Genomic DNA, 47118 nt, shown 5'->3' with positions numbered 1-47118 from the left:
CATATGGACTCTCCTTGATTGAATGTTTGCACTTTCAATATGGCACATAGTGGCCATTTGGTAAGGGGAGTCCATATCATTCGTTATATTCTACGCAGAGTTTGGTGCAATCGATGAAGCAATTTTTACTTCTCTTGATAGTTATTTTATTTAGCTCGGCTAGCCTAGCTAATTCTTGCTACATCACAGATGAAAATAAGAAAGACTGGAGTGAGCAGCATAGGAATAAGGTGAAAATTACCGTTGATGAATATGAATCAGAGCTATTTGTAAGTGCTATTTTCCCTAGCCAAATTGATAACGCAAAATTGCAAAGTTCGTTCTTCCTCAAAGGTAAGGATTGGAGTAAGCCAGAATTACTTATCCCGATTGAAACTAGGCTTGATAACAATAAAGTATTTGTTTGGTATTCTATTCATCCGTCACTTGCAATTGATGGTTTTGTTTCAGCAAGTTACGGTGAAGAGTGCGGTATTGAGATTATCTACCAGGTAGAATATAACAAGGCAATAAAGTCGGATTCGTAACAGTTTGCTCGGTTCCGCTTCGCTTCACATTTTAGCAAACTATTACTCACCGCTTATTGCGGCGTTAGGGTTACAGATGAATATCGAGCTACTTGGCATATCAAGTGATCAATTAGAGCCTTCCGATTCTGGCTACCCGGAAGATTTTGAAAACTTCGATGTATTGATCGAATTAGATTTATGCTTTGAAAATCATCAAGCAGATAGTGTGTTTTTTGAGTTTTATGTTGCATCACCTAATGCAGTAAGTTGTCGACCAATAAATTGCTTTTCACCGCCAACTTTAGTTATTGAAGAATTTGATTGGAATGTAATAAAAAATCGAGTAGCAAAGTTACTTGTACATGCTAATGGTTCAAACTCATGGACTGACGTTGCTACAAAATTAAGTGGTCAAATTAGGCCGGTAAATCTGAGTTGCTTTCCGTGGTAAAGTAACCCTAACAAGAGACTATGGCGTCAATAGCTAGTTTTGAGTTTTTGAGGCTTCCCACATTACATCATCTCTTAGCATGCAATTCAGTGTTACAATCATCTTGCTAATACAGGCAATTATTGCCTCTTTCTTTGGTCTTTGACGCGACTAATATGTGGGTAATTAATATGTGGGTAATTAATATGTGGGTCAGTGTACATTTTAATTTATTACCATACCTTTCCTATTCCCACGAGCGATTCTATACCCTTTGCGCTCACAAGCTTCTGTCCAGAACCATACTCGCTCTAAATCATTTATCTCCTCCACATGAATATATGCGAACAAATAAGTATGTTCGATACAGGTCGAACGCTACTTCTAAGCTAGAACAAATTACCAGCAATCTATTGCTGAGTTTGTGATACTTTACAGTAATAAAAGACTGTTCAATTAAGTCATAAAAAATAAACCTCAACTCTATGAATTATTGGGTATAAATGTATGTGGATAGCACTGACGATACTTGCGGCTTTTATGCAATCTTGGCGTAATGCATTTCAAAGCCAGCTGAGTCATCAAGTGAAAGTCAGTGGTGTCACCTTGGCGCGCTTTATTTGGGCAGGTCCAATTGCTGCTTTATACCTTTTCAGCCTTTATCAATTTCAACCCAGTGAGCTTCCCAGCTTTAGTTATCAATTTTATGCTTTTGTCATTGGGGCATCTTTGATGCAAATTTTGGCTACGGGATTGATGGTTAAACTATTTCAGTTAAAGAACTTTGCTGTTGGTGCAGGGCTTGCGAAAAGTGAGGCCTTGGTCGCGGCGATATTAGGTGTGCTTTTTTTTGGTACGAGTCTGAGTTTGTTAGGCTGGATTGGTGTGATCATTGGTGCGGTTGCTGTAATGCTGTTAAGCACTCAACGGGGTGTTAAGCGTTTATCGCTCAATACCATAGTGCTTGGTATTGGCAGTGGGGTTGCGTTTGCGTTCACATCACTTTGGGTACGAGAGGCAAGCTTGCTGCTCATGACTGACTCAGCGATGTATGACTCTATTCCATTTACCCATAGAGCTGCTTGGGTGTTGTTATCTGTTATTGGTCTACAGACATTGATACTGGTCAGTTACCTTGGGATTAAAGACCGAGCGACATTACTGGCGCTTTGGCATAGACCAAGGTTAACGCTTTCAATCAGTGTGTGTAGCTGTATCGCTTCTATTGGTTGGTTTAGTGCAATGTCGTTGCAAGCTGTGCCTTATGTGAAAACCTTAGGTCAAATTGAAGTGTTTTTTACTATGCTCATTAGCGTATTTTGGTTAAAACAAAAAGTGAAGGTTAACGAAATATTGGGTTTAGTCTTAATAGCACTAGCTGCAATTTTGGTGATGTGGACTTAACATTTAGCTGCAGCTGACGGGGTAACCCTATTTGGGGTTTAATGCCTTATATTGATTTTAATTTGTTGTTTTTTCGTACTATACTAGCCTGAGTAAAACCAAGAAGTCTTATTCAGGGAGTGTTTTATGAATCACCTTGCTCGACAACTGAGTGTTGCCATAGGCTGCACTAGCCTCTTATTTACATTAAGTTCTAATGTTCACAGTGCCACTCTTTCGACAGAAAGTTTAGCGCCTGAAGGTAGTCAATTATCAGGTGCCGCAACTTTTACTCCCGAACAAGTTACCCCGCCTCAAGACAGTGAGTTTGATTGGCTACAGTTAACTTCGATGGAGCTGTTAAAAGGGGAAATAAAAAACCTGTATGATGATCAGCTTGAGTTTGAAAGCGATGAACTCGACACTCTTTTTATTGATTGGGATGACGTTAAAGTACTGCAAAGTGCTGGCACGGTCAGTATTGGCTTTTTAGATTTAAGCACCCAAAGCGGACAGTTATTGGTGCGTGACGGTAAAATGTTTATTGATGGTAAAGAGTTTCAGCGAGAGCAAATTCTGACCATTATCGCAGGCGAGCAAACTGAATCTAATTACTGGTCGAGTAAAATTAGTTTAGGTGCCAACTTTAGATCGGGAAACACTGAGCAAATTGATTACAGTGCTATTGCGAAAACTAAACGCAGAACCACTGAGTCTCGATTTAATATCGACTATATCGGTAACTATTCTAAATCAGACAGTGAAGAGAAAATTAATAACAACCGTATTAATACCAACTTCGATTGGTTTTTATCTAAGCAGTTTTATTTGCGCCCTGTGTTTGCTGAGATTTATACCGATAAGTTTTTAAACATTGAATACAAGCTAACTTTAGGTTCGGGTTTAGGTTATAACATCATTGATACTTCGAAAACCGAGTGGAGTATTTCAGGTGGTCCAGCATATACCTATACTAAGTTTAATAATGTCGAAGCGGGAGAAAGCACAGACAGTAGCTCCGCAACTGTGGTAGTTGAGACGGTTTATGATACCGAAATAACCAGCGATATCGATTTTATCACTTCTTATCGGGTGCAATACGGTGATGATGATTCTGGTGGTTATACTCATCATGCTTTAGCGACACTTGAGATTGAGTTAACGGATATCTTCGATTTAGATTTATCGTTTGTCTGGGATCACACAGCGAGCCCTCAACCTGATTCTGACGGCAATACGCCAAAAGAAAATGATTACCAGTTTATAGTGGGTTTTGGCATCGATATCTAACCGTTTAATCGCTCTCGGTTAAAGTCAACGAATCATCAAATTAGGACCTATTGAAAGGTCCTTTTTTATGTCTGAAATTCTTGTTGTGACAATAATTATTAATACTCAGTTGGCTTACGAGTAAACCAAGCGTTGCGCCCGCGAGAATATCGCCCAAATAATGATAATTTTGCAGTAATTGCCCTAGAACTACCGCCAACATCGCAAATATCCATATCAACTTAAAACGAGGGAAACACTGCCAAAACAACGATGCGAATGTAAACGTCAATAGGGTGTGTCCTGACGGGAAAGAATGAAACCCTGCCGATAAAGAAAACGGATAAAATGCCTCTACGCCATGGGATATCCAAGAGAGGTTATTGTTAGTCCAAGTTTCTGGCCAAGTGCGGCCAAACACTATCTTGGCGCTGACTCTGATAATAGTGGCGTTGATTGCAACCAATAAGATGATATTTCTTAGATGATAAAGGCGCAGTTGATAGGGCTTAATTAGGCTAAGCACAACGATGATGAAGGCCAAGATTTCTAGCACCAAAGGACTTTTGGATAATGACTCTAGCACAGCATGTGTTTGGCTTGAGTAGGCAAAGCTGGCTATTTTTACATGCATTACATGATGTATATATTCAGCTAGTGGGCGGTCAAAGTAGGTTATACAAAATAAAACCCCAAGCAGCATACTGATATACCCTGCAACAATGGCGGGCTTGAAAGGTTGGTAAGTGGGCGTAAAAGTCGGTTTGGTCATAAGACTAAGGCAGCTTTTTCATTAGTGAGTACAAGGCTGTTTGTATAAGCTCAAGGTTGTTATTTTAAGGCTCAGGGCTGTTATCTTAAGGTTCAGGACTGTTATCTTAAAGCTCAAGGCTGCTATCTTAAAGCTCAGGGCTGCTATCTTAAAGCTCAGGGCTGTTTGTATAAGCTCAAGGCTGTTTATATAAGCTCAGGGCTGTTATCAATAAGTCTAGCGTCAATCCTATAATGAGTTGACATCATCCACGAGTTGGTCATTCACAGGGGTAGCAATATGATGATATTTCGCCCGTGACGTGACATAGCCATTAATTTGATGTATTTCAGTTTGACGTTGGTGCGCAATATCTTGATGCATTGAGGAGTAGTTATTCGCCGTCAGTGCGATAACCTGATAGACGTTTTCAACCATTGTTGGTTTGGATAGCATTACGCCGTCTGCATTAGCCACCATGACACATTCGTCGATAATATTATCTATGCGTGCTTGGTATTGCGGTTTGGCGAGTTGGCCGTTGCGGCACTGTTCTATGGCCGTAAGTGGATTAATCGCACAGTTGATGACCAGTTTTTGCCAAAGGGCTAAACGAATGTCCTCGCTTACGTGACAATCAGGTATTGCTTGGGTTAACAGTGCCAATTGCTTCTCTGTTAATTTTTTGCCTTTTAAATGGCCCAACATTGTCTTACCTGTACCGGTTTGACGCACATGAAGCTTGTTGCATTTTAATGCCGCTTGCGATGTTGTGCCAAGATAAAGGTTAATGTCGTCTCTTTGATGTTGCGCCAATAAAGCGAGGGTATCTAAATGCGGTCCCATGCCATTATGCAACAACAGCAATGTGCAGTGCTGCGGCAAGTTATCGATGAGTGGCCTGATGGCATGCGTAACTTGATAAGACTTTACACAAACGATGATTAACGAAACTGAGGCAAGTTGAGTGTGAGTTATCGTGTTTACATCGCACATCATCCCTTCAATGATCTGTGTCTCGCTGGTGGCTTCCTTTGAAAAAGGTTCAAATGTCAGTGCATGTTCTTTGATTAAATCCCTACCGAGTAATATCGGCTGAGTGAACTCAGATAACTGCTTGTAAACCAACATGCCGATGGCGCCAGCACCAAGAATGGCAACCGTAGGTTTAGTGGCGGCAACCGCTTTGGTTGTGTGAGGCTGAAGCATAATGGACTCGCTTATTATACTTTTGAAGCACGTTTAGGGAGTAATTTAGCCGCTTGGTACTTTCTAAATACAAACAAAAATAGATAGAACAATGCAATTCCCAGTACGTCAGCGACCACATCGGCAACCGAGGCACTTCGGTAAGGTATTTGGGATTGGATAACTTCAATTAAAATCGCATAAGCAGTGAGGACAGTGCACATCCAATACCATTTAGGCTTAAACGCAAAGTAGGCGAGAAACGCCAACCCTAAAAAGCTGACCGTATGGCCGACTTTATCCATATTTGAGAAGGTAACTGGGTAATTAGGTTTGGAAAAGACTAAGTAACTCACCACAAGTACTGCGACTACAAATGCGCCTGTAAAAAAAAGTTTTAATTTCATGCTGTGGTTAACTTAGCCTGATGCAATATCGTTTCGATGCAGCAATGATAGAAAATACCACGATTAATGTCATTAACTTCCAGATAATTATTGTTTTCTATTTTATGGAGGGTTTGCCCAGTGGCGGAAAATGCTAGAATAGTGGCATCGTAAATAGGGGAGAATTCCAATGCCATCTATGGATATTGTGTCAGAAGTTGATGAAGTCGAACTACGTAATGCTGTCGAAAACTCACGTCGTGAGCTTGCTGGGCGTTTTGACTTTCGTGGTAAAGAAGCTGAAATCGAACATAAAGATAATGTGGTTACACTGAAAGCTGAAGATGATTTTCAGTGTCGTCAATTGGTGGATATTTTACGTATACAATTAAGTAAACGTAACGTTGAACCATCAGCGATGGAAGTGGATGAAAAGTCAGTTCATAGCGGTAAAACCTTCAGTTTAAAAGTAAAGTTTAAGCAAGGGATTGATAGTTTAATTGCCAAAAAGTTGGTTAAACAAATCAAAGACAGCAAATTGAAAGTGCAATCGGCGATTCAAGGCGACTCTGTTCGTGTGACGGGTAAAAAGCGTGATGATTTGCAAGCGGTCATGCGCTTAGCAAAAGAGTCCGAACTAGGGCAGCCTTTTCAGTTTAATAATTTTCGTGACTGATTAGTTTCAATTCGCTTATTTGAATGATGCAAGCGCCGTAGCCGTTAAAGGTTACGGCGTTTTTTATTATCTAAATCATTAATCGATAAAAATTCATTTTTTATTTAAGTTGTGAGCGTTTGTGGTCGCCTTGTTGCTGCACACCTTTCATTAAGACACTTTAAGATTCGCGTTATGAGCACTGCAAAAATGAAATTTGCCATCGATGATGGTTCTACCAATGTCAAAATCAGTTGGATTGAAAATGACAAAGTACATTGTGTGACTTCTCCTAATTCGTTTAGGAAAGATTGGAAAAGTGCTGCATTACTCAATGGAAAGAAGATATTTAATTATCAAATAGGTTCGACCAAATACACCTTTGATGCCACATCGGACAGAGCGTTATCAACCACTCATGTGGCATATCAGTACGATGATTTAAACCTATTGTCAGTGCATCATGCCTTACTTCAAACGGGTGTAGCGCCATGCCCTGTGAGCATTTTGGTCACCTTACCAATTACTGAATATTACAATGCGGATGATTGCCAAAAGAATGAAGCCAACATCGCCCGTAAAAAAGAAAACTTATTGCGTGAAATTTCGCTCAATAAAGGTGAGTTATTCGAGATAGTGGATGTTGAAGTGCTGCCTGAAAGCTTGCCTGCGGTGTTAACAACGTTAGTGGATTCTGGTATCAATGCCTTTACTAAATCGTTAGTCATTGATGTTGGTGGCACAACCTTGGATATGGGCGTGATCGTTGGTGAATTTGATGACGTGTCGAGTGTATACGGCAATGCCACTATCGGCGTGTCTATGGTGACAGACGCCGCGAGAAAAGCCTTGGCAGCAGCTGATAGTGACGCAAGTTACTTGGTGGCAAATGAACTAATTAAGCACCGTCATGACCGTGAGTTTGCTTGTGAAGTTATTAATGATTTAAGCAAAGTTGATTGGGTGCTTGAATGTATTGAGAACAAAATTCAAGAACTCGGTAATGCAATTGCTTATGAAGCCAAAACCTTTATGCGTAACCCTAACCGCGTTTATCTTGTGGGCGGCGGCGCTATGCTGATTGAAGAAGCTGTGCATGCCGTTTACCCAAGCTTAGGTGAAAAAATCGTGTTACTTGAACAGCCTCAAGAAGCCTTATCTCGTGAGATCTGTTGTTATCACGCAGCTTAATAGGTAACTTTTATGCGAATTCAGTGCACGTTTAATTTAGCGCCAGAACTACATAAGCAACATAGCTTTGCTATTGATAATTTAAGAGCTTGGCAAGAAACGGAAAAAAGCCGTGGTGATGATAAAGATATTGCCCTTCAGCGGCGCAGTCACTTTCATCGAGACATCTACCTCAGCGGCCTTTATTTGCACAAAGTCTCGGCTGATTTACCTAGGCTTATTAGTGAGCAATATCATGTGGATGGCGTCAGTGCTGCTCGATTAATGAAGCAAATAAGCTTATTTGATGACACTGAAAGTGATCTAGCAATAGAGCCTGGCCTTGCCACATCGCATCAAGGTCTAGAGGAAGCTCAATGGCAAGAGTTAGAAGCTATATTGGCAAGTCACCGAGAGGAAGTCTTAAAGCAGCAGGAGGCGAGTGCACAGCAAGAGTTTCAAGCGCAGCAAAGCTTGTATCAAAGCCATTTTGAAAAAATGCAGCTCAATACAACAGAGGCCGTCGGCGGATTAGAAGCGTCGCTGTGTGGCAAGCTTACCACCGAACTGCAAGAGGCAATTAACAGTGCTGATATTAATCGTGCGCTAACGACATTAAGTGAGCAAATAGCAACGGTTGAACACAGTAACCAAAAAATGCTATCTGCACTAACACAACAAATTGAATCAATGTCGGCAAGCTTGCCAGATAATGTGCTTTCAGCTCAAGATGACCGTGTGCCATTCACTGATATTCAAACCTCCATTGAGACTAATCAAAAAGCGATTCAGCAGTCTATTTTGCTATTACAACAACAGTTAACCAGCCAATTTCAAGCGGTAGCAGATAAGCTTAATCAAGGATTATCGGTCAGTGGCTCTCAAATGGGCGCTACAGAGCTGGCCGAGTCTCAGCTAACTTCTCAATTGGCTCGAGCCAGCAAAGTTAAGTCAAAAGGCTTGTGGTAACTGCAATGCTGTATATGTAATGCGTATAAAATAGCCCAACGTTAAGTTGGGCTTTTTGTTGTGACTAACTGTATTCGATGACGTATGAATGCTGCTGCGCAGTATACGTGTTAAGTCTGTTAACTCTGCTAAGTGAGTTTATTGGCATCACTGTTTACGTCAGCGCTTTTTTCGTTAGCGCTATTTGCATCAGGGTTTGTTGATGCTGTTTGCTTATCAGCCTGTTGGCAGGGGGGAGGGTAGCGCTGTAATAAGCTAATCATCAATAAAACAGGGAAGCCAATTAAACTGGCAGCAATAAAGAAGTTAACGTAGCCAAATGCGTTTACATATACCCCTGAAAACCCTGCAATAAACTTAGGGAATAGCAGCATAATTGACGACAGTAATGCATATTGGCTGGCACTGTATCCGCTGCTAGTTAAGCTGGATAGGTAAGCAATAAAGGCGGCAGTTGCAATCCCTGCACTAAAGTTGTCTACCGAAATGGCAAAGGTTAAAAATGGCACGTTGTAACCAATGTATGCCTGCCAAGCAAACAGTAGGTTGGTGACTGCAACAAGTAAAGCACCGACAAATAAAATCTTCATCGTGCCATAACGCATAATTAAAATGCCGCCCGCACCAGCACCGAGTAAAGTCATGATTAATCCATAAGCTTTACTTAAAAACGCAATTTCTTCTTTGCTAAAGCCCATATCGACGTAAAACACATTTGCCATAATTCCCATCACAATATCTGAGATCCGATAACAAGAAATCAGTAATAAAATCAGGATGGCACTTTTACCGTAGCGTTTGAAAAAGTCGACAAATGGCAACACGCTTGCACTGTATAACCAGGCCATAGCACTTGCCATTTTAGTCGGGTATTTTTGAGCAAACTTTTGCTTTAATTGGCGTTCGTTCTCATCAGCATCTTTAGTATCAACTTGGGGCTCCTTACAGAATAAGGTGGTAATGAGCCCCACTGACATGAGCATTGCCATGACAAAGTAAGCGGTTTGCCATGCCTCTAAATTATAGTCAGTGTTACCTGGGTCAACCCAGGCGGCTATAGTTAATGCGCCTGCTGTTGCCACTATCATAGCGCCGCGATAACCCACTTGGTACGCAGCAGCTAATGCCGCTTGCATGTCTTGAGGTGCAGATTCTATTCGAAAGGCATCAATCACAATATCTTGAGTGGCAGAGGCAAAAGCCAGAATGAGAGCAAAAATGGCTAGCTGTTCTAAATCAACGAGGGGATCGCTTTGCGCCATACCTAATATCGCAGCTACAAGACCAAGTTGGGCAAAGATCATCCAACCTCGTCGCCGCCCAAATAACCGTGTAAATACCGGCAGTGCCATTCGGTCAACCAATGGTGACCAAGCCCACTTAAAGGCATAGGTGAGGGCTATCCAGCTAAAATAACCGATAGCCGCACGGTCAACACCGGCTTCTCTAAGCCAAAAGCTAAGAGTGGAAAACACCAGCATGAGAGGCAAGCCTGCAGAAAACCCAAGCAATAACATTGCAAGGACACGTTTGTGATAATAAACAGATAAGGCTTCACGGGTACGAGATAACAGTTCTGACATTAAGGCAACTGATTGAAGGAGAATGGCTCTAGCTTATGCTGCGCTGCTCATTGGTTCAAGCCATTCTGATTGGAAATTTAACCTATTATAAAAACAGGGATAACAAAGGGAAACTTTTGGTTAATTTGTCGGCCGTAAACCGATACAACCTGATGGCATTGTGCCACCTATATTAATGTAATCGCAGCAATCATCGACTTGTTGACGTAAGAATTGATTACCTCTAATTACAATCGCGGGCCATTGGTCAAAACAATGGAGAAGATGCCAAAATACTTTTTCTGTGTCGGTAGGAGTTTGGGGTTCGAAAGTCGGGCTATCGGCAATAGATTGCCACTCTTCGAGTACGTCCCACATGTAGAGCTTAATTTCGCTGTGCTCTAATTGGTTATTTAAAAATGCTTTCCCATAATAGGCAAGCTGCGGCGCCTTTGTTTCTATGAAGTCATTTGGGGTCATTGATGACATCCTTTTTTAAATACAATCCATGAACAAAATCTGATAAATGAATACAAGAGTGTGAGCTTGTGTTGTCACACGGAAATCAAAACACGGGAGTAAAACAGTGAATAGGTTAGGTAAGTATAGTCAGGATTGTTGAATATTTACTCGAATTTACATTGTCATCGAAAATTCAGCGTTTTGTTCTGGAATAATTTGTAAACCAAAGATAACAGGCTAAAAAAACTGGAGCAAAATCAATGTTTCACTCCAGCTGTTGTTGAAAAAATGATTTAATAAAAAGTGGTAATTATGGCCCTTTTTTATTTTTTCAGTAGTGTCGCTTTATTCAGTTTGATTTCTTTGATAGGAAAATCAGGCCAGTTTAATTCATCGTTATGGCCAGTCGGCACATAAGACATAGCTTCTAAAACTGCCATTCCTTCAATGACTTCGCCAAATACCGCATATCCCCATCGGCGTTTTGAAGGGTTAAGGTTTTTATTGTCACCTACATTAAAGTAAAACTGACGGGTCGCAGAATGCGGATCATTATCACGAGCCATGGCAATCGTGCCCATACTGTTTGATAACCCGTTTCCTGATTCGTTAAATAGCGGGTCCATAGATTCACGTTCTTCAAGCTCAGGGCTCAGGCCGCCACCTTGAACAACAAAATCAGCGATAATACGGTGAAAAATCGTATTGTCGTATTCACCTTTAACGACATAAGTAAGGAAGTTGTCGACAGTGAGCGGGGCACGGGTGCGATCCAATTCAACGACGATTTTACCCATAGTGGTATCAAACTCGACTTGTGGGTAAAGCGTGTTAGGTTGAATATCAATGGCGGCTTGGCTCACCATGGATGTCAGTAACAAAATGCTGGCAGCAATCCACTTTAGCATGAGATTTTCCTTATTCGGGGTGAGTGTTATTGTTGTAAAAACTGATGCAGTTCTGCATCGTTTATGATTTTAGTGGTTAACTCATCAATGAGTTTGTTCATGTCTAATTCAAGAGTGGCAAAGTCAGGGCTAAATGGGCCTTTTAACATGCCTCTTGCATTGTAAATCTTAGTGAATTCTTGGTTCTCGTTTTTTGCGACAACATTGATAGTTAGTGCTGTTTTTGCTTCAAAACCGAATGTTGACTCAGTGACATCTGTAAGTAGATAGTCTAATTGGAATTGTGCGGTGTGGCTGGCCGCTGGGTCGACTTGATAACCAGCGTTTCTCATTGCCTTTTTAAATACGTCATCAAGCTGTTGCCTAATAGGTTCACTTGGGCTGACTAATTTTGCAGCTTCGCCTTCTTTGTTAAATCTCACAATAAAGTTAGCTTTACGAACGTCAATGGTGCTGACTGCAACAGAATCAAAGCGATCAATTTTATACTCTGATACAGGCACATTGGGGTTTAGTGCAATATGAGTGGGGGTATGACTGGCGCAAGCGGTTAAAAATAGGGCGGAGCAAAGCACTAATGACAATGATTTCATAACTAAAAATAATAAAAAATGGTGGGCTCAGAATAACAGATTTTAAGCACCAATCCAGCCTAATTAGTACAGTTAATTAGCGTAACCTGATATCCATATTGAGGATTTGAGCTGTAAGAATCTTATTCGCAAATTCACGCTATTTGACTTCAACTGTTAATTTGTTCACGTTAGAGTAATTAGTGCGCAAGCGTAATAAACCACATACAGAGATAACACACGGAATAAGTATGTCAATGAATCACTTACAACTTGCACCTGACAAGCTAATGAATGCTGAAGGACAACCTATATTTGGTCATTTTGATGGTGCGGTATCAGATCTAAGCATTAAACAGTTTCACTATTTCAATGAAATGGATAAGCCTTGCTCTTGGTGGGCAAAGTACTTTGATTATAAGCAGTTTCAATTTATCAATATCACCACGCCTAGGTATATCATTGGTGTTGCTATAGCTGATATCCGCTATGTTGGTAGTAGTTTTTGTTATTTGTATGATATTGAAAAAAACCGCTTAACTGAAACTCAAGCCTTAAAGCCACTGTCATGGGGAATGTCGGTTTCGCGCTCTCCTTTGCAAGGAAAAGCCCGTATTAAGCACAAGCAAGGTCCTATTGTTTTTTCCATCAAAGAAGGCGTATGGCAACTCAGTATTCAAACTGACGATATTCAGGCCGAGTTAACGTTAGAGCCGCCTGTGCTGAGTTTACCTATGAGCTTATGTACCCCAACGGGGTATAACGGCTGGACGTACACCCAAAAACACAATGGCTTAAAAGTTAAAGGCAGCTTAACCATTAAGCATGAGCCACAGCCTTTACAATACGCACTTGGCGGCTATGATTTCTCTGCGGGGTATATGCGCCGTGAAACGAGCTGGCGCTGGGCGTCAATCAATGCGCAGGTTGAGCACGGTGTGCTTGGACTTAATCTTGCTGCTGGCGTAAATGAAACAGGTGCAACGGAAAATGTGCTTTGGATAAATGGCGAGCGACATTTATTACCTGCGGTTAAGTTTGATTTTAATCGACATGTAAGTGACGATTATTGGCAACTTAGCACTGCTGATAACCAAGTGGATTTGACCTTTAGGGCGTTAAATTGTCGTAGTGAAAAACGCAACTTTGGCTTTTTGAAAAGTAACTTCAGGCAGTACATTGGTTATTTTAGTGGCCATATTATTGATAATAATAACCGTAAACATGTTTTACGAAATCAGCTTGGGCTGACAGAAGATCATTTTGCTAAATGGTAGGCCTTGTTTAATAACGACATGCACGGTTCTGAAACTAATATCAAGAAACTAACATCAAGAAACTAACATCAAGAAATTAACATCAAGAAACTAACATCAAGAAACTAACATTAAAAAATAAGTTCAAAATAATAATAACTAGGATGGACATTCAATGGATTTGAATTCAATTATCGATCACCCCGAAGCACTACTTTTAGTGCTTGCGCCTGTGTTCTTTATTTGCATTTTATTGGAGTGGTTTTTAGGGGATTTACGCCACAAATTACCGCTTTCTGCTCGTTATCAAAAAGCGGAGGTCTGGTGTAATGTTTGTTTAGCTGGCATGCATCAATTGACTGACATTCTTGCTGGCCTGTTAATCGCGAAAGTGTATTTATACTTTTTTGGTTGGAAGTTATTTGATATTGAAATGGGGGTACTCAGTTTCCTCTTATTGATGGTGTTACAAGACTTCTTTTATTACTGGTTTCATCGTGCAAGTCATCGGATCCGTTGGATGTGGGCCGCACATGTGGTGCATCACAGCTCTGAAAATATGAATTTTAGTACAGCCTTCAGGCAGAGCTTAATGTATCCATTGGCTGGAATGTGGTTATTCTGGCTACCCTTGATAGTGATTGGTTTTGAACCTAATTGGGTGGTGTTTGTGGTGTTACTGAACTTAGGGTTACAGTTTTTTGTGCACACCCAAGCGGTGAAGACGCTTGGACCAATTGAGTGGATTTTTAACACGCCTTCCCATCACAGAGTTCACCATGGTCAAAACCCAGAGTATATCGATAAGAACTATGCTGGGGTGTTGATCATATGGGATAAGTTATTTGGTACCTTTGAGCCTGAAAAAGCGACGGTTATTTATGGGATTACAAAACCGGTAAATAGCATGAATCCGATAGTGGTTAGCTTTGCTGAATGGCGAGATATGTTCAAAGATGTCAGTCAGCCTGACTTATCGATTAAGCAGCGCTTGTCGGTGTTATTCTCGCCGCCACAACAAGAAACGTCTACAAAGAAGTAAGCACATTAGCTGCTAATTCTTGTCGCTAGATACTCTTTCAATGATATGCGCTTATGCACTTCTTAGATTGGGGATTTGGGTGATTGTGGCAACTGAAGCTTTATTGATGAGGTTAGGGGCGAGATAGGAAATGGCCTAACCTACATTATTGATACCTGAAAGGGAGTGGATACCAATAAAGTAGGTTGAGCCAAATAAAAAAGGGCTCTTTGGGTACAGCCCCAGCTTAAATTATCTTTAGCTAATTCATTAGCCTGCATTAATTGAACCGCTGAGCAATGAGTAGTTAATCGGCGACTCATCAACACGAGGACAAATGTTTTTTACGATAGAGATAATGTCTTGCTAAACTGATTAAACTCGACCTTGTCTACGATTGCGCCTTTATGCTGAATAACAAATGCTGCCGATTTAGAGGCGAGGTTAATGGCATCTAATACTGCAATACCATTCATTCTTGCCCCTAAATACACACCGTTAAACGAGTCACCAGCAGAGGTGGTATCCACCACATTCGTGACAGGTTTTACCTTAAATTCAACTGGCTCAGATTGGTTAAATAATGCAACGACAGATTCAGGGCCATTTTTAATGATGAGCTCGTCAATGCCGAATGGGGCTAAAAAACCTATCATGTCAGCAGCGTTATTTATGGCGTAAAGTTGTTCAAAATCGTCAATACCCGGTAGCAGAGTATCGGCGGCATGAAATGCCAGCTCAAATTGCGCTTTGGCTTCGTTCGGGCTTTGCCATAATCGAGGTCGATAATTTGGATCAAACACGATTTGCACACCGGATGCTTTTAATTGTTTCACCATAGACCAGAAATCATTTCTGGCCTGAGGCTCTACAACAGCTAATGAAATGCCTGAAAAGAAAAACATATCACCAGCAGACAATTGCGCTATTTGCTCAGACTGAATGTGCTGCATAACTTGACGGGCTGCAGCATTTTCACGCCAATAGGTAAAGCTGCGCTCACCATGTTCATCCAACTGTATCGAATATAAACCTGGGATCTTTGTGTCTGATGTAAACACTAAATCCGTACCAATGTTCTCATCTTTAAAATACTGAATCATATTAAGGCTGAATGGGTCTTTACCTACCGCTGTGACCAATTGCACGTTCACATCTGCAAACGTGCGCTTTAGGTAAACAGCCGTGTTAAAAACATCACCAGCGAATGATTGCTTCATGGTGTTTGATGAGGTTGTCATCAACTCAATCATACATTCGCCAAGTAAAAACATGTTTTTCATTTACGGAGCCTTATTCACAAGGATTAAAAAATATTGCTAAGTTATTGAGGCTTTTTGACAGGCTCAATTTTAGGAATCAACACCCAAACAGCAACAATGGCAATAACAGCTAATGACGCGCCAATAACAAACGCTGGTGTGTAGTTACCGTCTGCAGTGAGGTATGGCACTAATGCTGTTAAACCTAATGCACCTAATTTAGCAGCCATGCCAGAGAAACCTGCTAGTGAACCAACGGCTTTTTTACCGAATAAGTCACTAGGTAGCGTTTGCACATTACCAATAGCTGTTTGGAAACCAAATAAGATCACCGCCATAATGATTACCGCAGTTGTTGGGCCACCAGGACTCGCCATGCTAATGAGTGCTGGGAGCATGATTAAACAACCTAAAGTGATCGTCAGTTTACGGGTCTTGTTAATATTCCAACCCGCTTTTATGCGATTTTGCGCTAGCAAACCACCGAACCAAGCTCCCAGCATGGCACCTACATATGGAACCCAACCGTAAATACCGATAGATTTAACATCCATACCGTAAACTTCGTTGAGGTAAATCGGGATCCAGAATACAAATAACCACCAAATAGGATCGATTGCAGCAGAGGCAATGATCACGCCCCAGCTTTGTTTGTGCTTTAACAGTTGACCTGTTGTTGGGTTATATTCTTCTTGGTCGCATTCACCTGAATCGTCAGTTACTTTTTGACCTGTAAGAATATATTCACGTTCTGCTTCGGTGATCCAAGGGTGAGACTTAGGTGGTGCTTTAACCAAGATAATCCATGGAATAAGCCACAATAGACCGACTAGACCGATAACCACAAAAATCATTTGCCAGCTAAAATAAACTGTCATGTAAGCAATGAGTGGAATAGAAATAATACCGCCAATCGCTGCACCAGAATTGAAGATACCTTGTGCTAAGGCACGTTCTTTAGCTGGGAACCAATCAGCGTTACTTTTAGCCGCTCCAGGCCAGTTACCTGCTTCTGCTACACCGAGTATGGCGCGGAAAAAACTGAAACTTAATGCGCCTTGAGCGAATGCATGTAACGCAGTCGCAATCGACCAAACACCAATTGATAGAACAAACCCGAGGCGTGTACCGACCCAGTCAAAAATTTTGCCAAATATGGCTTGACCAAAGGCATAAGATAAAATGAACACAATAGAGATATTGGCGTAAATCTGTTTACGTTCTAGGGCAGACTCATCAGGGAAGATGTCTTCCACAATATCAGGCCACAGTACGCTAAGTGCAGAACGGTCAATGTAGTTAATAATTGTCGCAATGGCGATCAATAAAATTACCCACCAACGAAGGTTGTTGATTTTCATGCTAATCCCTCTACAAAATCTTCTCGAGCAGGACTGAACGTATCAATTAAAATACCGCCAGTTGGGCAGGTTGCCCCATGGTCTGCATGGGGCGGAATGAAACAACTGTCTCCAGCTCTTAGGATTTTAGTGACACCATCGATATTGAAGTGAAATTCCCCTTCAACAACATAAGTCACTTGAGAATGACGATGGGCGTGGTTATAACCAATAGCACCTTTCTCGAACCAAATTTTGACGGCCATTAACTCATGGTTAAAGCCAAGCATTTGGCGTTTAAGACCGCCACCGATATCTTCGATTTCCGTTTCATTGCCAAATGAAAAGTGTTCACTCTGTTTCATTGTTAACTCCTACTGCGAAATTTGTATTAACTGGTATCTAGTGTCAAAACTGTATGTTTTGCCTAGATAAGAAAAGCGCTGGGTTGTGTTGTTATCTTTGTTGTTGTCCAAGCTATTCTTGGTTTGGTGGTTTATGGCAAGTACAAAAGCTGTACTACCTTGATTACTGAGAACGCTAAACCCGACAATGCTGAGATCACCTTGACGTTCATAAGTTAGGGTTTCTAAATTGCTGGTGGCATTAAGGGTGTATTCAGCCGATGGGTTATATTCGCCATGGGGCTCCAATACGCTTACAAAACGATGTTGCTTGCTATTGGTACGTTGAATAAAGCTATGCTCATTACGTAGGTTAAAGTCAGGGTCATTGGCCCCTAGCTGAGTAAATAACACGTCAGTATTGCCATCAACGATACTGCTATGGGTATAAAACAGACCGTTGTCGTTTAACCAAGTGACTTTTGCTACCCCTTTTTTAGGCGTCGCATTCGCTTTAAGCCACAGGTGTTGATAACCCGCTTGCTTACCCAGTGGGGTTAACTTTTCCGTTGCAGCTTGACGAGCAAAGTTACTGTCGATTAGTTGCCCTTGGTAGTGTAATGGCAGGTCATATTGATGTGAGTTGTCGCTATTAACCTCGACGATATCAAACACAAGTGGCGTGTCTTTGTCATCAACTTTGACAGAAACCAATGCCATGGTTCGGCTTATATTGACGTCATCATAAGCGGTATCGATATGAGCAGATGCTAGCGTTAATTTGTCATCATGATGATAGAAGTCGACGATAGGGTGATTTTTATTACCCACTTTTACATCACCTTTAAAATGACTGGTCTCGTCGACAACTAAGGTGTTGTGCGCAACGGTTTGTTTTGCCCATGTCTTATTTTCAGGTAGGTAACGTCCACCGGCTTTGGCTTCAATATTTAAGAATCTAGCAGCGCCATAATCTGAGACAATTTCTTCGCCTGCATCATAAAATTGCCATGTAAGCTTATCAAAATGACCGTGACCTAAGCCTTGAGCTGTTGCTTTGAATACGATTGCCTGATCAGTCGGGGTGTGCTGACGCATTACAATTAATGCACCTTCATCACCATTTTTACCATCAAGGAATTCACGTGAATTAAAAGGATAGTGGCTTGGCTTATTCGCATCGATTGCTTGCGCTAATTTAAGGCCATCTCCAGTGAGTAAGATTCTGTTTTGTTGTTTTGCAATATCAACTAAATCATTATTAGCTGTTAAGCCATAAGCAATGCTGACCGCAATCACAAGTTCAGTGGTATCTATGCCTTTACTCTTAATTGCATCATTTAACGGAAAGAATAAACGGTTGTAGCTTAATTCAACTGTGCTGTAGATAGCTTTGAGTAAAATATTATTGCGGTACTCAAAAATCTTGCGTTCAGGTTGATTTTGCTCGATGGCTTTAGCAAAGGTAACGAAAGGTAGTAAGGCATAGCGTTGATAATATGGCCCTTCATTGTAATAACCATCTGGTGAGAACAACTCATCTAGTTGACGTAAAAAACCGCCTTTGCCTGATTTTTCAAGATCAAGCAGTGCTGTTTCTACTAACTCAGGCTTATCTAACACAAAGCCAGTCATCCCCACAGCAGCAGTCGCCCAAGTACCATGATTATGAACCTTATTGAAGGTATGGGGTGATTGCACTGACAAGAAGTCTGCCACTGGAAGAAGAATGCCAGTTTCAATGGTTTTTCGCTGAGAGTCATCAAGCGAACTTACGATAAAGTCATACGCTTGGATGGTATAAACTAGCCATACCGCTTCATTCAACCCTTGCCAAAATAACTTACCTTCGTTGCGTGACTTACGCTTCGGATGTAAAGGAAGGCTTGGGTATAGTTTGGCATACTCAAGTAACATATCACGCACATAATCAGCGTATTTTTGTTGTTGAGTCAGCTGATACATCATGCCAGCGTCGTACATTTGTTGATAGTTTTTCTTGTGGCGTTCGTGCGTATAACCACCGCCTGCATCGACAGGAACAGGCACCAAAATCGGTTGTGTTAATAAGGTATCAACTTGAGCTTTTTGAGCTTCAAATGCTTGTTTAAATGAACCTGGTTGTTTAATTGCAGCACGCATAGTTAACACATCTTGCTGATTTACAACTAAGTTTGGATGTGTCGATTGTGATGCATGCACTGGTGATAATAAGGCGCTCACAGACACTAACAAAGTGACTGAGAAAGCAAATACACCAGAACGTCGTATGCTTTTTACTAAAGCTGATTGTTTGATTAAGGCTATCGATAAAGAAATCATAATTACTGCGCTTTATTGTTAGTGTGGTTAACCGTGTTATCAGCGATTAATGCAGTGGTTTTACCAATTGCATATAACTCTGTGACTTTAGGCTTGGCTGTATTGGTAAACTGATTGTGAGTGACCTTAGTAATGGGCTCACCAGTGGTGTGTTCAATGTTGACGTACGCACTATCTACAAATTGATTTTTGTTGATGTCAGCAACTTGAGCGCCATGGAGGAACAAACTTGCATGGGTTTTATTGCGTTTGCCATTGCCGACTTGTTTAACGTCGTTATTTTTAAAGCTTAGGTGTGGGCCAAAGGTGCTTTCATCGGTGCCACCTCGATACAACTTCACAATAGCGCCTTCAATTTGGTTGAAGTGATTGTTATTGATAGTCAGATATTCAGCGTTATAAATACCTAAGTCGTCAGTTTCTTTATTGAGTCTAAAAATATCACCGGTAATGAGATTAAAGTTGTTGTTGATTATCTCGATGTTATTTGCAAACGCGCGTGCTCCAGAGTCAAAAAAGTGGAACGAATGGTTAATATTAAGCTGCTCGATATCGCTGTTAAACATACTGAAGCGGTAGTTGGTTAACATGCCCCATTTGCTGGTTCTAACAACGGTGTTGCCTGCAGAGTCTAAGCTGTTGGCACCACTAATTTTTACACTATCAAGCTTTAAGCTACCGCCATTTTGAATTTCAAATAAAGTTGGGCGACTAAAGGTGATCGTGGGCTTTTCTGTTTGCGCTGATTTAATGGTGAGTGTTTTATCAAGTTCAAGAATTTTCTCAACATGATACTGACCTGCTTTTAATAAAATGACATCACCATCTGCTGCTGACTTCACTTGATTAATAAAGGCTTCTGCATTAGCAACAGTATGCGTTTTTCCTGAATCAAATGCGGTTTCTGGCTCTGTTTTTGGGTACCAGTTAACACCTGTTTGCGACTTTAACGTTGGAGAAAGGCTTTTAGGAGCGCCAATGTTGTCATTACCTGACGTTGGGTAAAGTAAGCCATTTTTCTCGCGGATTAATTTAATTTCAGTTGGCTTAATCCCTTGTTCAATCTCGTTATTCGATAGTTCATTAGAGATATTGTTTGAAAATGAAATTCCCGAAATATCGTCAAAAATAGAGAAGGGAGCTTGTTGATTATTATTAACAAATAGATTTTCAGAGACAGAAGAATCTTTTGGTACTGCTGAGCGTTCTTGATCGCTACCTGCAGCTAAATGAATGTGGTCGACATCGATAAAACTATTATGGTGAACGTTAGCATTAACGACTTGGTGATAACGATTAATGGGTGAGTTAGGTACACCATTCATAATCGTAAAGCCGCTTCCGAATCGGTAACCTTTAAGACCTTCTAAATAGTTATTAGTAATGGTTTGGTCACGGTTAATAATACGAATGCCGCCTGTGTGGTCTACGCCATTACCCAAAAACACATTACTGTCGATGAGGTTACCATTGCCATGTCGTAAGGTAAGGGTTCCGCGTGATTCAAAAAATGTATTATTGCTAACTTTATTATTAGCAGACTTAATTGAGATGATTTCTACTTCACCATCACAACGGTCGAAATAGTTATTTTCAACAACCGTAAAAGAATCGCTCATCGAATAATGGCTGGTGCCAATGCGCAATGTTTCTCCGCCATTTGACCCAAGAATCGGTCTTGGACCAAAGTAGTTGTGATCAATTTTATGGTGATTTTCTTGGCTGGCTTCGGTATTTAATCTGACGGCTAATGTCACACCTTTATTGCGCTTTCCAACTAAATGGTTGTGGTCAAAACGGTTGTTTTTGCCATATAAAGACACCCAGTAATCAGACTCATGTCTATCTGGGTTGCTGTAATTATCAATCACGACTTCAGAAACTCGGGAGTTATTTGCGAGATCGTTTTTACTGGTTCTAAATGCAATGACTTCATTGCTTGGGGTGAAACCTGATTTAAAAACTAAGCCAGATACATGTAAATATTCACCTGACATTTTTAAGTTTGATTGACCAGAAAGGATAACTTTCCCTTTAGTCTCTGCCGTTAGTGAAATAGGGGCTTCTTTTGTACCTTGGCCTTTAAACTTAATTTCAAAATCCTGCCAAGTACCGTTAGCAAGAATAATGTTATCTCCAGCGACCAGCTTTTTTACTGTGTCTTTAAATTCATCAGGCGTGCTTACGGTATAGGAAGCGGCTTGAATATAGCTTGAAGAAAACACTAAACTCAGCATAAACGCGGACTTTAACGAAAGTGAGAACAACTTGTCATTGTTTGTTGGGCTGTTTGTCGACTTGCTTTGAAAACTCATAATGACTCTCTTTTTATATTTATTAGCGCTAGGTCGTTTGATTACTTTGTTCAATCTTTACCTTGGAAATAAACTCCTATCTCAATCATCGAGATAGGAGCTGTACGACTAAGTTTTACTTGAGGTTAAAACTTAACTTTTGCACCAAGGAAATACTTAAAGCCTGAGCGAGAATAATCAGCAACTGTGGTGTCATTACCACGTGTTATGATTTTCGGCTCATTGTGCCGCGAAGTCCGCTTACTTTAATGACTTCCATATCAGGGCTGTCATTTTTATTATCTGCTTCTTGTTCTGATACTTGCGCATTTGGCGTTGTGACTTCAACAGCGTCAACTTCATTTTGTGCGAAAGCTGGTGATGCGATAAAGGCTAATAGTGCTGAACTGTAGAGTGCAGATTTTGGCTGAAAATGCCTTCTGCTTAATCTCAGTGCATTACTGATTTTATTGAGTTTCACGTTAATCTCCCCAGATTACATATTGCTTAATCAAAATGTGAACACAATCCTTTAAACACGATCTTTAAATACCACTCTATTTTAAATACAACTTTGTGTCTGAGTAGAAACTAACCAATGGTAAGGTGTTTTGTCAACCACTTTGTGTTACCAATTGTGCAAATTGTTTTTATTTTTGTTATTGCCAATAACAAATTATTAACTAGACTTAAGCTAGTGCGAAAATCGTTCAAGTACAATAAAAATTTCAAATAGGATTTGCGTTGACTTAGTAAATAGATATGATGGTAAGTAATAACTAAATCTAATTGGTTTTAACTATTGAAGGACCAGACATGAAGAATAGGCGTATGTTTTGGCGCATCGTTGAAGAGATTGAAGCGTCTATTGCTAACGGCGAATATGCACCAGGTAGTCGCTTACCGCCAGAAAGAGAGTTAGCTGAAAAGTTTGATGTCAGCAGACCCACCATTCGTGAAGCAATTATTGCACTGGAAGTGCGCGAAAAAATTGAAGTTAAAACAGGCTCGGGCGTGTATGTATTACAATCTGTTGCGACCAATAACCCTGCAAACAAGATTAATGCATTTGAATTAACTCAAGCTCGCGCCTTAGTAGAAGGTGAAATTGCTGCGTTAGCTGCCAATACTATCACTGAAGAAGAATTGGTTGAGTTAAATAAAACATTGATAATGATGGAAAATAAGTCTTATGTCGAAGAGGCTGATGAAATGTTCCATCAAATAATTGCCAATGCGACTCGTAACGGCGCATTGATTAAGTCATTTCAAAACCTATGGGCATTGCGTGCATCAAGCCAAAAAATAATTACTGATTACGACAGTGTTTGTAGTAAAGATAATAAGAAAACACTTGATGAGCATACTTCCATTTATAAAGCGTTAGCTGCAAACGATGCATCAGAAGCACGTTTAGCAATGCATAAGCACTTTAATAGATTAATCAATGTGTTATTCGATACTGTTGAAGCTCAAGCACTTGAAGAAGTCCGTCGTAAGAACAGCGAAAAACGTGATTTATACTCGATTGATAATTTGGTTAACCGATTGGGTTAATTAGTCCCAGGTGAGTAAAAGCGCAGTCGCTTTCACTAACAGATTAAAAGCCTTCTTTAACGAGAAGGCTTTTTATTTTATAAACAGTATTTTATAAACAGTATCTTATTTGTATTGAACTAAGATGATTCTGCCAATATTAGTAAAAAGGCCTCTCGATATGAGAGGCCTTTTTTTCGCTCCAAACGAGGGGGGGATCTGGAGCGCACAACCTGGTTAAACTAATAAAATAGATGTTTTAAACAATTAACATAGGCGTTGTTGAACCAGTTTTTATTCCTTAAAGGCATACTTTTTATGCTTAAAGGCTTGGTTGGTAAAGCTTTAACCGCTGTTTTATCTGCGTTTAAGTTCATTGAATTATATAAATGTTCTAAATTTGTAAACGCTGGAGGCCCTTACAAGTGTGACTTGGAGCACGTTTTAAAACCAATAATATCTTTTAATAAAATCAATTGTCAACCAATTTGTTTTGTGTGTTATTACCAATTAATTATTGTGGTGAATATTGACAGATTACGGGTTGATAGTTCGTTGAGTTTCGCGGCCATTTGATGGAGAGTCATCATTGGTTTGTGCTACTAATGGTTGCTTATGGTTGTTTATGGCTGGTTATGATGTGATGTAATCTAGCGAGGGCGTTAATAGTTAAAACACTAGATTTTATGTCAGCATGAATAAGACAAGCTTTAGCAATTAGTCTATTTCGGCATGTTTACTCTTCACTAATTCGTAGCGAGAAAACTGACATCTCGCTGCGAGAATATCCCATTACCAAATCCATTGGACCTTGTTTTGAACAACTCGAATGCCCATTAAACTTGCCAGTTAGTCTGTTAATCTTGGAAAAGTACCGTGGAAATAGCCATGTTGACGACAGTTAATCGATGAGATTAACTTTCGTCTATTTAGTGGCTTGTAAAATGACAAACTTGCCATTTGATGCAACGGTAGTGCAATTTTTAAAAATACGTTTTAGTTTAATGTGGTAGGACAAATGACGGTTGCCAACAACATGTAAAATACCGCCTGTCGCTAATCGTCTTTTGGCATCAAGAAACATTTGCCAAGCAATATGATCGGTAATTGCTTCTCCTTGGTGAAAAGGCGGATTACATAAGACTAAGTCGGCACTGACGTTTTCATCTAAGTGGGTTAAACAGTCATCCCAATGAAAATGTCCTTGATCATGATTGAGTCCGTTTGCTTCCCAGTTGTACTGACTTGATGCAATAGCCATTTCAGAATCATCTACAAAATGGATATGCGCTTGTGGGTACAGTTGTGCGGCACGTAAACCTAAAATGCCATTTCCACATCCTAAATCGATGATGGTTTTAAAGGCGCCTTCTGGCATATTATCTAGCATAATACGTGCGCCGATATCGAGTTTGTTGGCAGCAAATACATTACTGAAGTTATTGATGGTTAAATTAAACTCTTTAACTGGCCAAGAGACTTCTTTAAGTAATGATCGCTTTATCCCGTCAGCAGTACAGGTAATGATACGTGTTTTTTTCCACGTTAAACTTGCAGAAGCTGGGCCTAAATTTTGTTCAATGAGGCCAAGTAATGATTTATTAATATTCTTTGCTTTAGCACTAATTAGAATTTGAGTTCCCTCAGCTAATACTTGCGATAAACGTTGTAATTGCTGGGTAAAATAAGTCAGATTTTTAGGCAGTTTAACAATGACCAATTTAATGTCATTAGGCAGTTGCTCTCGGCTATTAAGGCGGGTGATGTTCGTTGGTGCCAACTCATTAGCGCTAAGGTTGTACTCTGCGCCAAGTAAACTGGTTTTAGCATCAGTTTCAATCCACAGCGGCCAGGTGTTGTCTAAACGAGTGAGGCCGCATTGAAGTGCGCCGAAATTGTCATTCAAAATAGCTGTATTAGCTGGAATATGTGCGGTTTCAACAAGGTGTTTTATTAAGTGCTCATCTGCGGCATCCCAAGCTTGCAGATTTGACTCTTGCTGCTTAGGGTAGCGAAATAACGCTAATTCAATACCTGCACAAGAAAACTCACTAACCGTCATTATTTTTTACCTAAAGCAACCATCATGAAATAGCCGGCAATTATCGCAGATAAGCTGTCAATGTGCGAGGGTAGAGTGTAAGGCAAGTCTGCAAAGGATGCCGTTGCACTAAATATTTAATGTATTGAAAAATGCGCCATCGATTACAGATGAAACAATATTGCTATTGTAGATCGCTGACAGTAACATCGAACACAAGATTACGTTTTTCTACAAAGGAGTTGTATGAACGGTGCAGGTGGTACATCAGGTGGAATTGGTTCGTTTTTTATCGGCTTAATCATGATGTGTGGCGGCTTTTACATGTTGCTAAAAGCAATAAAAGTTACCAGTTCTTTTGGTTTTAGTCATAGCTTATACAGTGTTGGTGGCATGAATCTAACGAGCGGGATGATTATGATCCCCTTCATGTTTGGTATTGGACTAATGTTTTATAATGCGAAGAATATATTGGGTTGGATCTTAACCTTTGGTTCATTAGTCGGTTTAATATTTGGTGTGATAAGTTCTATTAACTTCCGCTTTAGCCATATGAGTGCATTCGATTTAATTGTGATTCTGGTATTAAGTGTGGGTGGTTTAGGGATCTTTTTGCGATCACTAAAGTCGATTGATACCAATATAAAAGAGTAAGTCGGCGCTCAACTCATTCTTTGTTTAATGTGGTTACTCGTATCCCTGTAACCACTTTTTTGACCTTACAGCCAAACTGACTTCATGCATTAACTTGTTATTGTTATTCCTTCATTTTATTCGTTGTTTGTTGATACTATTGATGCCCTTATGTGTTTATGGGTATTTATTTTGAACTCTACCTCAGCAAGTGACATCACCAACATCAAACCTGAACCCGCCACTCAATATGCCGTTTTTCCTTGGATTATGGGTTTTTTAAAGCCACATAAGCTAAAAGTGGTTGCCGCTATTACTTTTCTTTTTATTGGCTCTTTTGCTTGGTTGTCTCTTGGCCAAGGGGTCAAAATGATGGTCGATGAAGGCTTTGTTGCAGATAATGCTGACCGACTCAACGAGATTGTTTTGTTTATTTTGGGCATCACAGCTATCAGCGGCACAGCGGTATTTTGTCGTTTTTATTTGATGACTTGGCTCGGCGAGCGTGTGATTGCGGATATTCGTCTGAAGGTCTATAACCATTTACTTAATTTATCCCCTGCTTTTTTTGCGGAGCAAAGAACGGGTGAAGTGATCTCTCGTTTTACCGCTGACAGTACCTTATTGCAAAGCGTGGTTGGTAGTAGTTTATCGATGGCATTTCGCTCATCAGTTACGGTTACTGGTGCCTTAGTGATGATGGCAATTACCAGCTTAAAGCTGACTGGCCTTGTACTGCTTGCTGTGCCTTTAGTGTTTGTACCTGTGATATTACTGGGTAAAAAAGTGCGAGAGTACTCGCGTAAGAGCCAAGATAAAGTTGGCGATTTAGGCGCTAATATTGATGAGACCTTGCATGAGATACACACAGTGCAAGCTTATGGTCACGAACAACAAGACCGCAATGTATTTAATCAACAGGTTGAAGCGGTGATGTCTGTTGCTCAAACTCGTATTTTATATCGTTCGATATTAATTTCGTCGGTGATGTTTTTAAGTATTGCTGCAATTGCTGTCGTGCTTTGGGTGGGCGCTCAAGATGTCATGTTGCAAAATATTACCGCTGGAGAACTATCCGCATTTATGTTTTACGCTGTTATGGCGGCGGGCTCTGTGGCCACCATTAGTGAAGTTTTTAGTGAAATACAACGAGCTTCAGGTGCAGCTGAACGACTAATTGAGCTGGTCAATACCCCTATTGATATCCCTGAGGTTAAAGCGCCTAAGTTTTTGCCTGCTGCAATCAATGGCAGTTTGTCACTTGAGTCGTTAAGGTTTGCTTACCCAAGTAGTAATGAAGATGTGATTAAGGGAATTAATCTTGAGATCAAAGCGGGTGAAAGAGTGGCATTAGTTGGTGAGAGTGGCGCAGGTAAAAGCACCTTATTTGAACTATTACTGCGATTTTATCAACCTAAATCAGGCAAAGTGCTTTTAGACGGAGTGGATGTGGCTGAAGTCACTTTACAGCAGCTAAGGGAGCAATATGCCTTAGTGCCGCAAGAGTCAGTTATTTTTGCCACTAATGTCTTTGAAAATGTCCGCTACGGGCGAGCTGATGCAACAAAAGAAGAGGTGATAAACGCCTGTATAACAGCAAAAGCCCATGAGTTCATTCAAGAGTTGTCGGATGGGTATGATACGTATTTAGGGGAACGTGGGGTTAAATTGTCTGGCGGACAAAAGCAGCGTATTGCCATTGCTAGAGCTATTCTTGCTGACAGACCAATCCTATTACTTGATGAAGCCACGAGTGCGCTTGATGCTGTTAGCGAAGTAAAAGTTAAGCAAGGCTTAGATAATTTGATGCAAGGTAGAACGACGTTAATTATTGCCCATCGATTAGCGACAGTGATCAATGCTGATAGGATTATTGTGTTAGAAAAGGGTGAAGTGGTGGCGATTGGTTCACATCAAGAGCTTATGCAATCGAGTGAGACCTATAAAGAGTTTGCTAGTTTGCAGTTACTGACTGACACATCAATATAAGGATTTGGTGAAAGCGCTAGGTTTAAAGAACGAGATATGAGTGACCGGCTATTTCAAACCATGTTTTGAATATTTGTAGGCTAATTACTTAAACCTTGAGTGCTTAAACCTTGGGTATGCATGCCTTGAGTGTTGATGGCCTAACGAACAGATAAGCAGCCCACTTTAACTCATTGTCGTGGGCTGTTTACCAATAAGTGTTATTTTCTGAGTTCTCGTCTAAGAATTTTACCAACGGTGCTTTTAGGTAGTTGCTCGGTAAATTCAATTAACCTTGGAATTTTGTAGGCGGTTAATTGGCTGCGACAATAGTCTGAAATGAGCTGTTTTGTGGCTGCATCATCAGATGTTGGCTCTTTTAAAACGATTACGGCTTTAACTGCCTCACCAGATTTATCATCACTGACCCCAACGACAGCACATTCAAGGATTAATTCGTGCTGCGATAATACATCCTCAACTTCGTTAGGATAAACATTAAATCCTGACACAATGATCATATCTTTTTTGCGATCGACAATTTTATGAAAACCATCAGGCGTTGCAACTGCAATGTCACCGGTTTTGAAATATCCATCTTCGGTCATGACATTGGCCGTTTCTTGCGGTTTATTCCAGTAGCCTTGCATGACTTGCGGGCCTTTTACTGCAAGCTCTCCTGCTTCACCTAGCGGGACTTCATTATCATTGATATCGAGAATTTTTACCTGCGTTTCGAGAACGGGTTTACCAATCGTGCCTAATTGTTGATAACCAGGAGCATTTAAACTCACGACAGGTGAAGTCTCTGATAAACCATAACCTTCTGAAATCATACAACCTGTGGTTTTTTGCCATATGTTTGCTGCAGCACTTGTAAGCGCCGTTCCGCCAGAGATAGTAATGGTGAGTCGGCTAAAGTCTAGTGCTTGAAAATCTGGTTGGTGGCATAAACCAACAAATAACGTGTTAAGTCCTGCAAAGCCAGTGAAAGGGTAGCTACTCATGGTCTTAATTAACCCTGGGATATCTCTTGGGTTTGGGATTAAAACCGAGCAACTTCCTGATTCGAAATAGAGTACTAGATTCACCATAAAGGCATAGATGTGATATATCGGCAATGGCGCAACGAAAACGTCTTTACCTGGTGTCATCGTGCTGGCAATTCTAGATTTTACTTGAGCCGAGTTAGCTAGCATATTGCGATGACTTAACATGGCTCCTTTTGATAAGCCAGTGGTGCCACCTGTGTATTGCAGTGCGGCTAGATCTGTTTGTTTTGGGTAAACAGCAGTGAAAGTGGATTGCTCACCTTCAAGTAGCATCTGATTAAATTCAATTTTATTGAATGGGGTATCTATTTGCGGTTGAGGCGAAATTAAATCCAAGGCGTGGGTACTAATGACTAATGAAATACCTGTATTTGAGACGACATTATTGAGCGTGGGTAGCAAATCAGAAAGTACAACCAAGGCTTTAGCGCCTGAATCATTAAATTGGTGGATCAGTTCACGTTCTGTATAAAGTGGGTTTGTATTGACGATAACCAACCCTGCTCGCATGGCTCCGTATGCGGCAATGACAAACTGAGTAATATTGGGCAATTGAATAGCAATGCTGTCCCCTGCAGTTAAATCAGTGTGATTTTGTAGATACGCAGCAAAATGTCGTGAGGCGGACTCGATTTCTTTAAATGTGGTGTTCTTTCCTAAACACGCATAAGCAATGTTATTTCCGTACTGCTGACAGGTCTTTTCAATTAAATCGACTAGAGAGTGGTATTGATCTAAGTTGAGCTGTGATTCTGCGTCATACGCCATGAGACTGTCCCTTTTATTCATGATTTATTGTTATTCGAGAAAATCAAACACTTGTTTAGATTGGTTGAATTACATTAAAAGGTCTACTGAAAATAGTCAATCTTCATCTATCTTATTAATTAATCTAGAGTTTGTACTCTATTAACTTGTTGGTTGATCGAGCTTTTAAATTTGCAGGTTGTTGGTTTTTTGAACTAACTATAATAGCTGTATTAGTAGATTCTTTTTTAGTAAAAGCTTAACTCTAGTTAATGTAACTAAAATTGTGGGTTATTTTCATGAGGTTAAGTTATTTATCCTGATTTAGCCTGCTTATGGCGATTATTATTTTTAGTGGGAGTAGAAATAGTTAGCAATTACGTTTTATTTGTTATAGAAATGTAAATGAAAGTGAAAGAATTTCATTTTGGGAGAGACGATTATTTAATTGTAAACACCTGATTAAATTACCCGTCACAAGCATAAATATAATAATTTGAGACAAAAAATGATGACTAATCTAAAGAAAAGGAAGTTTGGCTTAAATTCGTTAAGTCTTGCTGTAACGGTAGCTTTAGCAGGCTCAGTTATGTCTACAGCAGCAATGGCTGAGGATGAAGAAGTCGCCGAAAATGTTGAAAAAATTGCCGTAGTAGGTAGCCGAGCGGCGCCTCGCTCTGTTGGTGAATCACCCGTGCCAGTAGATATTATCAGTAGTGATGACCTGAGAAAAAATGGCTCAACTGATATGATTGATATGCTGGTGACATCAGTGCCTTCTTTTAACTCGCGTGCCCAACCTATTAGTGATGCCGCCACACTTGTTCGCCCAGTCAATTTACGTGGTCTTCCTTCTGACAGTACCCTGATCCTTGTTAATGGTAAGCGTCGTCACCGTGCTTCTGTTATTGCTTTCCAAGGTGGTGGTATTAACGATGGTGCTCAAGGACCGGATATTTCTGTTATCCCAAGTATTGCGCTTAAGCAAGTTGAAGTATTACGTGATGGTGCTGCGGCACAATACGGTTCTGACGCTATTGCTGGTGTGATGAACTTCCAACTAAAAGATAGTGCTGAAGGCGGTTCAATTAGTATCAGTCAAGGCGAGTACTATGAAGGTGATGGCGCGACAACGACTATCGATGGCAACATTGGGTTACCTTTGACCGATGCTGGCTTTGTTAATATTAGTGCGCAGTATAAAACCGCAGATGCCACCAGTCGCAGTGTGCAGCGTCCTGATGCTGGCAATTTAATCGAACAAGGCAATACTTACGTAAATGATCCTGCTCAAGTTTGGGGTAACCCAGAAATTAATGATGATTACACCGTTTTTGTTAATGCAGGTTTTGACTTAAATGATAACCATCGTATTTATGCATTTGGTAATGTGTCTTCTCGTGAAGCAATTGGTGGATTTTATTATCGTAACCCACATAACCGTGGCAACGTTTACTCAGTTGATGGCGGTGAAAACTTATTAGTAGGGGCTGTTAACGGCGACCAATCAACCTGTGCTCCAGTGCCAATCCCGAAAAATGCTGATGGTTCAGATGGCAACGTTTTAGACACTGCGGCATATCAAGCAATGGTTGCTGATGCTAATTGTTTCTCTATGAACCAAGTGCGTCCAGGTGGTTATACTCCGCAATTTGCTGGAACCATTGAAGATATGTCTTTCTTTGCTGGTATTGAAGGTGAGTTAGGTGAGTGGATGTATGATGCCAGTGCGGGCACAGGCTCAAACAAATCAAGCTTTAGCCTTTATAATTCATTAAACCCATCACTCGGTCTTGCTGCGAATCCTGAGGACACGCAAACCGATTTTGATACAGGTGCTTATGAGCAAGTTGAAACAACGGTAAATCTCGATTTTTCACGTTACTTTACACTTGGCTCGATTGAAGATATTAGTTTTGCAACGGGTTTTGAGTGGCGAGAAGAGTCTTTTGAAATTACTCAAGGCGAAGAAGCATCTTGGATAGCTGGTCCTTATGCTGATCAAGGCTTCAATATTGGTTCTCATGGTTTTAAAGGGTTTGGACCAGAAGCTGCAGGTAAAAATGACCGTAGTAATATTGGTATTTACGCTGATGTTGAAGCGTATTTAACGGATGACTGGTTGTTAGGGATTGCACTTCGTTACGAAGATTTCTCAACCTTTGGCGATACACTAAACTATAAAATTTCGACCCAGTACTCTTTCACAGATTACTGGTCTATGCGTGCATCGCACAGCACAGGCTTTAGAGCACCAACTGTTGGTCAAGAAAATGTCGTGAATACTCAGACATCTATTGTTAACGGTGATTTAATTCAAACCTTTATTGCGCCTCCAACCGATCCGTTAGCAGCATTTTATGGCGGTGAAGTATTAGAGCCTGAAGAGTCAATTAACTATGCCATTGGTACTGTATTTGAGTATGACGACTTCTTCTTAACTGTTGATTACTACAATATTGAGGTGACAGGTCGTATTGCTCAGTCAAGTCAAATTGCGGTAGAACCAGAAGATTATGATGATTTAAGAGATGCTGGTGTTGAGTTCCCTGAACTCATCTCTGCGGTGACTTATTATACCAATGACTTTGATACCACGACGCAAGGTATCGATATTGTCGGCTCTTACGAAACAGAGTTAATGTCAGGTGATACGATGTTCAGCTTAGCGTATGGCTGGACTGACACGAGTGTTGATAAGTTCGATCCTGAGACGACTGATGAAGGTAAAGTTCGCCGCTTAGAAGATGGCATTCCGGCTCACCGTGCGACATTGACTTGGGGGCAAACCTGGGATGATATCAGTGTGTCATTGCGTGGTAATTACTTTGGTGAATACTATGCAACCCATGCGGATGATACCTCAGATTGGGGCTCTGAAACGGCAGACTCAGCTGTTACTGTTGACTTAGAAGTCAGTTACACCATGTTTGATCAATTAACGCTTTCTGTTGGAGCAAACAACTTGTTTGACCAAGAAGCGCAAGAGTTAAAAGATGGTACTCAAGGCGTGCTAGGTGCAGTGTATTATGAAAGTGGTCCATTTGATTACAATGGTGGCTTTTACTACGGTAAGTTAAGCTATATTTTCTAAATTACGTTAACGTCGTACATAAAAGACTGCCTAGGCAGTCTTTTTTTTGCGTGGAGATTATTTAGCTGCTTCTAACGCCTGAAACACGGCGTTTATGGTTAACTCTACAGGTAATAAGATACCTTGAGGGTGTGATGGTCCATAGACTTTGTTAAAAGGCGTTCCTATTCCACCTTCTTTACCAACGTAATCCTCAATCATTTTATTAGGTTGACTCCAGTTACCTTTCATCAAAATAAGGTTATCTGCCTCAAGTGCGTTTACCACGATTTCACGATGGGTCACATTGGCCTTATTGGTGCGGCAAGGAAGACACCAGTCTGCATCGACATCGACAAATACGGTGTAGCCTTGCTCAACCAATGGCATAATTTGAGCGGGGTTAAGGGGTTGCCACTGCAATCGCTTATAGGCATTGTAGTCTTCGGTTTTTTCCAAAAAAGCATAAACCCCAGTAAAACAGATTGTCATAAAGCCCAATATTACGATTACGATACCAGGAATGTTTTTTCCTTTAATTTTAAAAAATATGAGTAGAGCAATTCCGGCAAGTAATAATCCAAGTAAAATCGGTAGCATTAATGACATTGTGGTTTCTCGAGTAAAAAGCATGTTAATACAGTGTACTATATCAAGGTTTGCTTAAATTGAGGTTAAATGAATGTTGTAAAGGCTCATTCATGATAACGTACGTTTTTTTGCGACATGATTTCAGTATTTTTATCTATTCTGCGCGGAAAAATAACGCTGAACTCATTAGTAGTGGCCACAGAAATGCTCAAGCATAGTGAGCATGAATAATCACGGTAGAATGAAGGATTTATAAGTAATGGCATTAAGTACATGGCTTGGATTACTCGCCATCTGTTGTTTGGGAGCGATGTCTCCCGGTCCGAGTTTAGCTATGGTGCTAAGACATACGTTATCAGGAGGGAGATTACACGGCGTTGTGTGTGCTTGGGCTCACTCAATTGGCATTGGTGTGTACGCATTAGTAACGCTATTGGGCTTGGCCGTTGTGCTTGAAAAATCACCTTTAGTGTTTAATGGTATTGCTCTTATTGGAGCGTGCTATTTAGCGTGGATGGGATTTCAAGCCTTGCAATCTAAAGGGGGGATGGAGCAGAAATTACAGTCAGGTGAGTCAACTTCATTACTTCAAGCAGCTCGCGATGGCTTAGCTATTTCGTTATTTAACCCTAAAATTTTGTTGTTCTTTTTAGCGCTATTTAGTCAGTTTGTATTGGCAGCTGAATCGCTAACGGGACAAACATTAATTGTATTAACCCCACTGGTTGTAGATGGACTCTGGTATACCATCATTGCTGTCGTATTATCTCATGGGCCGATATTGTCTCGCTTACGTGACAAGGCCGCGCTTATCGATAAGCTATCAGGCGTGGTGCTTATTCTACTGGCCTTGAGGGTCATCATAGATATTATTTAGTGATAAATTCTCCAACAAAAAAGCCATCGTAATGATGGCTTTTTTACATGCTTAATATCGGCATGCTTAATTTTTGAAGACCTGCACAGAATCGTCAGCTTTTTCTTCTTTGGCTTCTTGTTGACCACCTGGTGGGTTTTTAATGTGGTCATTTAAGTTTTCGTTCAACATGCCTTTGTATTCTTCAGTGAACCAGCTCAATGCATTTTCTTTTTCTGCTTCTAGATTGGCTGATTTAATCGCAGCTTCAAACGCATTGTAGCGCGCTGCTGCAAAACGCAAAGCAGTACCGACTTTACCGATATCATTTTCTGTTTGACCTAGTTGATTGGCTAGCGCAATAAATTGATCAGCTAGTTGGTACATGGTTGTTTCAGTTTTTTGTTCTGACATGAGTTCTACTCGTAATAGTGACTTAATTTAGCAATGAGTGTACCGATTTTATTGACAGAATAAAGTCTCAATTCGCTATCAGGGGTGGAATCTGTGATCACCTGTCCATTACGTGGAGCATAATATATTGATAATGGCGTGAGAGGAATGTAGAGGCATTGAACAGGATTAATGTTAGTTGCTAGATATAACGAATCGTCGCGATGCTTCAAAAGGAGCCCAGTTTTGTGCAGGGTAACCCCATTGATTGATATTGAACTGGTCATTGGTACTTGGATTAGTGAAAATATGAACGTTATCAGCGGAGCCTGAATCTATTCACTCAGTCATTTTACTCGAGCGTTTTACTCGATCACTTCATATTAGCTAAAGCGACGACGGCTAATAGGCCGAGTATAATGATAACCACCACTAATGGATAAGTTTGAAACTAGGGTGTTTATAGGTGTTCAGTGATTCATAGTATGCTTGAGCACCTTCTTAATTATTTGCTTCGACTTAACCTTTGTCTTAGAAAGTGTAATTGAAAGGCTGTATTTCGCGAATTAACACCATAATGAGATTGACTATTTTACAAGGTAGCCCCCTAGATGAACGATTGGCAAACATTGATTAAAACGCAGCAAGCGGAGCCGTATTTTTGTGAATTAAATGAGTTTGTTGCTCATCAAAGACAGCTAGGGAAAACGGTTTACCCTGCCGATGAAGATGTATACCGCGCATTCGAATTGACTCCTTTGAGTGATGTGAAAGTGGTGATTTTAGGGCAAGACCCTTATCACGGAGCAGGTCAAGCTCATGGGTTATGTTTTTCTGTACAACAAGGAGTAAAAACACCGCCTTCTTTAGTGAATATTTATAAAGAACTCCAACAAGACATTAATGGCTTTGTCATTCCTGACCATGGTGATTTGACTAAGTGGGCTAAACAAGGTGTGTTAATGCTTAATACAGTGCTAACGGTTGAAGAGGGGAAAGCGCATTCCCACTCAAAAGCCGGCTGGGAGACTTTTACAGATAAAGTGATGCAAACCCTTAACGATAAAGGTGAGCCTATTGTATTCATTTTGTGGGGCGCTCATGCCATTAAAAAAGGTAAGTTGATTAATGCGAAGCGACATCGAGTTATAACGGGGCCACATCCTTCTCCACTGTCTGCTTATCGAGGCTTTTTTGGTAGTGGTCACTTCTCTAAAACAAATCAACTGTTAACAGAGTTAGGGCAAACACCTATAGATTGGCAAGTTTAACAATTTAAATTGTATTGATAGCAATAAAAATGCCCGCTACTAAGTTGTAGTGGGCATTTTATGATGGTTGGCTTAATTACGCTCAGATACCAGAGCGTAGATAGTTAACCAAATACAGATTAGTTATTTCGTTGAACTGAAATTTTCGCTAACGAGATTAATGCTGTCTTATATTCACTATCGGCAATTGGGGCCAGTGCAGCAATCGCTTTGTCAGCTTCTTGGTTCGCTTTTTGTTTAGTGTATTCAAGGGCGCCTGAATCATTTAAGGCTGCAACAATTTCATCAATTGCTTTCGTACCATCGCCTTTTTCAATCGCTTCTTTAATCAACGCTTTTGCAGTATCGCTACCGTGAGCCATAGCATAAATTAATGGCAGTGTAGGCTTACCTTCGGCTAAGTCATCACCAATGTTTTTGCCAAGTTCATCAGCATCGGCCGTGTAATCAAGTAAATCGTCGGTTAATTGGAAAGCGGTACCTAAAAATTTACCGTATTCACCAAGGGCATGTTGTTGCTCTTCGCTTACGTCAGCAATAACACCTGTGAGCAAGGTTGCAGCTTCGAATAATTTTGCTGTTTTACAGTAAATCACCCGCATATAATTCTCTTCGGTGGTTTCTGGATCATTACAATTCATTAATTGTAAGACTTCACCTTCAGCAAGAATATTAGTGGTGTCGGCAAGGACTCTTAACACTTTCATGCTATCGAGTTCGGTCATCATTTGAAATGAGCGGGTATATAAAAAATCACCGACTAAAACACTTGCGCTGTTTCCAAATAAAGCATTGGCTGTTTTACGACCACGACGCAATGTTGATTCATCGACAACGTCATCGTGTAATAAAGAAGCAGTATGAATAAATTCAATAATAGCTGCTAACTTAAGATGCTCTTCACCTTTATAGTCGATAGCACGAGCAGAAAGTACCGAAAGTAATGGGCGTAATCTTTTACCGCCACCATTGATAATGTAAAAACCGAGTTGGTTTATTAGTGCAACATCAGACTCAAGTTGTTTGTAAATTAACTGATTTACGGCTTGCATGTCGTTATCAGCTAGTTGACGAATGGCGTTTAAATCCATAATGGTCTCTAGTTATTAGGCTATCAGGCAAATTATATTGCCCACTATATAAGGTTCAAATTGTATATTAACAAATTTTAACTAAAATTCATGCCTTAGACAGCTTTTGTTCTTAGATTGTGGGAGTTAAACCGAGCTTTTTTTATTGATTCACATTTAACACTTGCCAGATGGTAAATCTTAGCGTAGACTCCGCGCCCATTGTCATTAAAAGTTTTTAGCACCCGGTATCTACATATAATGAACCGGAGTGTTAGTCCATTTGGAGTGAAATAGCTATGTACGCTGTTTTTCAAAGTGGCGGAAAGCAACACCGTGTTGCTGAAGGTCATACAGTTCGTTTAGAAAAAATTGAAGTTGCTACTGGTGAAACTATTGAGTTTGACCAAGTATTATTGGTTGCTGACGGTGAAAACGTTCACGTTGGTGCTCCATTAGTAGCTGGTGGTAAAGTTGTTGCTGAAGTGGTTAGCCACGGTCGCGGTGAGAAAGTAACTATTCAAAAGTTCAATCGTCGTAAGCATCACGAAAAGAAAATGGGCCATCGTCAATGGTTCACTGAAGTTAAAATCACTGCGATTAGCGCATAATATTAGGAGTCTAACTCATGGCACATAAAAAAGCTGGCGGTTCTACTCGTAACGGCCGCGATTCAGAAAGTAAACGTCTTGGTGTTAAGCGTTTTGGTGGTGAATCAGTTGTTGCTGGTAACATCATCGTTCGTCAACGTGGTACTAAATTCCACGCTGGTGTAAACGTAGGTATTGGTCGTGACCATACTTTGTTTGCATTAACAGACGGTAAAGTTAAGTTTCAAGTAAAAGGTCCTAATAACCGTAAGTTTATTAGCATCGAAGCTTAATTCTAGACTTTAATCAGTCTTTGAAAGCCCCGCCTTCTGGCGGGGCTTTTGTGTTTTTTACTTCATTGTTGGAGTTAGTTAACTAAACTTCATTGGAGTATTTTCGGTGTGTTACATCGATGGTTATTTATTTTGCAGTAAGCGATTTATGGTGATTGAATCTTCTACGCTTCCCTGCACATCTCAGTCTTTTGAGGTTATAATTGGCACATTAAGTGGTGTCAGGAGTATGTATGAAGTTTATTGATGAGGCTAAAATCAGAGTTGAAGCGGGTGACGGTGGCAGTGGCTGCGTTAGCTTCAGACGTGAGAAATATGTGCCAGATGGCGGTCCTGATGGTGGTGACGGCGGTGACGGCGGTAGCGTATTTTTAGTCGCAGACGAAAACATGAACACGCTTATTGATTTTCGATTTGTACGTTCTTACATCGCTGAGCGCGGTAAGAATGGTCGTGGTCGTGATTGTACAGGTCATGGCGGCGAAGATATGTTATTAAAAGTACCTGTGGGTACTCGCGCTGTTGATTTTGAAACAGAAGAGTTACTAGGTGACTTAACCACTCATGGTCAAAAACTGTTAGTGGCTAAAGGTGGTTTCCACGGTTTAGGTAACACTCGTTTTAAAAGTAGTACTAACCGAGCGCCTAGACAAAAGACATTAGGTACACCTGGCGAAGTACGCATGCTGAAGCTGGAACTATTGTTACTAGCCGATGTTGGCTTGTTAGGTTTACCGAATGCGGGTAAGTCAACTTTTATTCGTTCAGTTTCTCGTGCTACACCAAAAGTCGCCGATTACCCATTTACCACTTTGGTGCCTAATTTAGGTGTTGTCAGCCCTCGTCCTGGTCAGAGTTTTGTTATTGCTGATATTCCTGGCTTGATCGAAGGCGCGTCAGATGGTGCGGGTTTAGGCATTCGTTTCTTAAAGCATTTAGAGCGTTGTCGTGTGTTATTACACATTATCGATATCGACCCTATTGATGGTAGCGATCCGGTTGAGTCTGCGCGTTCAATTGTGGCTGAACTTGAGAAATATTCTCCTAAATTGGCTGCTAAGCCGCGTTGGTTAGTATTTAACAAGATTGATTTACTGCAAGAAGATGAGCTTGCTGAGAAAATGGAGCACATCGTTAAGGAAATCGATTGGAAAGGTGACATATACACTATGTCAGCATTTAATCGCACCAATACTGAAGAGTTAAGTTTAAAACTTCTCGACTTTATTTCTGCATTGCCTGACGAAGATGAATCAATCAGCCCTGACGATGAAGTCGAGTTTAAGTGGGATAATTACCATCAAGCTAATGTTGAATCTGTTAACGAAGACTACGATGATGACTTCGACGACGATTTCGACGATGATGACTATGATGTGGAAATTATCTACCAACGTTAAATTGAGTTAAATAAGAGAAAAATTGTGTACGCCGACACTCAAAATGATATCACTCGTCTTGTAGTACGAAGTGCACAACTTCTCTTAGCTTATGGCGCTGAATCTGATCTTGTTGAAGAGATCAGCCAGCGCCTAGGCAAAGCCCTTGGCCTAGCCAGTGTCGAACTGTCGATTTCTTCAAATTCCCTCGTATTGACCAGCCTTGTCCATGGCCGTTGTATTACCACGACGCGCCGTTTACGCGAGCATGGCATTAACATGATGATTGTATGTGAAGTGCAACGCATCTGTATCTTGGCCGAAAAAGGCATTTACAACGACAAGCAAGTTAAACGCCGTTTAGAAAAAATTGAACCCAAAACGTATCCTGCCAAATATGTCATCGCGATGATTGGCTTGTCTTGTGCGAGTTTCTGTCATTTATTCGGTGGTGATTTGGCGGCATGCTTTATTACGTTTATCGCTTCAGCTGTCGGCATGTCGGTTCGTTTATCCTTAGTGAAAAAACATTTCAATCTGTTGATAATTTTTGCTATCACCGCCTTTATTACCACCTTGGTTGCGCAACTTGGTCACCTTTTGGAATTGACCTCAACACCGAAAATTCCAATGGCTGCAAGTGTGTTAATGCTTGTACCGGGTTTCCCACTGATAAATGCTATTTCTGATATGGTCAAAGGCCATATGAATGTCGGTATATCTCGTTGGGGACATGCCACTTTACTTACACTGGCAACGGTTATCGGTATTACGCTAGCGATGGCATTTGGAGGGACGTTGATCACATGAATCTTGTGCTGACTTTACTTAATGATGCATTCTTTTCTGCAATTCCAGCAATGGGGTTTGCGATGGTATTTAATGTCCCAAGACGATTTTTACCTTATTGCGCTCTTGCAGGTGCAATCGGTCATAGTTTTAGAACCTTGTTATTGCACCTAGATATGCCAATTGAATGGGCCACATTTGCAGCTGCCGCGCTAGTTGGAGTGATAACCATCCGTTTTGCTAAAAGACATCTTGCTCCACCGCTGATGTATGCAGTGGCAGCAATCATTCCCATGGTACCAGGGACTTATGCGTATAATACGTTAATTGCAATTGTTCAGCTAAGTGTGCAAGAGCAGGTGAGTTCAGATCTCACCACTATGGTTATTCAAAATGGGTTAAAAACAGTTTTCATTCTGGGGGCGCTGTCAGTAGGCCTGGCTATGCCGGCCTTGGTTTACTATCGCACTCGACCAATTATTTAATTTCTCCAGCATCAAATAAGGATTTTACATGCGCATCGCTATGATCGCCGCTATGGCCAATAATCGTGTAATCGGTAAAGACAACAAAATGCCATGGCACCTGCCTGAAGATTTAAAACATTTTAAAGCTATGACACTCGGCAAGCCTGTAGTGATGGGGCGTAAAACCTTCGAATCAATTGGTAGACCATTACCGGGTCGCCACAATATCGTCATTACCCGTCAAAGCGACTATCAACCAGAAGGCGTTTCTTGCGTCAATTCTTTTGAGGCTGCAAAAGCCCTTGTGACAGGTTGTGAAGAATTAGTTGTTATTGGTGGCGGACAACTCTATAAAGAAATTTTACCTTTGGCCGATACCCTATATCTAACCTTTATCGACTTAACGGTTGATGGTGATACTTTTTTCCCTGAATGGGATGACGGTAGCTGGACGTTAAAAGATAAGGTAGTTGAGATAAATGAATCACAATTGCAATATAGCTTTAACACTTTGGTGAAATAATGTTAAATTGTGGCCTGTGTTACCCTGAATAGATACTTGCCCTTGATGGCAGGTACAAAAATAAAAATACCTAAAAAGGAGTGTCAGATGCGTTTAATGCCTGTGGCCTTAGCAGCCCTAATCGCAGCATCTTTTGTGTCAACCCCTGCCGAAGCGAATACTGATCAACTTGTCGCGAACATTTGTGATTATGTAAAATCTAATGACAAAAACCGTTTACGTAAAAAGTTGAAAGAAAGCCGCGTAAAATTACGCAATATTTACACTGGTGTTTCTTGCGACGGTAATAGCTTATTAAGAACTGCATACAACTCTAACGCCTTAGAAGTGGGTGAGTACATTGCAAAACGTCTTCCTGCTGGAGATTTAAATACTCCTGAAGCAGACGGACAAAGCATTCTTGATTGGGCAAATGCAAATGGTCATAGCGGTAGTGCAATCACTGCTGCAGTACAACAACGAATCAGTAGTGGCGAATAAGCCATCTCGTTGGAATGACTTGCTTTAGCATTATGTAACTGTTGTGAGTGTTTGTATTCATAACGTGTAAAGCAGACTCAGATACATCTGATTAAAAACCGCCTTTGGGCGGTTTTTTTATGGCTAAGCTTTTTCGTCTCGCTCATTTTACTAGCAAGAGTTCTCAAGAGCAGCACAGACATCTGAATGTAAATAAAAGAAACATATAAAAAGCCTTGAATAGAAACCGATAACAGTGAGCTATCATAAACAGTTATCACAGACTGCTATCCAAGACTGTCACCCTAGATAGTTAACATAAATAGTCACCCTAGATACTTGTCACTGACACTGTTAAAACTTTATCGAAATCTAACTTAATGAGTGAGATGGATTATTGGGGAAGCGTGGTTGAGTGAAATAATAACCGAGCTGATACGGTTCGGCATATTGGGTAATATGTTTTTTATTCTGACAAGTTGAGTAAACTATATAAACTCAGGTAGAACTGAGTTTATATTATTAAGTTTAAGCCACTAAAAAAGGCTCCTGAGAGCCTTTTTAGTAAAAGATGAGTAATCTACTGCAGTTAGACTTTAAATTCACCTACAGAGCCTTGTAGCTCTTCAGATAACATTGCAACTTGATGGCTTGATTGTGCAGTTTGATCAGCACCCGTCGCCGTTTCCTCTGATATTGCTGCAATATGTTCTAGCATCTCAGAAACTTGTTGGCTCACTAAGTTTTGCTCTTGAGCTGCTTGAGCAATGTGGTTACCTGAATCATAAGCTTTGTGCACTGACTGGCTAATCGTTTCTAGTGCTAAATTCGCTTGCTCTGTCTTATCAACACAACTTGTAGCTTGGCTGCGTCCTAGTTCCATCACTGATACCGCTTGTTGCGCGCCTTGTTGCAGCATTTCAATCATTTGCTGAATTTCGCTGGTTGATTCTTGTGTTCTAGAAGCAAGGCTTCGAACTTCATCAGCAACAACAGCAAAGCCACGACCTTGCTCACCAGCACGTGCAGCTTCAATTGCCGCATTAAGTGCAAGTAGGTTGGTTTGTTCTGCAATTCCTCTAATAACATCCAAAATAGAACCAATTGATGCGCTGTCAGAATGAACCTTGTTAATCACTTGTCCTGCTTTGGCTACTTCATCTGCAAGTGCGAGAATGGTGACTTTGTTTTCTTCTGCAAGTTTACGCATGTGCTGAGTTTCTTCGTCAGCTTGCTTGATTTGCTCTAAGGCTTGGTCAGCACTCATTGAAACCTGCTGAGCACTTGAACTTAATTCAGTTGTTGCTGTTGCCACTTGGTCGACTTGGCTCTTCTGTTCTTGAATGCCACTGGTCGTTTGCGTGGTAATTGCTGATGTTTCTTCAGCTGCTGCTGCAAGTTGATTAGAGCGATCTAAGATACCTACAATCAGGTTTCGTAAGCTATCAACTAAGCTATTACAGTTCTTCGCTAACTCGGCAAACTCATCGTGACCTGAGTCGTCGAGTTTATGGGTCAAGTCACCTGAAGCAAGAATGTTAAGAGCTTGATTAACCTTGGCAAGTGAGCGAGTCAGTGGTTTTACTACTGCAATACTGACGATAATAGAAACCAAAATCGCTAAGATAACAACAAACATAGTTTTGAGGCTGGCTGAATCAATATTTTCAATAGCACTATTACCAATGTGACTAGTGAATTTTTCGATATTATCGGCGAGACTAAACATTTTAGCGTTGACTTCTAAACGATCTTTGTCTGTTGCAGCTAATAGGTTGGCAGCTTGTTTATTGTGTTTAAGTTGTTGTCCTTTTAGGGCAACGATTGAGTTATTACCATTAATCAAAGCAAATACAGCGTTACTTTCAGTATTTAAATCGTCTAATGTACCGTCGCTGATAATGCCACGACCTTGAAGATTAATATGTTCAATCTTTCTTCTCGTGTCACTCACCATGTACTCAAGCTCTTTAACGATAACATTGTATTTACTGTCATCAGTAGCAGCAACTAAGTCATAAATGGTGGTGATAATATTAATAAAAGTACTGTCAACAACCCCTGCTGTTGCTGCAATGCTTTGTTCGGTCGTATCGTCACTCATTTCTAAATCGATCAGATCAAGTAAGATAGACGAGGCTTCGTCAGCACTGTCTTCAAGATCATCACGTAAAGATAATAATTGTTCATTCTTAATTAATGCATTTTCATGCTCTTTAAGCATTAATTTACCGTTCTTTTCAAAACCAGCGTAGCTAGATTTTAATTGCGATAAATTACTTGAGAATTCTTGTCTATCTGAAATCAGTGCAGTCAATCTGTTAAGCGTTTTATGAAACTCACTCGACTCTATTTGGATTTTTTTCTCAACAGCGGGGATTTTATTTGATTCATTAGTGTAATAACCAAATAGAATTTGGATTTGCTGGGCACTTAAATTTTTTGTTAATTCACCTGTTGCAGTCAGCGCGGGTAAGCTAACTTCTTGCAAAGTTGTTGTACTATCTTTAATGGTATTATTGGTCAGTAAAGATACGCCACCTAATACAATTAAAAGCAGTGTTACAACAGTAAAACCGCCAATAACTCTGGTGGCAACATTAATTTTCATAGCATACTCCGGCTGTTATTATTTTATCCCGAATTTGTCTCAAGATCGCTCAGGGTTATGTGATCATATGAGATCTAATAGCTTTATCGGCTAAGTTTATTATTAGTTTAACAATTTATTAATTATTTTAGTTTTGCTTGAGTGAGTTGTTCATTCGTTTCAGCATGCCAAAGTGTCATATATTCACCCCAGCAGCATCCTGTATCTAGTGCCTTTACATTTTCTTGGTGAGTGATTCCCATTAAAGCAGCCCAATGGCCAAATACGAGTGTATGGCTAGATTTAAGGACTGAGTCGAATTCAAACCAAGGAGTTAATTCAGAAGGTTTATCACTGATTGGCGTTTTGCAGGCAAAATCCAAGCTGCCATCAGGAAATAAATAGCGCATGCGCGTGAGTGCGTTGATGCAATATCTCAATCTAGGTAAACCTTTTGCCTTACTATCCCATAAATCAGGCGCTTCAGTGTACATTTTCGAGATAAGTGTTTTTAAATAATCATCTCGTTTTAGCGCGTCGCTGACTGCTTTTGCTTCAGCTAACAAGGTCGTTAAATCCCATTGAGGCGGCACGCCTGCGTGAGTCATGATGATGTTATGAGAAGGCAAGGTGTGAACTAAAGGTTGTTCACGCAGCCAATTAATTAACTGGCTTAAATCATCGGCATTTAGGAGTTCAGTGAGATTATCTTTGGGGTTTGCTCTTTTGATTTTACCGTGTAGCGCCAGTAAGTGAAGATCGTGATTGCCTAAGGTGATTTTAGCGCTATTATCTAATGACTTTAAATACCTGAGCGTTGCAAGCGAGTCAGGTCCTCGAGCAACGAGATCCCCAACAGCCCAGATTTCGTCTTTTGACGGGTTAAAATCGACCGCAGCAAGTAAGCGTTGAAGTTCTTTAAAGCAGCCCTGAATATCACCAACAAAATAATGTGCCATAGGATTACTGAAATATTCCTGGGACAGCGAGTCTGAATGTTGGGATCTGCGCACTAAAGCTTTGGCCTTGGTCTGTCACCATGCCATAGCTTCCTTCCATAAAACCGACAGGCGTTTCCATTACAGTACCGCTTGAATATTGATAAGCAGTATCAGGATCTATGGTTGGGGTTTCGCCTACCACGCCAGGTCCTTTCACTTCGCTTGTCTCACCGTTGGCATTAGTAATGATCCAGTGGCGATCTTTTAAGGTAACGGCAATTTCACTGAGGTTGATAATAGTGATGGTATAGCTGAATAAGTACTTTTCATCTTCTGCTGAAGATTGATCTTCGAGGTATTTTGTTTCAACTTTAATTTTGACGTTTGAGGCTACAGAGGTCATTCAACATCCTAAAAAGCAGAAGGGCATTTAACGATATAAATGCCCTTGAGGTGACTAACTTTTATCGCAAACTAAATTAGCGAGCGCAACGTATTGCTCGACGCTGATTTGTTCTGGTCGTAACGACGAGTCTATATTGAGTTGTGTAAACTCTTCGTCAGTGACCATTTGCTTTAAGTTGTTTCTTAATGTTTTACGGCGCATGTTAAACGCTGTGGTACAAACATGTCTTAATACATCGACATCTTTGCATGGGAATGGTTTTTCATCAAAAGGCAATAAACGTACTACCGCAGAATCTACTTTTGGAGCGGGTTTAAAGCTTTCAGGTGGTACTTCTAATACTGGAACAACTTTACAGAAGTACTGAGCCATAACAGTTAATCGTCCATAGGCTTTGGTGCCTGGACTGGCTGATAAACGAAGTACAACTTCTTTTTGCAGCATAAAGTGCATTGTTTCGATAATTTCAGCGAACTCGAAAAGATGAAACATCAGTGGCGTTGATATGTTGTATGGCAAGTTACCAAACACCTTGAGCTTTTTATCACCTTGCTGCAGTTGGCTAAAGTCAAAATTAAGCGCATCACCTTGATTGATGGTTAACTTATCTTTTAATACAGGGTGGTTTTCTAAACGCTCAACGAGGTCTTTATCTAACTCAACCACGGTTAAGTTATCAACGGCTTCAGCCACAGGCTCAGTTAATGCACCTAGACCAGGGCCAATTTCGACCATGACATGATCATTATCCGGAGAAATTGCGCCCACAATTCTACTGATGACGCTTTCATCAGTTAAGAAGTTCTGTCCGAAACGTTTTCTGGCCGTGTGGCCTAAATGTACTTTATTGCTCATTGGAAAATTATTTACTTACTTTTGAGGCCAATTCAATGGCTTTATTTAATGCGCAGGTAAAACTACCGCAATCTGCTTCACCTGTACCTGCAAGTTCTAATGCAGTGCCATGATCGACAGAGGTTCTGATATACGGAAGACCTAAGGTTATGTTAACCGATTTTCCAAAACCTAATGATTTAAGTACTGGAAGTCCTTGGTCGTGATACATAGCAAGAACCACATCTGCTTCTTGTAAGTATTTAGGTTGGAATAAGGTATCCGCTGGTAACGGTCCTACAATATCAATATTTTGCTCTCTCAGCTCATCTAAAGCCGGGATCATTATATCAATTTCTTCTCTTCCTAAGTGTCCATCTTCACCTGCATGTGGATTTAGTCCACATACATATATTTTAGGTGAAGCAATACCAAATTTCTGCACTAATTCGCGGTGCAAAATTTGAATAATATGATGTAAACGATCGCGCGTAATCGCTTTAGCAACATAAGCTAAAGGAATATGCGTAGTCATCAATGCCACTTGTAAGCCTGGTGCTGCA

Annotated in this window: 45 protein-coding genes and 1 pseudogene (1 of these 46 running past the window's edge); 22 read left to right on the top strand and 24 right to left on the bottom strand. The window is 40.6% G+C overall.

Going from position 1 to position 47118, the window contains the following annotated elements; genetic code table 11:
• The first annotated feature begins 113 nt into the window (after positions 1-113).
• Both AN944_RS09470 and AN944_RS09465 read left to right on the top strand, forming a co-directional pair.
• Positions 114-527, top strand: a complete 414-nt coding sequence (locus AN944_RS09470; RefSeq protein ID WP_055024360.1) for a hypothetical protein — start codon at positions 114-116, stop codon at positions 525-527.
• Positions 528-603: 76 nt separating this feature from the next.
• Positions 604-960, top strand: coding sequence for an Imm8 family immunity protein (locus AN944_RS09465; protein WP_055024359.1), 357 nt, complete (start codon positions 604-606; stop codon positions 958-960).
• Between the two features lie 33 nt (positions 961-993).
• On the opposite strand, the pseudogene AN944_RS21500 reads toward AN944_RS09465, so the two are convergent.
• A pseudogene (locus AN944_RS21500) lies at positions 994-1101 on the bottom strand (IS110 family transposase); the annotation flags it as partial.
• A gap of 345 nt (positions 1102-1446) precedes the next feature.
• Here AN944_RS21500 and AN944_RS09460 point away from each other — a divergent pair.
• Together AN944_RS09460 and AN944_RS09455 are read left to right on the top strand one after the other, a co-directional pair.
• Positions 1447-2343, top strand: coding sequence for a DMT family transporter (locus AN944_RS09460; RefSeq protein ID WP_055024358.1), 897 nt, complete (start codon positions 1447-1449; stop codon positions 2341-2343).
• 126 nt (positions 2344-2469) lie between these two features.
• The gene (locus AN944_RS09455; protein WP_055024357.1) at positions 2470-3612 is read left to right on the top strand and encodes a YdiY family protein; all 1143 of its coding nucleotides are present in this window, start codon (positions 2470-2472) and stop codon (positions 3610-3612) included.
• A gap of 40 nt (positions 3613-3652) precedes the next feature.
• Here AN944_RS09455 and AN944_RS09450 read toward each other — a convergent pair whose 3' ends face one another.
• From AN944_RS09450 to AN944_RS09440, 3 genes are all read right to left on the bottom strand, one after another.
• Complete coding sequence (locus AN944_RS09450) at positions 3653-4363, bottom strand: phosphatase PAP2 family protein (protein ID WP_082419973.1); 711 nt, start codon at positions 4361-4363, stop codon at positions 3653-3655.
• 228 nt (positions 4364-4591) lie between these two features.
• Positions 4592-5551, bottom strand: coding sequence for a ketopantoate reductase family protein (locus AN944_RS09445; RefSeq protein ID WP_055024355.1), 960 nt, complete (start codon positions 5549-5551; stop codon positions 4592-4594).
• Between the two features lie 14 nt (positions 5552-5565).
• Positions 5566-5937 (bottom strand): VanZ family protein, encoded by a 372-nt coding sequence (locus AN944_RS09440; RefSeq protein WP_055024354.1) that lies wholly within the window; start codon positions 5935-5937, stop codon positions 5566-5568.
• Between the two features lie 169 nt (positions 5938-6106).
• Between AN944_RS09440 and AN944_RS09435 the strand changes: the two genes are divergently transcribed.
• The 3 genes from AN944_RS09435 (at position 6107) to AN944_RS09425 (ending at position 8710) form a co-directional block, all read left to right on the top strand.
• Entirely contained in the window at positions 6107-6592 is a 486-nt protein-coding gene (locus AN944_RS09435) for a YajQ family cyclic di-GMP-binding protein (protein WP_055024353.1), read from the top strand.
• Between the two features lie 174 nt (positions 6593-6766).
• A complete protein-coding gene (parM, locus tag AN944_RS09430) occupies positions 6767-7762 on the top strand; it encodes a plasmid segregation protein ParM domain-containing protein (protein ID WP_055024352.1) in 996 nt (331 codons plus the stop codon).
• Between the two features lie 12 nt (positions 7763-7774).
• Positions 7775-8710 (top strand): hypothetical protein, encoded by a 936-nt coding sequence (locus tag AN944_RS09425; protein ID WP_055024351.1) that lies wholly within the window; start codon positions 7775-7777, stop codon positions 8708-8710.
• A gap of 128 nt (positions 8711-8838) precedes the next feature.
• On the opposite strand, the gene AN944_RS09420 is transcribed toward AN944_RS09425, so the two are convergent.
• From AN944_RS09420 to AN944_RS09405, 4 genes are all read right to left on the bottom strand, one after another.
• Entirely contained in the window at positions 8839-10293 is a 1455-nt protein-coding gene (locus AN944_RS09420) for an AmpG family muropeptide MFS transporter (RefSeq protein ID WP_082419972.1), read from the bottom strand.
• A 120-nt stretch (positions 10294-10413) separates the two neighbouring features.
• Positions 10414-10752 (bottom strand): hypothetical protein, encoded by a 339-nt coding sequence (locus AN944_RS09415; protein WP_055024350.1) that lies wholly within the window; start codon positions 10750-10752, stop codon positions 10414-10416.
• Between the two features lie 305 nt (positions 10753-11057).
• Positions 11058-11642, bottom strand: a complete 585-nt coding sequence (locus AN944_RS09410) for a peptidylprolyl isomerase (protein WP_055024349.1) — start codon at positions 11640-11642, stop codon at positions 11058-11060.
• Positions 11643-11668: 26 nt separating this feature from the next.
• Complete coding sequence (locus AN944_RS09405) at positions 11669-12235, bottom strand: YajG family lipoprotein (protein WP_055024348.1); 567 nt, start codon at positions 12233-12235, stop codon at positions 11669-11671.
• Positions 12236-12465: 230 nt separating this feature from the next.
• On the opposite strand from AN944_RS09405, the gene AN944_RS09400 reads away from it, so the two are divergent.
• Both AN944_RS09400 and AN944_RS09395 read left to right on the top strand, forming a co-directional pair.
• On the top strand, positions 12466-13491 hold the full coding sequence (locus AN944_RS09400) for a DUF2804 domain-containing protein (RefSeq protein ID WP_055024347.1): 1026 nt from the start codon (positions 12466-12468) through the stop codon (positions 13489-13491).
• A gap of 154 nt (positions 13492-13645) precedes the next feature.
• On the top strand, positions 13646-14512 hold the full coding sequence (locus AN944_RS09395) for a sterol desaturase family protein (protein WP_055024346.1): 867 nt from the start codon (positions 13646-13648) through the stop codon (positions 14510-14512).
• A gap of 323 nt (positions 14513-14835) precedes the next feature.
• On the opposite strand, the gene AN944_RS09390 is transcribed toward AN944_RS09395, so the two are convergent.
• From AN944_RS09390 to AN944_RS09365, 6 genes are all read right to left on the bottom strand, one after another.
• On the bottom strand, positions 14836-15774 hold the full coding sequence (locus tag AN944_RS09390; protein WP_055024345.1) for a sugar kinase: 939 nt from the start codon (positions 15772-15774) through the stop codon (positions 14836-14838).
• A 41-nt stretch (positions 15775-15815) separates the two neighbouring features.
• Positions 15816-17114 (bottom strand): MFS transporter, encoded by a 1299-nt coding sequence (locus tag AN944_RS09385; RefSeq protein WP_055024344.1) that lies wholly within the window; start codon positions 17112-17114, stop codon positions 15816-15818.
• Positions 17111-17458 (bottom strand): cupin domain-containing protein, encoded by a 348-nt coding sequence (locus AN944_RS09380; RefSeq protein ID WP_055024343.1) that lies wholly within the window; start codon positions 17456-17458, stop codon positions 17111-17113. The genes AN944_RS09385 and AN944_RS09380 overlap by 4 nt, the downstream gene beginning before the upstream one ends.
• Before the next feature lie 9 nt (positions 17459-17467).
• Positions 17468-19759, bottom strand: a complete 2292-nt coding sequence (locus AN944_RS09375) for a heparinase II/III family protein (RefSeq protein WP_082419971.1) — start codon at positions 19757-19759, stop codon at positions 17468-17470.
• Positions 19760-19761: 2 nt separating this feature from the next.
• Positions 19762-22074, bottom strand: coding sequence for a polysaccharide lyase 6 family protein (locus AN944_RS09370; RefSeq protein WP_082419970.1), 2313 nt, complete (start codon positions 22072-22074; stop codon positions 19762-19764).
• A gap of 205 nt (positions 22075-22279) precedes the next feature.
• Positions 22280-22534, bottom strand: a complete 255-nt coding sequence (locus tag AN944_RS09365; protein WP_055024342.1) for a hypothetical protein — start codon at positions 22532-22534, stop codon at positions 22280-22282.
• A gap of 335 nt (positions 22535-22869) precedes the next feature.
• Here AN944_RS09365 and AN944_RS09360 point away from each other — a divergent pair, with 335 nt between their 5' ends.
• Positions 22870-23610, top strand: coding sequence for a FadR/GntR family transcriptional regulator (locus AN944_RS09360; RefSeq protein ID WP_055024341.1), 741 nt, complete (start codon positions 22870-22872; stop codon positions 23608-23610).
• 904 nt (positions 23611-24514) lie between these two features.
• On the opposite strand, the gene AN944_RS09350 is transcribed toward AN944_RS09360, so the two are convergent.
• Positions 24515-25651 carry a methyltransferase gene (locus AN944_RS09350; RefSeq protein ID WP_055024339.1) on the bottom strand — a complete coding sequence of 379 codons (1137 nt, stop codon included), beginning with the start codon at positions 25649-25651 and terminating at the stop codon, positions 24515-24517.
• A 225-nt stretch (positions 25652-25876) separates the two neighbouring features.
• On the opposite strand from AN944_RS09350, the gene AN944_RS09345 reads away from it, so the two are divergent.
• Both AN944_RS09345 and AN944_RS09340 read left to right on the top strand, forming a co-directional pair.
• Positions 25877-26284 carry a hypothetical protein gene (locus tag AN944_RS09345; protein ID WP_055024338.1) on the top strand — a complete coding sequence of 136 codons (408 nt, stop codon included), beginning with the start codon at positions 25877-25879 and terminating at the stop codon, positions 26282-26284.
• A 171-nt stretch (positions 26285-26455) separates the two neighbouring features.
• Entirely contained in the window at positions 26456-28252 is a 1797-nt protein-coding gene (locus AN944_RS09340) for an ABC transporter transmembrane domain-containing protein (protein ID WP_408005079.1), read from the top strand.
• Positions 28253-28452: 200 nt separating this feature from the next.
• On the opposite strand, the gene AN944_RS09335 is transcribed toward AN944_RS09340, so the two are convergent.
• Positions 28453-30051, bottom strand: a complete 1599-nt coding sequence (locus AN944_RS09335; RefSeq protein ID WP_055024336.1) for an AMP-binding protein — start codon at positions 30049-30051, stop codon at positions 28453-28455.
• A gap of 487 nt (positions 30052-30538) precedes the next feature.
• Between AN944_RS09335 and AN944_RS09330 the strand changes: the two genes are divergently transcribed.
• Entirely contained in the window at positions 30539-33124 is a 2586-nt protein-coding gene (locus AN944_RS09330) for a TonB-dependent siderophore receptor (protein WP_055024335.1), read from the top strand.
• Between the two features lie 57 nt (positions 33125-33181).
• Here AN944_RS09330 and AN944_RS09325 read toward each other — a convergent pair whose 3' ends face one another.
• On the bottom strand, positions 33182-33712 hold the full coding sequence (locus AN944_RS09325) for a thioredoxin family protein (protein WP_080915139.1): 531 nt from the start codon (positions 33710-33712) through the stop codon (positions 33182-33184).
• A 241-nt stretch (positions 33713-33953) separates the two neighbouring features.
• Here AN944_RS09325 and AN944_RS09320 point away from each other — a divergent pair, with 241 nt between their 5' ends.
• Positions 33954-34571, top strand: a complete 618-nt coding sequence (locus AN944_RS09320) for a LysE family translocator (protein WP_055024333.1) — start codon at positions 33954-33956, stop codon at positions 34569-34571.
• A 66-nt stretch (positions 34572-34637) separates the two neighbouring features.
• On the opposite strand, the gene AN944_RS09315 is transcribed toward AN944_RS09320, so the two are convergent.
• A complete protein-coding gene (locus AN944_RS09315; protein ID WP_055024332.1) occupies positions 34638-34964 on the bottom strand; it encodes a DUF3144 domain-containing protein in 327 nt (108 codons plus the stop codon).
• A gap of 590 nt (positions 34965-35554) precedes the next feature.
• Here AN944_RS09315 and ung point away from each other — a divergent pair.
• Positions 35555-36214: a uracil-DNA glycosylase gene (ung, locus tag AN944_RS09310; protein ID WP_055024331.1), complete on the top strand. Its 660-nt coding sequence runs from the start codon at positions 35555-35557 to the stop codon at positions 36212-36214.
• A gap of 119 nt (positions 36215-36333) precedes the next feature.
• Here the strand turns inward: ung and ispB are convergent, their stop codons facing one another.
• The gene (gene ispB, locus AN944_RS09305; protein WP_055024330.1) at positions 36334-37305 is read right to left on the bottom strand and encodes an octaprenyl diphosphate synthase; all 972 of its coding nucleotides are present in this window, start codon (positions 37303-37305) and stop codon (positions 36334-36336) included.
• Positions 37306-37583: 278 nt separating this feature from the next.
• Between ispB and rplU the strand changes: the two genes are divergently transcribed.
• The 7 genes from rplU (at position 37584) to AN944_RS09270 (ending at position 41805) form a co-directional block, all read left to right on the top strand.
• Complete coding sequence (rplU, locus tag AN944_RS09300) at positions 37584-37895, top strand: 50S ribosomal protein L21 (protein WP_055024329.1); 312 nt, start codon at positions 37584-37586, stop codon at positions 37893-37895.
• Positions 37896-37912: 17 nt separating this feature from the next.
• Positions 37913-38167 carry a 50S ribosomal protein L27 gene (gene rpmA / locus AN944_RS09295; RefSeq protein ID WP_055024328.1) on the top strand — a complete coding sequence of 85 codons (255 nt, stop codon included), beginning with the start codon at positions 37913-37915 and terminating at the stop codon, positions 38165-38167.
• A gap of 233 nt (positions 38168-38400) precedes the next feature.
• A complete protein-coding gene (gene cgtA / locus AN944_RS09290; RefSeq protein WP_055024327.1) occupies positions 38401-39567 on the top strand; it encodes an Obg family GTPase CgtA in 1167 nt (388 codons plus the stop codon).
• A 24-nt stretch (positions 39568-39591) separates the two neighbouring features.
• Positions 39592-40356, top strand: coding sequence for a threonine/serine exporter ThrE family protein (locus AN944_RS09285; RefSeq protein WP_082419968.1), 765 nt, complete (start codon positions 39592-39594; stop codon positions 40354-40356).
• Positions 40353-40820, top strand: a complete 468-nt coding sequence (locus AN944_RS09280; RefSeq protein ID WP_055024325.1) for a threonine/serine exporter family protein — start codon at positions 40353-40355, stop codon at positions 40818-40820. Before AN944_RS09285 ends, AN944_RS09280 begins: the two co-directional genes overlap by 4 nt.
• A gap of 28 nt (positions 40821-40848) precedes the next feature.
• Complete coding sequence (locus AN944_RS09275) at positions 40849-41325, top strand: dihydrofolate reductase (protein ID WP_055024324.1); 477 nt, start codon at positions 40849-40851, stop codon at positions 41323-41325.
• A gap of 87 nt (positions 41326-41412) precedes the next feature.
• Positions 41413-41805 carry a DUF3718 domain-containing protein gene (locus AN944_RS09270; RefSeq protein ID WP_055024323.1) on the top strand — a complete coding sequence of 131 codons (393 nt, stop codon included), beginning with the start codon at positions 41413-41415 and terminating at the stop codon, positions 41803-41805.
• Positions 41806-42373: 568 nt separating this feature from the next.
• Here the strand turns inward: AN944_RS09270 and AN944_RS09265 are convergent.
• From AN944_RS09265 to pdxA, 5 genes are all read right to left on the bottom strand, one after another.
• Positions 42374-44395, bottom strand: coding sequence for a methyl-accepting chemotaxis protein (locus tag AN944_RS09265; protein ID WP_055024322.1), 2022 nt, complete (start codon positions 44393-44395; stop codon positions 42374-42376).
• Positions 44396-44517: 122 nt separating this feature from the next.
• Positions 44518-45333, bottom strand: a complete 816-nt coding sequence (locus tag AN944_RS09260) for a symmetrical bis(5'-nucleosyl)-tetraphosphatase (protein WP_055024321.1) — start codon at positions 45331-45333, stop codon at positions 44518-44520.
• Between the two features lie 4 nt (positions 45334-45337).
• Entirely contained in the window at positions 45338-45718 is a 381-nt protein-coding gene (apaG, locus tag AN944_RS09255; protein ID WP_055024320.1) for a Co2+/Mg2+ efflux protein ApaG, read from the bottom strand.
• Positions 45719-45772: 54 nt separating this feature from the next.
• Positions 45773-46576: a 16S rRNA (adenine(1518)-N(6)/adenine(1519)-N(6))-dimethyltransferase RsmA gene (rsmA, locus tag AN944_RS09250; RefSeq protein ID WP_055024319.1), complete on the bottom strand. Its 804-nt coding sequence runs from the start codon at positions 46574-46576 to the stop codon at positions 45773-45775.
• 7 nt (positions 46577-46583) lie between these two features.
• On the bottom strand, positions 46584-47118 hold the 3' portion of the coding sequence (pdxA, locus tag AN944_RS09245) for a 4-hydroxythreonine-4-phosphate dehydrogenase PdxA (RefSeq protein ID WP_055024318.1). It continues 452 nt past the right edge of the window; only the last 535 of its 987 coding nucleotides appear in the window; the start codon falls outside the window, past its right edge — the gene reads right to left on this strand; the stop codon is at positions 46584-46586.

Source organism: Shewanella sp. P1-14-1, assembly GCF_001401775.1.
GTDB lineage: Bacteria > Pseudomonadota > Gammaproteobacteria > Enterobacterales > Shewanellaceae > Shewanella > Shewanella japonica.
This window is presented reverse-complemented; position numbering and strand designations above follow the sequence as displayed.

Coding starts and splice junctions, on each gene's coding strand:
- AN944_RS09435 (WP_055024353.1), top strand. CDS start 6,107: ATGCCATCTATGGATATTGTGTCAGAAGTTGATGAAGTCGAACTACGT.
- AN944_RS09420 (WP_082419972.1), bottom strand. CDS start 10,293: ATGTCAGAACTGTTATCTCGTACCCGTGAAGCCTTATCTGTTTATTAT.
- AN944_RS09460 (WP_055024358.1), top strand. CDS start 1,447: ATGTGGATAGCACTGACGATACTTGCGGCTTTTATGCAATCTTGGCGT.
- AN944_RS09465 (WP_055024359.1), top strand. CDS start 604: ATGAATATCGAGCTACTTGGCATATCAAGTGATCAATTAGAGCCTTCC.
- AN944_RS09425 (WP_055024351.1), top strand. CDS start 7,775: ATGCGAATTCAGTGCACGTTTAATTTAGCGCCAGAACTACATAAGCAA.
- ung (WP_055024331.1), top strand. CDS start 35,555: ATGAACGATTGGCAAACATTGATTAAAACGCAGCAAGCGGAGCCGTAT.
- AN944_RS09450 (WP_082419973.1), bottom strand. CDS start 4,363: ATGACCAAACCGACTTTTACGCCCACTTACCAACCTTTCAAGCCCGCC.
- AN944_RS09440 (WP_055024354.1), bottom strand. CDS start 5,937: ATGAAATTAAAACTTTTTTTTACAGGCGCATTTGTAGTCGCAGTACTT.
- AN944_RS09375 (WP_082419971.1), bottom strand. CDS start 19,759: ATGATTTCTTTATCGATAGCCTTAATCAAACAATCAGCTTTAGTAAAA.
- AN944_RS09270 (WP_055024323.1), top strand. CDS start 41,413: ATGCGTTTAATGCCTGTGGCCTTAGCAGCCCTAATCGCAGCATCTTTT.
- AN944_RS09390 (WP_055024345.1), bottom strand. CDS start 15,774: ATGAAAAACATGTTTTTACTTGGCGAATGTATGATTGAGTTGATGACA.
- rplU (WP_055024329.1), top strand. CDS start 37,584: ATGTACGCTGTTTTTCAAAGTGGCGGAAAGCAACACCGTGTTGCTGAA.
- ispB (WP_055024330.1), bottom strand. CDS start 37,305: ATGGATTTAAACGCCATTCGTCAACTAGCTGATAACGACATGCAAGCC.
- apaG (WP_055024320.1), bottom strand. CDS start 45,718: ATGACCTCTGTAGCCTCAAACGTCAAAATTAAAGTTGAAACAAAATAC.
- AN944_RS09265 (WP_055024322.1), bottom strand. CDS start 44,395: ATGAAAATTAATGTTGCCACCAGAGTTATTGGCGGTTTTACTGTTGTA.
- AN944_RS09400 (WP_055024347.1), top strand. CDS start 12,466: ATGTCAATGAATCACTTACAACTTGCACCTGACAAGCTAATGAATGCT.
- AN944_RS09260 (WP_055024321.1), bottom strand. CDS start 45,333: ATGGCACATTATTTTGTTGGTGATATTCAGGGCTGCTTTAAAGAACTT.
- AN944_RS09280 (WP_055024325.1), top strand. CDS start 40,353: ATGAATCTTGTGCTGACTTTACTTAATGATGCATTCTTTTCTGCAATT.
- AN944_RS09320 (WP_055024333.1), top strand. CDS start 33,954: ATGGCATTAAGTACATGGCTTGGATTACTCGCCATCTGTTGTTTGGGA.
- AN944_RS09445 (WP_055024355.1), bottom strand. CDS start 5,551: ATGCTTCAGCCTCACACAACCAAAGCGGTTGCCGCCACTAAACCTACG.
- AN944_RS09325 (WP_080915139.1), bottom strand. CDS start 33,712: ATGTCATTAATGCTACCGATTTTACTTGGATTATTACTTGCCGGAATT.
- cgtA (WP_055024327.1), top strand. CDS start 38,401: ATGAAGTTTATTGATGAGGCTAAAATCAGAGTTGAAGCGGGTGACGGT.
- AN944_RS09360 (WP_055024341.1), top strand. CDS start 22,870: ATGAAGAATAGGCGTATGTTTTGGCGCATCGTTGAAGAGATTGAAGCG.
- AN944_RS09385 (WP_055024344.1), bottom strand. CDS start 17,114: ATGAAAATCAACAACCTTCGTTGGTGGGTAATTTTATTGATCGCCATT.
- AN944_RS09335 (WP_055024336.1), bottom strand. CDS start 30,051: ATGGCGTATGACGCAGAATCACAGCTCAACTTAGATCAATACCACTCT.
- AN944_RS09370 (WP_082419970.1), bottom strand. CDS start 22,074: ATGAGTTTTCAAAGCAAGTCGACAAACAGCCCAACAAACAATGACAAG.
- AN944_RS09455 (WP_055024357.1), top strand. CDS start 2,470: ATGAATCACCTTGCTCGACAACTGAGTGTTGCCATAGGCTGCACTAGC.
- AN944_RS09395 (WP_055024346.1), top strand. CDS start 13,646: ATGGATTTGAATTCAATTATCGATCACCCCGAAGCACTACTTTTAGTG.
- AN944_RS09315 (WP_055024332.1), bottom strand. CDS start 34,964: ATGTCAGAACAAAAAACTGAAACAACCATGTACCAACTAGCTGATCAA.
- AN944_RS09330 (WP_055024335.1), top strand. CDS start 30,539: ATGATGACTAATCTAAAGAAAAGGAAGTTTGGCTTAAATTCGTTAAGT.
- rpmA (WP_055024328.1), top strand. CDS start 37,913: ATGGCACATAAAAAAGCTGGCGGTTCTACTCGTAACGGCCGCGATTCA.
- AN944_RS09275 (WP_055024324.1), top strand. CDS start 40,849: ATGCGCATCGCTATGATCGCCGCTATGGCCAATAATCGTGTAATCGGT.
- AN944_RS09345 (WP_055024338.1), top strand. CDS start 25,877: ATGAACGGTGCAGGTGGTACATCAGGTGGAATTGGTTCGTTTTTTATC.
- rsmA (WP_055024319.1), bottom strand. CDS start 46,576: ATGAGCAATAAAGTACATTTAGGCCACACGGCCAGAAAACGTTTCGGA.
- AN944_RS09380 (WP_055024343.1), bottom strand. CDS start 17,458: ATGAAACAGAGTGAACACTTTTCATTTGGCAATGAAACGGAAATCGAA.
- AN944_RS09405 (WP_055024348.1), bottom strand. CDS start 12,235: ATGAAATCATTGTCATTAGTGCTTTGCTCCGCCCTATTTTTAACCGCT.
- AN944_RS09410 (WP_055024349.1), bottom strand. CDS start 11,642: ATGCTAAAGTGGATTGCTGCCAGCATTTTGTTACTGACATCCATGGTG.
- AN944_RS09415 (WP_055024350.1), bottom strand. CDS start 10,752: ATGACCCCAAATGACTTCATAGAAACAAAGGCGCCGCAGCTTGCCTAT.
- AN944_RS09470 (WP_055024360.1), top strand. CDS start 114: ATGAAGCAATTTTTACTTCTCTTGATAGTTATTTTATTTAGCTCGGCT.
- AN944_RS09350 (WP_055024339.1), bottom strand. CDS start 25,651: ATGACGGTTAGTGAGTTTTCTTGTGCAGGTATTGAATTAGCGTTATTT.
- parM (WP_055024352.1), top strand. CDS start 6,767: ATGAGCACTGCAAAAATGAAATTTGCCATCGATGATGGTTCTACCAAT.